Origin of the sequence: Gudongella sp. DL1XJH-153 (assembly GCF_049310905.1) — a bacterium.
Lineage (GTDB): Bacteria > Bacillota > Clostridia > Tissierellales > Tissierellaceae > Gudongella.
In genome coordinates this window covers 1-57,671 of sequence record NZ_JBMEMN010000012.1, presented here as the reverse complement: position 1 = coordinate 57,671, position 57,671 = coordinate 1, and the positions used below count along the sequence as shown (strand labels likewise).

Annotated in this window: 57 protein-coding genes (1 of these 57 running past the window's edge); 49 read left to right on the top strand and 8 right to left on the bottom strand. The window is 38.2% G+C overall.

What is annotated here, in order from left to right; genetic code table 11:
* A protein-coding gene (dnaA, locus tag ACOEN1_RS06510; RefSeq protein WP_422485783.1) for a chromosomal replication initiator protein DnaA crosses the window boundary here: on the bottom strand, positions 1 to 185 show its start. Its footprint begins 1,147 nt before the window's first position; 185 of the gene's 1,332 nt are visible here — the first part of the coding sequence; the start codon lies at positions 183 to 185; the stop codon falls past the left edge of the window.
* A 517-nt stretch (positions 186 to 702) separates the two neighbouring features.
* Between dnaA and rpmH the strand changes: the two genes are divergently transcribed.
* The 16 genes from rpmH to ACOEN1_RS06430 all read left to right on the top strand — a co-directional run bounded on the left by rpmH (position 703) and on the right by ACOEN1_RS06430 (position 15,195).
* The gene (rpmH, locus tag ACOEN1_RS06505) at positions 703 to 837 is read left to right on the top strand and encodes a 50S ribosomal protein L34 (RefSeq protein ID WP_422485782.1); all 135 of its coding nucleotides are present in this window, start codon (positions 703 to 705) and stop codon (positions 835 to 837) included.
* Between the two features lie 83 nt (positions 838 to 920).
* Positions 921 to 1,256 (top strand): ribonuclease P protein component, encoded by a 336-nt coding sequence (gene rnpA, locus ACOEN1_RS06500; protein WP_422485780.1) that lies wholly within the window; start codon positions 921 to 923, stop codon positions 1,254 to 1,256.
* A gap of 9 nt (positions 1,257 to 1,265) precedes the next feature.
* Entirely contained in the window at positions 1,266 to 1,481 is a 216-nt protein-coding gene (yidD, locus tag ACOEN1_RS06495) for a membrane protein insertion efficiency factor YidD (RefSeq protein ID WP_422485778.1), read from the top strand.
* A gap of 14 nt (positions 1,482 to 1,495) precedes the next feature.
* On the top strand, positions 1,496 to 2,206 hold the full coding sequence (locus ACOEN1_RS06490) for a YidC/Oxa1 family membrane protein insertase (protein WP_422485776.1): 711 nt from the start codon (positions 1,496 to 1,498) through the stop codon (positions 2,204 to 2,206).
* Between the two features lies 1 nt (position 2,207).
* The gene (jag, locus tag ACOEN1_RS06485) at positions 2,208 to 2,834 is read left to right on the top strand and encodes an RNA-binding cell elongation regulator Jag/EloR (protein WP_422485774.1); all 627 of its coding nucleotides are present in this window, start codon (positions 2,208 to 2,210) and stop codon (positions 2,832 to 2,834) included.
* 166 nt (positions 2,835 to 3,000) lie between these two features.
* A complete protein-coding gene (mnmE, locus tag ACOEN1_RS06480; protein ID WP_422485772.1) occupies positions 3,001 to 4,374 on the top strand; it encodes a tRNA uridine-5-carboxymethylaminomethyl(34) synthesis GTPase MnmE in 1,374 nt (457 codons plus the stop codon).
* 23 nt (positions 4,375 to 4,397) lie between these two features.
* Positions 4,398 to 6,308 carry a tRNA uridine-5-carboxymethylaminomethyl(34) synthesis enzyme MnmG gene (gene mnmG / locus ACOEN1_RS06475; protein ID WP_422485770.1) on the top strand — a complete coding sequence of 637 codons (1,911 nt, stop codon included), beginning with the start codon at positions 4,398 to 4,400 and terminating at the stop codon, positions 6,306 to 6,308.
* Entirely contained in the window at positions 6,298 to 7,014 is a 717-nt protein-coding gene (gene rsmG, locus ACOEN1_RS06470; protein ID WP_422485768.1) for a 16S rRNA (guanine(527)-N(7))-methyltransferase RsmG, read from the top strand. Before mnmG ends, rsmG begins: the two co-directional genes overlap by 11 nt.
* A gap of 228 nt (positions 7,015 to 7,242) precedes the next feature.
* Positions 7,243 to 8,007 (top strand): ParA family protein, encoded by a 765-nt coding sequence (locus ACOEN1_RS06465; protein WP_422485766.1) that lies wholly within the window; start codon positions 7,243 to 7,245, stop codon positions 8,005 to 8,007.
* Between the two features lie 31 nt (positions 8,008 to 8,038).
* Positions 8,039 to 8,902: a ParB/RepB/Spo0J family partition protein gene (locus ACOEN1_RS06460; protein WP_422485764.1), complete on the top strand. Its 864-nt coding sequence runs from the start codon at positions 8,039 to 8,041 to the stop codon at positions 8,900 to 8,902.
* 32 nt (positions 8,903 to 8,934) lie between these two features.
* The gene (locus tag ACOEN1_RS06455) at positions 8,935 to 9,828 is read left to right on the top strand and encodes a PhzF family phenazine biosynthesis protein (RefSeq protein WP_422485762.1); all 894 of its coding nucleotides are present in this window, start codon (positions 8,935 to 8,937) and stop codon (positions 9,826 to 9,828) included.
* Between the two features lie 19 nt (positions 9,829 to 9,847).
* The gene (locus ACOEN1_RS06450) at positions 9,848 to 10,489 is read left to right on the top strand and encodes a cyclodeaminase/cyclohydrolase family protein (RefSeq protein ID WP_422485760.1); all 642 of its coding nucleotides are present in this window, start codon (positions 9,848 to 9,850) and stop codon (positions 10,487 to 10,489) included.
* Between the two features lie 196 nt (positions 10,490 to 10,685).
* On the top strand, positions 10,686 to 11,828 hold the full coding sequence (locus ACOEN1_RS06445) for an aminotransferase class V-fold PLP-dependent enzyme (RefSeq protein ID WP_422485758.1): 1,143 nt from the start codon (positions 10,686 to 10,688) through the stop codon (positions 11,826 to 11,828).
* 10 nt (positions 11,829 to 11,838) lie between these two features.
* Complete coding sequence (locus ACOEN1_RS06440; protein ID WP_422485756.1) at positions 11,839 to 12,357, top strand: DUF4446 family protein; 519 nt, start codon at positions 11,839 to 11,841, stop codon at positions 12,355 to 12,357.
* Between the two features lie 12 nt (positions 12,358 to 12,369).
* Positions 12,370 to 13,248: a diacylglycerol/lipid kinase family protein gene (locus ACOEN1_RS06435; protein ID WP_422485754.1), complete on the top strand. Its 879-nt coding sequence runs from the start codon at positions 12,370 to 12,372 to the stop codon at positions 13,246 to 13,248.
* A 276-nt stretch (positions 13,249 to 13,524) separates the two neighbouring features.
* Complete coding sequence (locus ACOEN1_RS06430; RefSeq protein ID WP_422485752.1) at positions 13,525 to 15,195, top strand: LysM peptidoglycan-binding domain-containing M23 family metallopeptidase; 1,671 nt, start codon at positions 13,525 to 13,527, stop codon at positions 15,193 to 15,195.
* A 52-nt stretch (positions 15,196 to 15,247) separates the two neighbouring features.
* Here ACOEN1_RS06430 and ACOEN1_RS06425 read toward each other — a convergent pair whose 3' ends face one another.
* Positions 15,248 to 16,846 carry an L-lactate permease gene (locus tag ACOEN1_RS06425; RefSeq protein ID WP_422485750.1) on the bottom strand — a complete coding sequence of 533 codons (1,599 nt, stop codon included), beginning with the start codon at positions 16,844 to 16,846 and terminating at the stop codon, positions 15,248 to 15,250.
* A 273-nt stretch (positions 16,847 to 17,119) separates the two neighbouring features.
* Between ACOEN1_RS06425 and fdrA the strand changes: the two genes are divergently transcribed.
* The 5 genes from fdrA to ACOEN1_RS06400 all read left to right on the top strand — a co-directional run bounded on the left by fdrA (position 17,120) and on the right by ACOEN1_RS06400 (position 23,521).
* Entirely contained in the window at positions 17,120 to 18,787 is a 1,668-nt protein-coding gene (gene fdrA, locus ACOEN1_RS06420; RefSeq protein WP_422485748.1) for an acyl-CoA synthetase FdrA, read from the top strand.
* An 11-nt stretch (positions 18,788 to 18,798) separates the two neighbouring features.
* Positions 18,799 to 20,067, top strand: a complete 1,269-nt coding sequence (locus ACOEN1_RS06415) for a DUF1116 domain-containing protein (protein WP_422485746.1) — start codon at positions 18,799 to 18,801, stop codon at positions 20,065 to 20,067.
* Entirely contained in the window at positions 20,045 to 20,863 is an 819-nt protein-coding gene (locus ACOEN1_RS06410; RefSeq protein ID WP_422485744.1) for a DUF2877 domain-containing protein, read from the top strand. Before ACOEN1_RS06415 ends, ACOEN1_RS06410 begins: the two co-directional genes overlap by 23 nt.
* A gap of 15 nt (positions 20,864 to 20,878) precedes the next feature.
* Entirely contained in the window at positions 20,879 to 21,814 is a 936-nt protein-coding gene (arcC, locus tag ACOEN1_RS06405; protein ID WP_422485742.1) for a carbamate kinase, read from the top strand.
* 66 nt (positions 21,815 to 21,880) lie between these two features.
* Complete coding sequence (locus ACOEN1_RS06400; protein ID WP_422485740.1) at positions 21,881 to 23,521, top strand: PucR family transcriptional regulator; 1,641 nt, start codon at positions 21,881 to 21,883, stop codon at positions 23,519 to 23,521.
* A gap of 41 nt (positions 23,522 to 23,562) precedes the next feature.
* Here the strand turns inward: ACOEN1_RS06400 and allE are convergent, their stop codons facing one another.
* The gene (allE, locus tag ACOEN1_RS06395; RefSeq protein ID WP_422485738.1) at positions 23,563 to 24,327 is read right to left on the bottom strand and encodes a (S)-ureidoglycine aminohydrolase; all 765 of its coding nucleotides are present in this window, start codon (positions 24,325 to 24,327) and stop codon (positions 23,563 to 23,565) included.
* A gap of 358 nt (positions 24,328 to 24,685) precedes the next feature.
* Between allE and ACOEN1_RS06390 the strand changes: the two genes are divergently transcribed.
* The 4 genes from ACOEN1_RS06390 to ACOEN1_RS06375 all read left to right on the top strand — a co-directional run bounded on the left by ACOEN1_RS06390 (position 24,686) and on the right by ACOEN1_RS06375 (position 29,367).
* Complete coding sequence (locus tag ACOEN1_RS06390; RefSeq protein ID WP_422485736.1) at positions 24,686 to 25,033, top strand: cupin domain-containing protein; 348 nt, start codon at positions 24,686 to 24,688, stop codon at positions 25,031 to 25,033.
* 73 nt (positions 25,034 to 25,106) lie between these two features.
* Positions 25,107 to 26,348: an allantoate deiminase gene (gene allC, locus ACOEN1_RS06385; RefSeq protein WP_422485734.1), complete on the top strand. Its 1,242-nt coding sequence runs from the start codon at positions 25,107 to 25,109 to the stop codon at positions 26,346 to 26,348.
* 188 nt (positions 26,349 to 26,536) lie between these two features.
* Entirely contained in the window at positions 26,537 to 27,808 is a 1,272-nt protein-coding gene (locus ACOEN1_RS06380) for a dicarboxylate/amino acid:cation symporter (RefSeq protein WP_422485732.1), read from the top strand.
* A gap of 353 nt (positions 27,809 to 28,161) precedes the next feature.
* Positions 28,162 to 29,367: a pyridoxal-phosphate-dependent aminotransferase family protein gene (locus ACOEN1_RS06375; RefSeq protein ID WP_422485730.1), complete on the top strand. Its 1,206-nt coding sequence runs from the start codon at positions 28,162 to 28,164 to the stop codon at positions 29,365 to 29,367.
* Positions 29,368 to 29,411: 44 nt separating this feature from the next.
* On the opposite strand, the gene ACOEN1_RS06370 is transcribed toward ACOEN1_RS06375, so the two are convergent.
* Entirely contained in the window at positions 29,412 to 32,117 is a 2,706-nt protein-coding gene (locus tag ACOEN1_RS06370) for a calcium-translocating P-type ATPase, SERCA-type (protein ID WP_422485728.1), read from the bottom strand.
* A gap of 181 nt (positions 32,118 to 32,298) precedes the next feature.
* Between ACOEN1_RS06370 and ACOEN1_RS06365 the strand changes: the two genes are divergently transcribed.
* The 11 genes from ACOEN1_RS06365 to ACOEN1_RS06315 all read left to right on the top strand — a co-directional run bounded on the left by ACOEN1_RS06365 (position 32,299) and on the right by ACOEN1_RS06315 (position 42,239).
* On the top strand, positions 32,299 to 32,991 hold the full coding sequence (locus ACOEN1_RS06365; protein ID WP_422485726.1) for a response regulator: 693 nt from the start codon (positions 32,299 to 32,301) through the stop codon (positions 32,989 to 32,991).
* Between the two features lies 1 nt (position 32,992).
* The gene (locus ACOEN1_RS06360; RefSeq protein ID WP_422485724.1) at positions 32,993 to 34,780 is read left to right on the top strand and encodes an ATP-binding protein; all 1,788 of its coding nucleotides are present in this window, start codon (positions 32,993 to 32,995) and stop codon (positions 34,778 to 34,780) included.
* Positions 34,781 to 34,866: 86 nt separating this feature from the next.
* Positions 34,867 to 35,373, top strand: coding sequence for a hypothetical protein (locus ACOEN1_RS06355; RefSeq protein ID WP_422485722.1), 507 nt, complete (start codon positions 34,867 to 34,869; stop codon positions 35,371 to 35,373).
* 22 nt (positions 35,374 to 35,395) lie between these two features.
* The gene (locus ACOEN1_RS06350; RefSeq protein ID WP_422485720.1) at positions 35,396 to 36,820 is read left to right on the top strand and encodes a hypothetical protein; all 1,425 of its coding nucleotides are present in this window, start codon (positions 35,396 to 35,398) and stop codon (positions 36,818 to 36,820) included.
* Positions 36,821 to 36,831: 11 nt separating this feature from the next.
* The gene (gene yycI / locus ACOEN1_RS06345; RefSeq protein ID WP_422485718.1) at positions 36,832 to 37,677 is read left to right on the top strand and encodes a two-component system regulatory protein YycI; all 846 of its coding nucleotides are present in this window, start codon (positions 36,832 to 36,834) and stop codon (positions 37,675 to 37,677) included.
* Positions 37,678 to 37,763: 86 nt separating this feature from the next.
* On the top strand, positions 37,764 to 38,558 hold the full coding sequence (locus ACOEN1_RS06340; RefSeq protein ID WP_422485716.1) for an MBL fold metallo-hydrolase: 795 nt from the start codon (positions 37,764 to 37,766) through the stop codon (positions 38,556 to 38,558).
* 15 nt (positions 38,559 to 38,573) lie between these two features.
* Positions 38,574 to 39,719 (top strand): serine protease HtrA, encoded by a 1,146-nt coding sequence (gene htrA, locus ACOEN1_RS06335; protein WP_422485714.1) that lies wholly within the window; start codon positions 38,574 to 38,576, stop codon positions 39,717 to 39,719.
* Between the two features lie 9 nt (positions 39,720 to 39,728).
* Positions 39,729 to 40,499, top strand: a complete 771-nt coding sequence (gene surE, locus ACOEN1_RS06330) for a 5'/3'-nucleotidase SurE (protein ID WP_422485712.1) — start codon at positions 39,729 to 39,731, stop codon at positions 40,497 to 40,499.
* A 79-nt stretch (positions 40,500 to 40,578) separates the two neighbouring features.
* Entirely contained in the window at positions 40,579 to 41,091 is a 513-nt protein-coding gene (tpx, locus tag ACOEN1_RS06325; protein WP_422485710.1) for a thiol peroxidase, read from the top strand.
* A 136-nt stretch (positions 41,092 to 41,227) separates the two neighbouring features.
* Positions 41,228 to 41,707 carry a 23S rRNA (pseudouridine(1915)-N(3))-methyltransferase RlmH gene (gene rlmH / locus ACOEN1_RS06320; RefSeq protein ID WP_422485708.1) on the top strand — a complete coding sequence of 160 codons (480 nt, stop codon included), beginning with the start codon at positions 41,228 to 41,230 and terminating at the stop codon, positions 41,705 to 41,707.
* A 25-nt stretch (positions 41,708 to 41,732) separates the two neighbouring features.
* Positions 41,733 to 42,239: a GNAT family N-acetyltransferase gene (locus ACOEN1_RS06315; protein ID WP_422485706.1), complete on the top strand. Its 507-nt coding sequence runs from the start codon at positions 41,733 to 41,735 to the stop codon at positions 42,237 to 42,239.
* Between the two features lie 20 nt (positions 42,240 to 42,259).
* On the opposite strand, the gene ACOEN1_RS06310 is transcribed toward ACOEN1_RS06315, so the two are convergent.
* Complete coding sequence (locus tag ACOEN1_RS06310; RefSeq protein WP_422485704.1) at positions 42,260 to 43,000, bottom strand: class I SAM-dependent methyltransferase; 741 nt, start codon at positions 42,998 to 43,000, stop codon at positions 42,260 to 42,262.
* 89 nt (positions 43,001 to 43,089) lie between these two features.
* On the opposite strand from ACOEN1_RS06310, the gene ACOEN1_RS06305 reads away from it, so the two are divergent.
* From ACOEN1_RS06305 to ACOEN1_RS06285, 5 genes are all read left to right on the top strand, one after another.
* Positions 43,090 to 43,563 carry a GNAT family N-acetyltransferase gene (locus tag ACOEN1_RS06305; RefSeq protein ID WP_422485702.1) on the top strand — a complete coding sequence of 158 codons (474 nt, stop codon included), beginning with the start codon at positions 43,090 to 43,092 and terminating at the stop codon, positions 43,561 to 43,563.
* 158 nt (positions 43,564 to 43,721) lie between these two features.
* The gene (locus ACOEN1_RS06300) at positions 43,722 to 44,624 is read left to right on the top strand and encodes a GNAT family N-acetyltransferase (RefSeq protein WP_422485699.1); all 903 of its coding nucleotides are present in this window, start codon (positions 43,722 to 43,724) and stop codon (positions 44,622 to 44,624) included.
* Positions 44,611 to 45,555: a ketopantoate reductase family protein gene (locus ACOEN1_RS06295; protein WP_422485698.1), complete on the top strand. Its 945-nt coding sequence runs from the start codon at positions 44,611 to 44,613 to the stop codon at positions 45,553 to 45,555. Before ACOEN1_RS06300 ends, ACOEN1_RS06295 begins: the two co-directional genes overlap by 14 nt.
* A gap of 83 nt (positions 45,556 to 45,638) precedes the next feature.
* The gene (locus ACOEN1_RS06290) at positions 45,639 to 46,100 is read left to right on the top strand and encodes a DUF6608 family protein (RefSeq protein ID WP_422485696.1); all 462 of its coding nucleotides are present in this window, start codon (positions 45,639 to 45,641) and stop codon (positions 46,098 to 46,100) included.
* Positions 46,048 to 46,560, top strand: a complete 513-nt coding sequence (locus tag ACOEN1_RS06285; RefSeq protein WP_422485694.1) for a GrpB family protein — start codon at positions 46,048 to 46,050, stop codon at positions 46,558 to 46,560. The genes ACOEN1_RS06290 and ACOEN1_RS06285 overlap by 53 nt, the downstream gene beginning before the upstream one ends.
* Before the next feature lie 43 nt (positions 46,561 to 46,603).
* Here the strand turns inward: ACOEN1_RS06285 and ACOEN1_RS06280 are convergent, their stop codons facing one another.
* Both ACOEN1_RS06280 and ACOEN1_RS06275 read right to left on the bottom strand, forming a co-directional pair.
* Entirely contained in the window at positions 46,604 to 47,209 is a 606-nt protein-coding gene (locus tag ACOEN1_RS06280; RefSeq protein ID WP_422485692.1) for a TetR/AcrR family transcriptional regulator, read from the bottom strand.
* 50 nt (positions 47,210 to 47,259) lie between these two features.
* Positions 47,260 to 47,667, bottom strand: coding sequence for a hypothetical protein (locus tag ACOEN1_RS06275; RefSeq protein ID WP_422485691.1), 408 nt, complete (start codon positions 47,665 to 47,667; stop codon positions 47,260 to 47,262).
* Between the two features lie 167 nt (positions 47,668 to 47,834).
* Here ACOEN1_RS06275 and ACOEN1_RS06270 point away from each other — a divergent pair, with 167 nt between their 5' ends.
* The 7 genes from ACOEN1_RS06270 (at position 47,835) to ACOEN1_RS06240 (ending at position 54,547) form a co-directional block, all read left to right on the top strand.
* A complete protein-coding gene (locus tag ACOEN1_RS06270; RefSeq protein WP_422485690.1) occupies positions 47,835 to 49,346 on the top strand; it encodes a serine hydrolase domain-containing protein in 1,512 nt (503 codons plus the stop codon).
* A gap of 61 nt (positions 49,347 to 49,407) precedes the next feature.
* On the top strand, positions 49,408 to 50,163 hold the full coding sequence (locus ACOEN1_RS06265) for a Nif3-like dinuclear metal center hexameric protein (RefSeq protein WP_422485689.1): 756 nt from the start codon (positions 49,408 to 49,410) through the stop codon (positions 50,161 to 50,163).
* Positions 50,164 to 50,288: 125 nt separating this feature from the next.
* Positions 50,289 to 50,639 carry a DUF2200 domain-containing protein gene (locus ACOEN1_RS06260; protein WP_422485688.1) on the top strand — a complete coding sequence of 117 codons (351 nt, stop codon included), beginning with the start codon at positions 50,289 to 50,291 and terminating at the stop codon, positions 50,637 to 50,639.
* 203 nt (positions 50,640 to 50,842) lie between these two features.
* Positions 50,843 to 51,808 carry a hypothetical protein gene (locus ACOEN1_RS06255; protein ID WP_422485687.1) on the top strand — a complete coding sequence of 322 codons (966 nt, stop codon included), beginning with the start codon at positions 50,843 to 50,845 and terminating at the stop codon, positions 51,806 to 51,808.
* A 162-nt stretch (positions 51,809 to 51,970) separates the two neighbouring features.
* Positions 51,971 to 52,576: a TetR/AcrR family transcriptional regulator gene (locus ACOEN1_RS06250; RefSeq protein ID WP_422485686.1), complete on the top strand. Its 606-nt coding sequence runs from the start codon at positions 51,971 to 51,973 to the stop codon at positions 52,574 to 52,576.
* 84 nt (positions 52,577 to 52,660) lie between these two features.
* Entirely contained in the window at positions 52,661 to 53,536 is an 876-nt protein-coding gene (locus ACOEN1_RS06245) for an alpha/beta hydrolase (protein ID WP_422485685.1), read from the top strand.
* 48 nt (positions 53,537 to 53,584) lie between these two features.
* Positions 53,585 to 54,547, top strand: a complete 963-nt coding sequence (locus ACOEN1_RS06240; protein ID WP_422485684.1) for an alpha/beta fold hydrolase — start codon at positions 53,585 to 53,587, stop codon at positions 54,545 to 54,547.
* Between the two features lie 68 nt (positions 54,548 to 54,615).
* Here the strand turns inward: ACOEN1_RS06240 and ACOEN1_RS06235 are convergent, their stop codons facing one another.
* A complete protein-coding gene (locus ACOEN1_RS06235; RefSeq protein ID WP_422485683.1) occupies positions 54,616 to 55,722 on the bottom strand; it encodes a DUF4932 domain-containing protein in 1,107 nt (368 codons plus the stop codon).
* Between the two features lie 289 nt (positions 55,723 to 56,011).
* Here ACOEN1_RS06235 and ACOEN1_RS06230 point away from each other — a divergent pair, with 289 nt between their 5' ends.
* Positions 56,012 to 57,472 carry an aldehyde dehydrogenase family protein gene (locus ACOEN1_RS06230; protein ID WP_422485681.1) on the top strand — a complete coding sequence of 487 codons (1,461 nt, stop codon included), beginning with the start codon at positions 56,012 to 56,014 and terminating at the stop codon, positions 57,470 to 57,472.
* The last annotated feature ends 199 nt before the right edge of the window (positions 57,473 to 57,671 follow it).

Below are 57,671 nucleotides of genomic sequence, written 5' to 3'. Positions count from 1 at the left end.
AGATTGAAATACCTACCTTCCAGTATACCTTTTGTAAAATCATTGGGGGCTCCAAGTACAATTTCATCATCGGTTAAACTAATTGGTTCAATTGATTTAAGCCAGGTGTTGAAACTGACTTCAGTCAACTCAACCTTGATGAGATTCAGGACATCCTCCCAGATTTGGTCCAAATTCCTTTCCATAAAACTACCTCCCTAAAAATTATCAACAAATTTATCAACAGAAAACTATCAAAAATTTTAATTCAGTTGTATAATGGTTTCTGTGGATAAAAATATCAACTCTTTGTTGATTAAGTGAAAAAAAAATTAAGCAAGCTACTTGTCCACATTAATTAAAAGTCCAAATTGTGGATAAAAACTCAAATAAATTACGATTTCTTAACATAGAAACAGCGTTTTTTTATAAGTTATACACAAACTATCCACAAATTGTGCATAACCTAGGTTTATCCACTGCTATTTAAAACTTATCAACATCCTCTATCATCTTATCAAATAAAGGGTGGATATTCAATAAAATTATCCACAGATCACATATGGTTTTGAAATTCTGTTTTGTGGGTAGGAGTCAATTAAAAACCTTGACACATAGTGGCATTATACATATAATTTATAGTAGTGTTTTGTGTTATCAATTAGTTAACTCTATATTGTATATATAAGTAATATCTTTTATTACTTGAAGGAGGTGTGTTGGATGAAGAGAACGTTTCAACCAAAAAAGAGACAAAGAAGTAAAGAACACGGTTTTAGAAAAAGAATGAAAACGAGATCTGGCAGAGATATTCTAAGAGCTAGAAGAAAAAAAGGTAGAAAAAGACTTTCTGCATAAGGCCGCTTGTTAGTGGCCTTTTCTAACGAACGGGAAGTTTCTTCTATTCTTTAAGTGAAAGGCCGTTTTAAGGTGGAATTATAATGGATAAGAAAAACAGATTAAGAAAGAATATGGAGTTTAGGAAAGTTTATAAAGCACGAAAAAATTTCTGGAACAGAAATCTGATTCTCTATATCAGAAAAAATGGTACAGAAGAGACCAGGATTGGAGTAACAATCACCAAGAAAGTTGGAAATGCCGTAGTGAGAAATAAGCTAAAAAGACGCATCAAGGAACTTAACAGTGCTTATATTGCAAATCTCAAGAGCGGGTATGATATTGTTGTCATACCTAAAAAAAACGCTGTGGACTTGTCTTTTAAGGATCTGAATAGTGCCTTGAAACACATTTACAAGCTATCGGGTGTTTGGAAATAGGGTGATTAGATGACACGTATAGCGATATTGTTGATAAGATTCTACCAAAGAATTATCTCAAGATATATTCTTACTGGGAACAATTGCAGATTTTATCCCACCTGTTCAGAATATTCCCTTCAGGCTTATACAAAGTATGGATTTATAAAAGGTTCATATCTTTCTGCCAAGAGAATAGTCAGGTGTCATCCTTTTAATGAGGGAGGATATGATCCGCTTAAATAATGGGAGGTTAACAAATGATGGGATTTCTAGGTAACATACTGGGATCATTGTTGAGATTTGTATATGATATTGTCACATCAACTTTAGGAACAGAACCAGAGTCAATTTCATTCTATGCATTGGCTATTATCTTGACTACTATAGTATTCAAATTGATGCTTTTGCCAATAAATCTTCAGCAGACAAAGTCTACTCGTAAAATGAGTGAAGTACAGCCTTTGATGAAGGAGATTCAGACAAAATACAAGAACGATCCGCCAAAAATGCAGGAAAAAATGCAGGAACTTTACAAAGAGCACAAATATAATCCAGCATCTGGTTGTCTGATACTTATTATACAGTTACCGATTATATTTGCATTCTTTACAGTATTTAGACAGCCTGAAATATATGCTTTCAGCGATCCAGGCATGTATGAGAGTATGGCCAAGAACTTTTTGTGGATTGGCAACCTTGAAAATCCAGATCCATTACTATGGGGACTGCCACTTTTAGCTGCTGCCACAACATTCTTACAGAGCAAGACAATGAGCACCGGATCAAAGGATCCTCAGGCTCAATCTACTCAGAAAATAATGAATTACATGCTGCCTGTTATGATATTTTGGGCTTCAAGAAGCTTTCCAGCTGGACTGGCACTATATTGGGTAGTAAGTAACTTTTTCACAATAATACAGCAAGTTATTACAAACAGGTCTTTAATGAAAATTAAGGGGGCAAAATAGTATGAAATTTGTTGTAAAAACTGCCAAAACAGTTGAAGAAGCTTTACAAGAAGCTTTGGTTGAACTTAAAGCAACAGAAAAGGAAGTAGAGTATGAAATTATAGAGGAAGCTTCTAAAGGTTTATTTGGACTGATAGGTACTAAGGAAGCAAAAATAAAGGTTGTGCTAAAAAACGACCCAGAAGAGAAGGCTGACAAGTTTTTAGATGGTATTCTTAAGGGAATGGGAATTATAGCTCTTTATGACATCTCAATTGAAGAGGATATAATGAAGATTGAGATTAACAATATCTCTTCATCAGACATGGGTATTCTAATAGGTAAAAGAGGAAATACTCTTGATTCCATACAATATCTTTTAAGTCTCGCTATTAATAAGGAGCGAGAGAACTACTTGAAGGTTATCCTAGATGCAGAAGGATATAGGGCAAAGCGTGAGGAAACTTTAAAGAGACTTGCAAATAAAATGGCTGAAAAAGCTAAGTATAGCAAGAGACCTGTCAAGCTTGAGCCCATGAATCCTTATGAAAGAAGAATAATTCATTCGGCTTTACAGGAATTTGAGGGAGTCAGCACTTACAGCGAAGGCAATGAACCATACAGAAGAGTAGTAATAGTAACCAAGTAGAATAAAAAGCCCAATTGTTGGGCTTTTATTTTTTTAGCCTCTCCCCCACTTTCTGTAACTGTAAGATAATGTTTTTTTCAAAAATGTAATAAACTCCATTGAATTATTGTTATAATAAAGTAAAATAAGTTAGTTAAGTATGTTTTTAGATAGAAGAGGTGATTTTATGTCAGAAACAATTGCTGCAATCTCCACAGCTGTAGGTGAAGCCGGGATTGGAATTGTAAGAATGAGCGGAAGAGAGTCATTGCAGATTGCAAAGAAGATTTTCGCAAGATTCAAGGATCAGGAAGTTGATAAGAAGGATAATAAAAGACTTTTATATGGACATATATTTGATGGAGATACAATTGTAGATGAGGTTATGGTGGCATTCATGTATGAGCCATATACCTATACTAGAGAAAATATGGTAGAGATTTATTGCCATGGCGGTATAATTCCTGTTAAGAAGACATTGGAACTGCTGCTAAAAAATGGAGCCAGATTAGCGCAACCAGGAGAATTTACGAAGAGAGCATTTCTTAATGGACGACTTGACCTTTCACAGGCAGAAGCTGTAATAGATATTATCAAATCCAAGACTGAAAAAAGTTACGATGTATCGATAAATCAGCTCCATGGAAGCCTGAGTAGAGAAGTTGAGGAAATAAGAAGAGTTCTACTTGGTATGATTGCACACATTGAAGTTTCAATTGATTTTCCGGAGGATGACATAGAAGAGGTGACCTATGATGAGTTAATCAGAGATGGAAACCAGGTTAAGGAGAGAATTGCAAAGCTCCTTGCAACATCAGGAAGAGGCAAAATACTACGAGACGGCTTGAATACAGTTATTCTTGGAAAGCCAAATGTTGGCAAGTCCTCCCTGCTCAATGCAGTATTAAGAGAAAACAGAGCCATAGTAACTGATGTACCTGGAACAACCAGGGATATCATTGAAGAGTATGTAAACATAGACGGCATTCCCCTGAAGATAATGGACACAGCAGGGATTAGACAAACAGAAGACATGGTCGAAAAAATAGGAGTTGACAGGGCAAAAGAGACGCTGGAGAAAGCAGACCTAATAATTGCAATATTTGATATATCCAGAAGTCTTTCTGAAGACGACCATCACATAATTGAACTAATAAAAGATAAGAAGACAATAGTACTCTTAAATAAAACAGATCTTCCCAATGAATATGATGAAGAGCTGTTCAGGAAATATTTCGATGCGAGTCAGATAATCAGCACATCCATGATCAAAGGTGTAGGAATAGATGAGCTCGAGAATGCGATTAGAGCAATGTTTTATGGCGGAGACATACAATTGGACTCTGAGATGATAATTACCAATATAAGGCACAAGAACCAGCTTGAGAGAGCGATGGAAAATATTGGAAGTGTATTAAATGACCTTGGCCGGGAAATACCACTGGACTGCCTTGAGGTGGATCTGAGGAGCTGCTGGGAAAATCTGGGAGAAATCACAGGAGAAAGTATAAATGAGGATATCCTGGACAAGATTTTCAGTGAGTTTTGCATAGGCAAGTAGATAATGTTAGAAAGGTGAGCAAAATGATTGAGACAAAAACCTATTTAGGTGGAAAATATGATGTAGTTGTTATCGGTGCAGGCCATGCAGGTGTTGAAGCAGCACTTGCATCGAGTAGAATGGGACTTCAGACTCTAATACTTACCATCAGTCTTGATGGTATAGTTGCATTGTCCTGTAATCCCAACATTGGCGGAACTGGAAAAGGCCATTTGGTAAGGGAAATTGATGCTCTTGGCGGAGAAATGGCATTAAACATTGACAAGTCCTTTATACAGAGCAGAATGTTGAATCTCTCCAAAGGTCCTGCAGTGCACTCTTTGAGGGTGCAGGCAGACAAGAAAATGTATCACATGGAAATGAAGAAAATATTGGAAGATGAGCCAAATCTAACATTGAGACAAGGTGAAGCAATAGATATTGTAGTTGAAGATGATACAGTAAAGGGAGTTGTGACCAGAAACGGTGCAATATTTGAAACTGCTGCTGTTGTAATCGCTACAGGCACTTATCTAGGTGGAAGGGTCTATATTGGAGAAGTTAACTATCAATCAGGTCCTGATGGAATGTTCCCCTCCCTCCTGCTTTCGGATTCCTTGAAGGAAAAAGGATTCAATTTAAGAAGGATGAAGACGGGTACACCTGCCAGAGTCCATAAGGATAGCATAGACTACTCGGTTATGGAGATACAACCTGGTGATGAAGAAGTGATACCATTTTCATTTTTGAATATGGACAAAAGCTTCGATTTTGAACAGGTTCCCTGCTACCTAACCTATACCACCGAGGGAACACACGATATAATCAGACAGAACCTGGACAGATCCCCAATGTTTTCAGGCTATATTGAGGGTGTTGGACCAAGATATTGTCCATCCATCGAAGATAAGGTTGTGAGATTTGGAGACAGGGACAAGCATCAGGTCTTTATTGAACCGGAAGGACTCTCGACCAAGGAAATGTATGTTCAGGGAGTAAGCTCTTCACTGCCTGAAGAGGTACAGATTGACATGTATAAGAAGATTAAGGGGCTTGAAAATGTTCAATTCATGAGAACTGCATATGCCATTGAATATGATTCGATCAATCCCACAATGCTGAAACTATCCCTTGAACACAAAGAAATAAATAATCTGTTTTTTGCAGGACAGATCAATGGATCTTCAGGATATGAAGAGGCAGCAGCCCAAGGTCTTATAGCAGGCATAAATGCATCTCAGAATATAAAAGGCAAAGATCCATTTATAGTAGATAGATCAGAAGCATATATTGGAGTGCTGATAGATGATCTAGTGACAAAAGGCACAGATGAGCCATACAGAATGATGACATCAAGGGCTGAGTACAGACTTACGCTGAGGCAGGACAATGCGGACCTAAGACTTACCAAAATGGGTTATGAGCTAGGTTTGGTAACTGAGGAGCGATACAGGAAGACAATTGAGAAAGAAGAATTGATCCAGGGAGAACTAGAGAGACTCCAAAAAATAGTAATAAACCCGACTCAAAAGAACAATGAAATTCTTGAAAAACTAGGTTCAACTGAAATAAGAAATTCAACTACATTATATGACCTGATCAAGAGACCTGAAATCTCATACGAAAGCACAGCAGTATTCGATCCGAAAAGAGATATTTTGTTGAAAGAGATCAGATTGCAGGTTGAGACTCAAATCAAGTACGAAGGATATATCAAAAAGCAGATGCAGCAGATTGAACAATTTAAGAAGCTTGAAAACAAGAAGCTCGATGTAGAATTTGATTACTCCAAGGTAAGGGGATTAAGTACTGAAGCCACGCAGAAGCTATCAGCAATAAAGCCGGATTCTGTTGGTCAGGCATCGAGAATATCGGGAGTAACTCCAGCGGATATCAATGTTCTTTTAATACACCTTGAGCAGAGACGAAGGAGTGGTGAAAAAAATGACAGATAATAGGCTTAAGAGACTGTCACATTCCATGGACATTGAACTTAGCGATGAGATGATTGATGATTTTTCAGCATACAAGGAATTATTAAAAGAATGGAACGAAAAGATCAATATTACAACCATTACAGATGATGAAGAAATCGATAAGAAACATTTTGCTGACAGCCTCTCCCCTGCACTTACGGGATTATTTGATGGCAGTGAGAGGATAATTGATGTCGGGACTGGTGGTGGATTTCCAGGTTTGCCGCTTAAAATAAGGAATAGGGGCCTTCGAGTAACACTTTTGGATAGCCTAAACAAGCGGATAGTATTTTTAAATCATGTAATCGAGCAACTTAATCTGAATGGAATAGAAGCAGTACACGGTAGAGCTGAAGAGTTGGGTCTGAAAGACGAGTATCGCGAAAAATACGACATATGCGTATCCAGGGCTGTCGCTTCATTGGATACCCTCTGTGAATACTGCATGCCATTCGTGAAGGTTGGAGGATACTTTATTTCAATGAAAGGGCCAGACATAGACGAGGAAGTTGAAGCCAGCAAGAAAGCAATCAATATATTGGGTGGAACTGTTGAGAAAATTGATTATGTCCGTATTCCAGAAAGTGATATCGTTCATTCGCTGGTTGTAATTAAGAAGACCGGAAACACTCCAAAGAAGTATCCACGGGCAGGAGGAAAGCCTAAAAAGACTCCAATAAAGTAGAGAAGCAGACTCACTGGTTGGTTCAGATCATTTGACCAACCTTTGAAACACTTGATATGACTAGTTTACATGGGAATGTTCCACGTGAAACAATATAATTGTTTCACGTGGAACATTTTTGTTTTAAAATACTAAATATATGTTATGATATATTTAATGGGTCAATCATTGATGGCTTATGTGTGATGGAAGCAATTTCATGTTACAGGGACAGTGGGGAGTGTTTATATGGGAAAAACCATTGCGATTTTCAATCAAAAAGGTGGCGTTGGCAAGACCACAACAAGTATCAATCTGGCTGCAGGACTTGGCAAGTTGGGAAAAAATGTTCTGCTTGTTGATATAGACCCGCAAGGGAATTGCTCATCAGGTATTGGAATTGACAGAAATGAAGCAAATACCCTGGTCTATGATATTCTCACGGGAGAATCAAAAATACAGGAAGGCATATACGAGACCAATGCTGAGAATGTAAGCATTATACCTTCAAACAACCAGTTGGCTGGCCTGGAGATTGAATTGGCTCGCAGTGGTGACTGGGAGGATTCTCTAAAGACTACAATTGATGAGATAAGAGAACATTACGAGTACATTATTATCGACTGCCCTCCTTCCCTTGGGATCTTAAGTGTTATGGGTCTTATTGCTGCGGACAGTGTTATAATTCCAATTCAATGCGAATACTATGCGCTTGAAGGTGTAAGCCAGTTGTTTCAGACGATTGAGCTTGTAAAGAAAAATTACAATTCCAATCTTGAAGTTGAAGGTGTAGTACTTAGCATGTTCGATGGAAGAACAAATTTATCCATTCAGGTTGTTGAGGAAGTTAAGTCTTTCTTTAAAGGGAAAGTTTATACAAGCATAATACCTAGAAATGTAAGATTGGCTGAGGCACCATCATATGGGCTCTCAATCCATGACTATGACTCAAAGTCCAAGGGATCAGAGTCTTATATGGATCTTGCCGAAGAATTCCTGTTTTTGCAGGATTAGTTTATTGAGTACAGGAAAGGAAGTGTTACCAATGACCAGTAAAAAAAGGGGTCTTGGAAAGGGTTTGTCAGCATTGATTCAAGACAAGGAGAAGGTTGACACGCTTATAAGTGATTCCACCATCAATCCAGATGAGTCAGTTGTTTCACTGCCGCTTGCAAACATAAAACCAAAGCCTGACCAGCCAAGAAAAATCTTTCAGGAAGATGCATTGGAGGACCTTGCGCAATCAATAAGAGAAAATGGTGTAATACAGCCAATTATTGTAAGAAAGTCAGAAGATGAACACGAGATAATCGCTGGCGAAAGAAGATGGAGAGCTGCAAAAGAGGCAGGTCTTGAAGAAATTCCTTGCATTGTAAGGGATATTGACAATATTACGGCAGACAGAATTTCACTGATAGAAAACATCCAAAGAGAAAACCTAAACCCTATCGAGGAAGCCCAAGCTTATAAAAGAATTATGAAGGAATATAATCTTAAGCAGGAAGAGCTCGCAAAGGCTGTGGGAAAAAGCAGGTCGTATATCAGCAATAATATGAGACTTTTAAATCTGGATGAGAAGGTTGTACAATATATATACGAAGGGAAAATTTCCGGAGGCCATGGAAAGGCACTACTGGGAATAAAAACCAAGGATGAGCAACTCAAGGCTGCAGAACGAATCATTCAATTTGGTTTAAATGTCAGAGACACTGAAAGCAACGTTAAAAAGAAGAAAAAGACAAGGTCAAAGAAAAAAAAGGAAAACTATATAGTTGATCTGGAAGAGCAGCTTATGAGTGTACTTGGCACCAAGGTAACCCTTAATGCTGGAAGAAAGTCCGGGAAAATAGAGATAGAGTATTATAATGATGATGACTTGGAACGTCTAATTGACTTGATTACAGGGTAATGTTCCACGTGAAACATTAAGGAGGTTATACGATGGAAGTGAATATTTTTCAGGTCGATGCATTTACAAGAGAGCCATTTGGTGGAAATCCAGCGGGTGTTATTACAAATTCAAAGGGAATATCCGAAGAGAATATGCAAAAAATTGCAAATGAGATGAATCTGTCGGAAACAGCCTTCGTAAGACAACTTGATGACTGTTATTTTAAAATCAGATATTTCACTCCACTCTGTGAAGTAGATTTATGCGGACATGCGACAATTGCAGCTATCCATACGCTTGCTAATAAAGGTTATATCAGGCCAATTGAGAATGGATCAAAGATGGCAACGATTGAGACAGGGGTTGGTCCACTACAGGTTGAGATTGATTTCGAGAATTTCTCTCCAGTCAATATCACTATGAGTCAGGACAAACCAAGATCAGTTGGAGTTGTAGAGGATACAAAAGAACTGCTGGAGTGTTTTGGACTAGACGGCGAAGATGTTGGTGTTGTAGATGAGAAACTTGCCCCGGAGATGATATCAACAGGACTGCCAGATATAATGCTTCCTATTAGGGACAAGGAAACACTTCTTAAAATGGAGGTTGATTTTTGCAGATTGAGAGACCTTAGCATAAAACTGGGAGTAACAGGAGTTCATGCATTTTATATCGAAGCTGGAGAAGAGATTGCACATGCAAGGAATTTCGGACCAGCCGTAGGAATCGATGAGGAAGCTGCAACTGGTACTGCAAATGGTGCATTGATATACTATCTTAAAAAAAATGGCATACTAAAGGGAAACAGTCTGGTAGTCCATCAGGGAGAATCAATGAACAGAAGGAGTATAATCAACTGCTATATTGAAGGGACCGAGGATAATTACTCTGTCAAGGTTGGAGGATCTGCGACAATAGTTATGGAAGGGATTATTAAATTCTAAATATATACGGAGGTGCAACATGTTAATTGAAAGAACGGCGAAAGATTTTGTATACGATGTAGCAAGTGAGAGCCCGACACCAGGAGGTGGAAGTGTAGCCGCATTAGTTGGAAGTCTCGGAGGAGCCCTTACCAATATGGTTGGAAATCTTACGATTGACAAAAAGATCTATGCTGAGGTCCCTGAGGACAAGAAAATTTGTATGGAAAGTAACTTCAAGGAAATTTCAAGGCTTGTTGATGAGCTTTTAAATCTTGTAGATGAGGATTCTACTGCGTTTGATGACGTTATGCAAGCTTTTAAGCTTCCAAAGGAAACTGAAGAGGATAAAAGGGATAGATCTGAAGCCATACAGACTGGCTACAAGAAAGCACTGGAAGTACCGCTTAGATGTGGAGAGACTTGTTATAATGTACTGATGCTGCAGGATGTATTTGCTGAACACGGTAACATCCATGCAATTACAGATGTTGGTGTTGGTACGCTGTTGGCATATGCAGGACTGGAAGGAGCACTTTTCAATGTTACAATCAACTTAAAGAGCATCAAGGATCAGGAGTATAAAAACGAGATAGAAACTAGGGTTGATAAGCTTCTTACAGAGGGTAAAGGATTAAGGGACAGTCTATTGGATGTAGTTTACATGAGATTGAAAGCATAGAAAATCAATCGCAAAAAAGATCAATTTGAAGGGTGAAGAAGTAAATTTCTTCGCCCTTTTTTAATACTTTGTATGTAGATAAGAATTGACAAAAATCCAGTTAATTTACAGTTAGCCATTAATAGATTGTAAGGAGAGTTTTAAAGTGATAAAATAAGCAGGTAAGAGAGAAAATGAAATACCTAGAGGTGAACATATGTACTATTTAGATAATGCAGCAACTACTTTTCCAAAACCACAGGAAGTCTATGATGAGATATATAAAGCTATGACAGAGTATGGTGCAAACCCTGGAAGATCAGGTCATGACCTTGCACTTAAGGCTTCAAGAGGGATATATGGGACAAGGGACCTAATCGCGAATTTGTTTTCAGTAGAGAACCCCATGAACATAATATTTACTCATAATTGTACAGAAAGTCTCAATATTGCAATCAAGGGCTACCTAAAGCCAGGCGATCACGTTTTAACCACATCAATGGAGCATAACTCAGTTCTTAGACCAATTAAGCACCTAGAGTCAATTGGTGTTGAAAACACAATCGTAAGGGCAGATAGCGATGGCCAAATAGATCCTGAGAAGTTAAAAAAGGCAATCAAACACAACACAAAACTTATTGTCACAACTCATGTGTCGAATCTGACTGGTACAATTATGCCTGTAAAAGAAATCGGTAGGGTTGCAAAAGAGCATGGAATTACCTATCTGCTTGATGCTGCTCAGTCGGCAGGTGTGTATGATATTGATGTGGATGAGCTTGGAGTCCATATGCTGGCTTTTCCAGGGCACAAGGGCTTGTTGGGTCCCCAAGGCACAGGAGGGTTGTATATAAGAGAAGGTCTTCAGGTAGAACAGTTTATACAGGGAGGTACGGGAAGTGCATCCTATTCGTTACAGCAGCCAGATGAGATGCCTGACAAGTTTGAAAGCGGCACTCCAAATTCCCCAGGTATAATTGGATTGGGTAGAGGTATCCAGTATATATTGAAAAGAGGGATTGAGAATATTAGAAGCCATGAAGAAAAACTTACGACTTACTTTTTGGAAGAAATATCCAAAATTGATGGAATAAGGGTTTACGGACCATGCAATGCATCACTGCAGGGAGCTGTTGTAGCTTTGAACATAAGGGACCTTGATTCTTCAGAGGTATCATATGTCCTTAATGAAGAGTTTGGGATATACGTTAGACCAGGACTTCACTGTGCGCCTTTGGCTCATGAGACCATTGGGACTATGGAGCAAGGGGTTGTTAGATTCAGTTTTGGTCCTTTTAACAAACAAGAGGAACTGGAATATGCAATCAAGGCATTGCATAGAATCTCAAAAGAGATATAGGAGTGATCGGATGGTACAGCTTCTGGATTTTATAGACTTAAATTCAACATATTTTATAATTGCTTTATCGGTTGCGTTTTTAGTGGTTCTCATTTTGTACATAGCTCAGATAAGAGAGTACAGAAAGCACAAGGAAAGATATGATTCCTTGACCAGAGGACTCTCCGGTGCCAATATTGAGGATCTTTTCATTAGGATTAATTCTGAGCTAAGTAGCATTAACAGAGATATAAATCTTATTGAAGACAACATTGAAACAATTGAGACCAAGGTAACGTTTACTATTCAAAAGATGGGGTTTGTCAGATATAATGCATTTGCAGATACGGGCAGTGAATTGAGTTTTTCAATAGCCCTTATGGATGCTTACAACAACGGTTTTGTCTTAACAAGTATCTACGGGAGGGAACAGGCAGTCATGTTTGGTAAGCCCATTCAGAATGCAAACTGCAATGTACCATTGTCACCTGAGGAGATGACAGCAATTAACAGAGCTCTTATGGGTGAGAGCTCTGAAAAAATACTGTAACAGGAGAAATTTATGGATAAATATCTATTTATAGTGAATCCCACGGCCGGAAGTGGAAAGACAAAGACATATATTCAATTTATTGAAGACTATATGTCAAGTTCAAACCGGGAATATAAACTTGTAGTAACAACGCGGCCAAAGGAAGCGACGCTAATTGTTACAGAAAACCCTGATTACAACATATGTGTTTCAGTTGGAGGGGATGGTACTACGAATGAAGTTGCCAAGGGAATCCTTGAAAGAGGTTCTGGCATACTTGGTATCATTCCATCTGGAACCGGCAATGATATGGCCCAGGCTCTTAAACTTGACATGGATAGGAACAGAGCCATTCAAAGGGTTTTAAACGGTAAAGTTGCAAGTATAGATCTAGGAAAGGTCAGAGGTGACTACTTCTTCAATATTGCAAGCGTTGGATTCGATGCCTGGGTTGTAAGTGAAACCGACAAGATTAAGAGAGTTGTAAAGGGAAAAACAGCATATGTATTGGGAGTTCTAGCAGGTCTGTTAACATACCGGAGCAGAGAAGTATCAATAGAAATTGATGGTATGACAATCAAAAGAAAGGCTACACTGGTTGCTGTTGGCAATGGACAATCATACGGAGGAGGTATGAAAATACTCCCAATGGCCAGCATATATGACGATATGCTGGATGTTTGTGTGGTGAAGGATATAAGCAATCTAAAGATTTTATTTCTCTTTCCTTCCATTTTCAAAGGTGAACATATAAAGTATAAAAAACACGTTGAGTTTTTTAGGGGACGAAATGTTAAGGTCACCCTAGACTACAGGCAACTTCTGAATATTGATGGTGAATTATTTGTTATTGAAGATGAAGTTGTAGAATTTACCCTGTCCAATAAGAAATTAAGCGTAATTACTTAGAGAAATATTGTTAAGTTTTCTTAACAAATTACCCTGAAAGGAACTTACATATTTTGACACGTACAGACCACTGACTATTACAGCTCTAAGGGAAATTGTTATGGGAAAACAATTTTAGTATCTTGTTACAGTGAGATGGTCAATCATAGTTGATTTTATATACCCTGGTTGGTATAATGTTCTTGTTAATGTTACAAAACGGTTACAAAACTTTCAATTAACTTAGACCACATATTAAAGCCTGCTTAATGGGCTCAGCTTGGAGGCGATTCATTGATGAAGCTTGATTCCTCAATACTTGACTTTATAAATAAAAACATCAAAATTGACATAAAAGGGAATAGTAAGAAATGGAAATTAAATAATGACAGATTTAGAAGATTTTTAGCAGCTATTACAGTTGTGGCTGTCATAGGGATAAGCTTTGTTAGCTACTCTGTCAACGATACAAGGACCAAGGCAGTTGATGTATACTTGGGAGATGAGTATATAGGAGTGGTAAGAACTGAGGATGAAGCACTCCAGATCTACAAGGATCTTGAAGAAAGTCTTAAGAGTACATATGACATGGGTGTAGTACTTGATAAGGAGCTTAAATTCGAGGAAACCAATGCCAAAGATGAAGCTTTAACAAGTGCAAAAGATATTAAGTCAAATATAGAAAATCATATAAATGTAAGTGTTGCTGGATTTGAACTGATTGTAGACGGAGAAAGCTTTGGAGTTTTCAAGTCAGGTCAGGATGTGGAGTATATTCTGGACTCTGTTAAATCATCATTTCTGCCGCAAGTTGTTGGTGAAGAAGAGGATTTAGACTCTGAGGTAGTTGGAATAACGGCTCCTAAAACACACACAGTCCAAGAGGGAGATAATTACTGGACAATTGCAAGACAGTATAACTTGACATCAAGCGCATTGGAAGAAGCTAATCCGGGAGTTAATCCTTCCAGATTGCAAGCAGGAGATGTTATAAACCTTACAACAGATACTGGAGCACGAGAAGAGGTAGCTCAGGTAGATGTACCAGTTATTGATAATAACGCTGATATAAAGGAAGTTGATTTTACAGAGGAAATTGAAGTAGTAAAAATAGAAACCAGCTACAGCAAGCTGGATGATCCTGATGAAACTATTGCCAGGATTAGAAAAGGAAAAGAAGAAATGAGGACCCACATTGTTGAGGTGGGGGAAAGCTATTGGATTATTGCAAAAATGTATGACACTACTGTTGAAGAATTATTAAGTGCAAATCCAGACCAGGATTCACAGAGGCTTAAACCAGGAGATGAGGTAAATCTTTTTGTACCGACACCTCTTCTTACAGTAAAGACAGTAGAGCAGGTACAGTATACTGAAGAAACAAACTTTGAAACACAAGTCATATATGACGATTCAATGTACAAGAACAAGAAGAATATTACAACAAAAGGTGTAAAAGGAACATCTGAAATTGTCGCCAACATAACCAAATTAAATGGTATTGTTGAAGACAAGGAAATAATAACTACGAAAACAATAGTGGAACCTGTAACCGAAGTTGTTGTTCAAGGAACTAAGGAACTTCCAAAGACAGCAGCCACAGGATCATTTATGGTCCCAACCAGTGGTAGACTTTCATCACCATATGGTATGAGAGGTGGCAGTATGCATAGGGGTATTGACCTTGCAAATAGAACTGGTACAAACATTTATGCTTCTGACGGTGGAAGAGTAACCTTTGCAGGTTATAAGGGAAGCTATGGATATATGATTGAAATCAACCATGAAAATGGATACGTAACAAGATATGCACATGCAAGCAAGTTGCTTGTTAGATCAGGAGAAAGAGTATACAGAGGACAGCATATTGCTGAAATGGGAAATACCGGAAGATCTACAGGCCCTCATCTACACTTTGAGGTTCTTGCAAACGGAGCTCATCAAAATCCAAGCAGGTTTATATATTAGCAAACTAACAGGAAGCGTGGAATACTCCACACTTCCTTTTTTATGCCTTATATTATGACAACATTGTTAAGAGCAAGGTGATTATTCCAAACAAGGAGGTTATTACCAAAACAAAGGGAAGGATTATTCTGAGAATCTCACCTTCCTTACCAAGTATTCCAGCAGTAGTGGCTCCAAGCACGATATTGCTGGGGGCTATTGATGTGCCAATACTACCACCGGCAGTCTGTGCACCAAGAAGAAGATAGCTTTCAACATTGAGTATATTTGACAATGAGTATTGGAAACTTCCAAAGAGAATGTTTGATGACATATTGCTGCTTGTAATAAACGCTCCTACAAGACCTATAAAGGGACTCACACCAGAATAATATTCACCAAATAAAGATGAAACACCATAGGCAAGGATATCCGTCTGTCCAGTACCTGTCATAATTCTTGAAATCCCTATAAGTGACAATACTGCAATGCTCGAAGGAAGAGCTTTTCTTATCGTTCTGGATAATATCAACTGCATGCTTTTTTTTCTAATAAACCCTTTTTGAATATAAAAGAAGTATCCCATAATAGCAGACAATGAAAGGAAAAAAGACGCATGTGTAAAGGGCTTTATCGATGCATATACTTGAATTTCTGGATTATAAGCGCCAAGCCCGGACATTGTTGAAGGGAAGTAAGGTCCATAGCTTATGGATCCCATCAATTGGTTTAGAGGAGCAACCAAAAGAACAATAATTGTTAGGAGAGTCATTACAATGTATGGGAAAAATGCCTGAGGTATATTCATTCCATTGGCTGAGTTTGATTTTAAGTTTTTGGACTCTCTGTACATAACACGACTGTTCTCGATAGACCAATATTCTCTATAAATTGGAAGTCTTGAAGTAATTAAAAGTACTCCTGCAGACAATACACTTGGAATGAAAACTCCCAGGTCAGGGTTGATTTGAGTAATTACAATCTGTCCAAAGCCTTGGGTGATAGATACAAGAAATATTGCAGCAAAGCCCTTTTTTATTGCCTTGTTACCCCCATAAAAGCAGGCAATGATAAAACCAGCTGAAAGGTTAAGTATGGCAAGCAAAATTGAGGTGTAAAATGCAGCAGTAGCGGTTGAGGCAATATCAGTCTGCAGTATAAGGGCATGCCATGCCAGTGCCAGAGTACCAAATGTACCTGCCCAGCAATGACCGATTAAAGGAATTACAACCGCCCATATGGGTTTAACCCCAATACCGATCAATAAGGGGGCTGTTACCAGGATGGGGACCCCAAACCCAGTCACCCCTTGTAGAAAGCTTGAAAAAACAACACCAATAAGCAATATCCTTATCAATTCATTTGGAGCTGCAGAGTTGAATGCTCTGTTAAGCACTTCAAAAGCTCTAGCTTCCTTGCTGGTTTCATAAAGAAGTATTGCAGTGATTACAACTGAAATTATACTGATAGCACTCCAAAGGGCTTTTCCTGATTCTACCAATATAAGTTCAGGGGTAGCCTTGAAAACTATAAATGAAGTTATCAGGGTTATCAAAAGTGAAAGGGGAGCTGCCTTAATGGCAGACCACTTGAGGACCATCATAAGAAAGACAAGTACAAAAATAGGCATAGCTGAAACAAACCAAAAGAAGACATTAAATTGTATATTCATATGTATACACCTCACATTCGATTATTATACCCATCTTATTATGGATATCTACAGTATACAATGCATATTTTTGCTAATACACTTCTTATAAATTATCCCATAAGGACATACAAACTATCCAAAGAAAGAAAAAAAACGGCATAACCTTATCATATTATGCTAAGGTCTCATTCAATATTTAGTGATAAAATTTACAATAAGTTATGAATCGAGAAATATCCGTCGATTGGCAACTTGCCATGATGTGATGAAAGTAAAAAAAGGAGTGAGATAATGATTCTGGGACTGGTCAAAAAAAATACATATCAGGACTCTGTCAATTTAATGCTATTGAGCACAAGACTTACTGAAAAGGAAGGTGTGCGGAAGGTTTCGATAATGATGGGAACACCCGCAAATAAAGATATATTCAGAAATACCGGAATGTACTGCAGTGAATTTGAAACAGCTAATCCAAATGATATTTGTATTTCTGTCGATACAGATTCTTCTGAAAAGCTGTCGACAATTAGCGAAGAGTTGGATGCATTCATATCAGACCTTTCATCTAGTTCAAGTGAAAGCAAGCTTAGAAAAGCAAAAAGTTTAAAGGGAGCGCTCAACAAAATTGAGAACCCGAATTTAGCGATTATTTCAATTCCAGGAGAATACGTTTACGAAGAGGGAAAGAGACTCCTTGAAAATGGCATGAACTTATTTGTATTTAGTGACAATGTTAACTATGAGGAAGAAAAGAAACTCAAGGAAATTGCAAGAGAAAAAGGCTTGATTGTAATGGGACCAGACTGTGGAACCGGTATTATACTGGGGGTGCCGTTGGCTTTCGCCAATGTAGTCAGCAGAGGAAGCATAGGTGTTGTTGGAGCTTCAGGGACCGGTATCCAGGAAATTACAAGCATCATAGGTAGATTGGGAGAAGGAGTGTCACACGCCATAGGATTGGGAGGAAGGGATCTCTCAGAGGAAATAGGTGGAATATCTGCTGAAATAGCATTGAACTTCCTGAAGGAGGACATTGACACAGAAGTAATTGTGTTTGTATCGAAACCTCCTGCACGTGATGTAAGAGACAAAATTGTGGAGAAGTTAAAACAAATCAATAAAACAACCGTTGCAGTATTTTTGGGAGAAAAAAGCTTAAGCCAGGATGAAAACATTCACTATGTATCAACACTGGAGGATGCTGCAAATCTGGCGTTTTACCTGTCCAGAAGCAAAAGAGTAAACAAAGAAACCTTTATGGTCATAAAGGATCGACTTGATACTTTAAGACTAAATCCCAAGCAGAATAGAATCCATGGATATTACGGAGGAGGTACTCTGGCTGGTGAGGCTAAGGAAATTTTGGCAAAATATATTTCAAGTGAAGGGAATAAAATAATAGACTATGGTGATGACCAGTATACTAAAGGGAGACCTCATCCAATGATAGACCCGAGCACAAGAATCGAAGCAATCAAGAAGCTTAAGGATGATGAGTCGGTTGCAATAGTATTATTTGACAATGTTATTGGCCATGGTTCAAGCACAGATATGGCAGGAGCTTTGGGACCGCATATCAAGGACGTTCTTGAGTACAAACGTTCAAGGAATCAGGATATTGTTTTTATAGCTTCAGTTTGTGGGACAGAAGAGGATATCCAGATTTATTCAAAGCAGGTAAAAGAGCTTGAAAAATCAGGAGTAGTCGTTTTGGATACTAATGCTCAAGTCGCAAAGCTAGGACTGGAAGCCATGGAATACATCAATGAAAGAAGGACTGTTGAGAAAAGCCAATCAGGTTTGTTTGACAGTGAACTAAGAGTGGTAAACATTGGCCTGGAGAGTTTTGCCAATACTTTATACGAGCAGAATTTGAGTGTAGTTCAATACAATTGGACACCTGTAGCAGGAGGAAACAAAGAGCTTCAAAAAATGCTTAGAAAACTAGAAAATCTGTAGGAGGTATAAGGATGATTTATGAGAATCTAGACGCAGCCAACAAATCAGTAGTAGATAAAATCATTTCCGCACAACCATTTCTAATTGACGTCGTTCCAGCAAAAACCGTAATTCGGGAGTTGGAAAGCATGGCATTGCTTCATGCCGGACCACCTTTAGAATGGGAAGATATGACAGAGCCCATGCAAGGCTCTTGTTTTGGAGCAGTTATATTTGAAGGCTGGGCTTATACAAAAGAGGAAGCTGAAAAAATATTATCAGAAGGGAAAGTAAAGTTCATTCCATGCCATGATGTGGATGCAGTCGGACCCATGGGAGGAATTACATCTGCTAATATGCCCGTTCTAGTGGTAGAAAACAGAGAGAATGGTAACAGAGCCTATTGTACTTTAAACGAAGGAATTGGCAAAGTTCTTAGGTTTGGAGCATATGGCGACGAAGTTATAAGAAGACTGCACTGGATCAAGAATGTACTGGGGCCTTCATTATCAAAAGCTCTCAATAAAATAGAAGGCGGAATGAACCTTAATGTTATTGTATCTAAGGCAATCACCATGGGAGATGAATTTCACCAAAGAAATATTGCTGCATCAGCGTTGTTTATGAAAGATATCATGCCATCCTTGCTGGAATCCGACATAGATGAAAAAGATCTCTTTGAAGTTACCAAATTTCTTGCTGATACAGATCAATTCTTTCTAAATATAGCAATGGCTTACTGCAAGTCAGTTATGGACGCTGCCAAATCCATTGGTGAAGGAACAATTGTTACTGCGATGACAAGAAATGGTAATAGATTTGCAATAAAAGTATCAGGACTTGGTGAAACTTGGTTTACAGCACCTGTGAACATGCCAAAAGGATTGTTCTTTACTGGTTATAGCCAGGAAGATGCAAATCTGGATATGGGGGATAGCACGATAGTGGAAACATTTGGAATAGGTGGCATGGCTATGATTGCAGCGCCTGGCGTAACAAGATTTGTTGGCGCCGATGGTTTCAATGCTGCGATGGAAATAAGCGAAGAAATGGAAGAAATCTCTGTGGGACACAATCCTAACCTGGCAATTCCAACATGGGATTTCAAGGGTGCATTGGTGGGCATAGATGTTAGAAAGGTTGTTGAAACAGGAATAACGCCACTGATAAATACGGGAATAGCTCATAAGAAAGCAGGAGTTGGTCAGATTGGAGCAGGTACAGTTAGGGCGCCATATGATTGCTTTGCCAAGGCACTCGAAGGACTGGTGGAAAAGTATGCTTCAGACAAAGACAATTAATCCTGTTGCAATAGATAGCCAGGCTATACCCTTATTGGAAAACCTAGATGAGATTAGATTGCACAGTGAATTTAAAAATGCAAAGAATTTCACAACAGAAAAAGGTCTACTTGTAGTAACAAATATTAAGGAAGTGCTCCCTCCAATGGGGATCATTCTTAAAGATACTGATTTTAAAGATTTTTCATTTGAAAACAACAAGATTAATGTTACAAAAGCAGAACAATATTGCTCTCAAATGATAACTTATGACAAATTTCCAGATGGAAGGATTCTAGAAATCTATTTAAGGAAATTTGTCGAGGATGATTTTGAAAATGGGCTGGGAATAACAAACGACGAAATCGTAAAAATATTCCTAGAAAAGAAACTTAGTAGCCTAACTGAAGAAGGATCAACAATATGTAAGATGATTAGAAGTCAAGGATTGGAAGACCTAAAGGGAATTATCGGAAGAGGAAAGGGGCTTACCCCTGCCTGGGATGACTTTTTAATAGGGTTTATCTCGGTACTTTGCGCAAATCATGCAGACGAAAAGCTAAGAGATAACATCAGGCATATTTTCAGGATAGAAAAAGATAAACTAACCACTGATATATCTGAAGATTATATGATAAAATCGATACAAGGGAAATTCAGCCAGAGTATAATCAGAATCATAAAATCTATGCAGATGAATGTTTTTGATGAAAAGTCATACCTTAGTGTGATAAAATATGGAGGGACATCTGGAGTAGATACATTCATAGGTATAATGTCTGCATATGCCAGCTTGCTGGATACAAAAACAATATGAATTGGAGTGGTTGAGATGAGCAAAGTTATGATCGCTTTGGGTGGCAACGCCCTTGGGAACAATCCACAAGAGCAGTTGGACTTAGTTGGAAAGACAGCAAGGCCCATAGTTGACTTGATTGAGGAAGGGCATACAGTTGTTGTCGCACACGGGAACGGACCACAGGTAGGAATGATAAACCTTTCCTTTCAGACAGCCAATTTGACAGATAGCAAAGTACCGGAAATGCCTTTCCCAGAATGTGGTGCAATGAGTGAGGGGTATATTGGTTATCATTTACAAAATGCAATAAAAAATGAACTAACCAGAAGAATGATTGAGAAGTCTGTTGGTACAATCGTAACACAGGTAATTGTTGATGAACATGATGATGCATTTAATAATCCTTCCAAGCCAATCGGTGGATTCTATAGTGAAGATGAAGCCAAGACGCTGCAGAAACAAAAAGGCTATACCATGATTGAAGACTCTGGAAGAGGATACAGGAGGGTGGTACCATCACCTAAACCAGTTGATATTGTGGAAATAGAAATCATAAAAGATATGGTGGATAAGGGACATGTTGTAATAGCAGTTGGTGGAGGAGGAATACCAACTCTCAGAGAAGATGGCAATCTAAGAGGAGTTGCTGCAGTAATAGATAAAGACTTGGCCAGTGAAAAGCTCGCAGAAATGTTGGATTGTGACATTCTGTTTATTCTTACTGCCGTTGAAACAATAGCCCTTGATTTTGGCAAGCCTACACAACGAGAGCTAAAGACCATGACAGTTGAAGAGGCAAACAAATATATCGAGGAAGGCCACTTTGCTCCTGGTAGCATGCTGCCAAAAGTGATGGCTGCAGTTGATTTTGTTAAGTCAAATTCAAGAAGAGAGGCAATAATTACCTCCCTGGAAAAAGCTAAAGCTGCCATTCATGGAGAAACGGGTACTAGAATTACATCAAATTAACCCTCCAACAAGGAGGGCTTTGTCTAATTTTTCAATTTGAATAAAAGAAGATAGAGAGGTTTTTAAATGGGAATCATATTGAAAGATATACTCAAGTTGTCATGCTTTGATAACTCTCAATTGGTATCAGGACAGGAAATAATAGATATTACAGAAGTGGAAGGAATAACGATTGTAGAGAGACCTGATATTGCTGATTGGCTAAAAGGCGGAGAGCTATTACTTACCAGTTTCTACTCCATTGAAAAAGATATTGCGGCACAAAAAAAGCTAGTTGAGGATGTAGCAAAAAATGGAGCGGCCGGGATAATAATAAAAGAGTTAGACTCTCAAAGTAACATAAGGGATGTAGTTACTGAGATGGGTAGTAGACTAAATTTTCCAATTATTATCATTGATAAAAATGTAAAGTACATAGATATACTTTATCCGGTAATGGGAATTCTGTTGAATGAGCAGGTTTACAAGCTGAACTACTACAAGGAGTGTCACGAAAAATTTAACAAACTGTCACTTGATATGGAGGGCATGGAATCAATCGCAAAGACACTGGAGCAGTTGGTTGAGAATCCAGTTATAATATTTGACAGTGAAATGAGAGTCCTTGCATACAGTAATGAGTCATATTCGCAGTTAAATATTGTAGAGAAAAAGATAAGAAAAATGATTTATGAAGGTTACCCCATATATGGCCTGGATGTTATTTTTGAAGAGGATGAGCACCATTTGACAGTGGAGCCAATTGAAGTTGTAAACAGAACTCAAGCTTATCTTGGAGTACTGGAAATTACTAGAGATATGAGCAAAATGGATTTCATTGCATTGGAAAGTGCTGCCAATACATTAAGGCTGGAGATGCTTAAAGAAACTGCCGTAAATGAAGCAAAATTAAGATATAAGGGCGATTTGATGGATGACTTGATAAGTGGAAATTACGATTCAGTCCAGAGTATCTACGACAGGGGACACATTTTAGGCTGGGATCTAAGAAGAAAATACTCACTTGGCTTGTTCAACATAAATTGGAAAGGCAGTAAACTCAATGAGAACGATGCAGAATGGTCATTGGAGTCAAGAAACATTGTGAAGACAATTATGGACAGAATTGCATACCATCATACCACAGGTCATATATCACTAATAAAGGGTGAAGAGATAATTGTCTTCTGGCCTGTCGATGAAAACGAGAATTCACATACATCTTCCAGAAAGCTTAGGATTTTTGGCGATGAGGTTAGAGATACCGTCAAGAAAAGATTTGGGAATGTATCTCTGACCCTGGGTATCGGGTGTATTGCGGCTTCGGTATCTGAGGTGGGGAAAAGCTATAATGAATCAAAAGACGCTGCTAATTTCGGCAAGAGGATATTCGGTGATGATTCAACCAGTATTTTTGATGAACTGGGAATTTACAAGATGCTTTGCAGCTTTAGTGACAGGGAATCACTTAAAGACTTTATACCTGAAAGCTTAAATAGACTTAGGAGTTATGACAAAGACAAGAACAATGAATTGATAGATACATTCGAAATGTATCTTAAATGCAACTTGAACGCAGTTAAGACGGCTGAAGAATTATTCGTTCACTACAAAACGGTATTATACAGATTAAACAGAATTAAAGAGTTAACAGGACTTGATATTGAAGACAGAGATAAGATGCTTGAATTGGAAGTAGGTTTAAAAATTCTAAAAATAGTCAAATAATTTACCCTGGTTTCCAATTGGAAACCAGGGTAAATTAATCTTTAAATTTCAGGATCTCTGTTGCAATCCTTAGAGTAAACATATGACAAAGGCTCATATCCTACTGAATAGGTAGCTTGATGTACAAAAGGTCCCATCCAGATAAAGTCACCCTTCTTAACTGGAATCCAATCATTGTCCAGATTATACATACCTTCTCCAGATAACAGATAAGCACCGTGTTCCTGTACATGCGTCTCAATATAAGGATGTGATCCTCCTGGCTGGAATGTCAGTATGTGAAAATTCATATCAAATTCAACACTTGTTGGAAGAAAATCTACAAGAGTAACATCTTTCATTTCCTCATACAAATTGACCTGCAAATTCTTGACATTATCACACACCAACCACGGTTCACCTACTCCGTCTGCTGGAATATATCTTTGTTTGTACAGAACAATCTTGGTGTTGTTTACTGATTTGTTGGTCATGGTCATGCTTTTGCTTGGTGGGCAGAACAAATAACCCTGTTCCTTCAAAATGTAGGTTTCGTCATCAACCTTTACCTCAAGCTCTCCAGAAACAACATATACAAAGGATTCAACTCCGTTTCCTCCGAAACCCTTTCTGTTTCCTCCTCCTGGATTGAAATCCACAAGATATTCTACAAAGCTGGCTCCAAGTTTTGGTGATGCTATTATACTTATTCTTGCATCTTCAAAGTGTGGTATAACATTATTGACCAGCCCATCTGGCGGTATTAGCGCGAAACTACCGTGATTTATAATTGCTCTGCTGCTAAGTAAATCATTTCTGTAACCCATATCGCAACTCCCTTCTGAATTTGTTTGATAAATATATCACTACATCTATATTATCAATCTTATCATCTATAAATCCATTAGCAATATAGGATAAAATAAATTATATAATTTTCATAATTATGGCATATATTCTAAAAAAAGCAGGAGGTACAATTTAATTGTTAATAGATTATCAATAATAGATAAACATAGTACTATTGATTTATCCTTTATTATTATTAATATAATGATAGTATCATAAACATAAGAAATCGTTTACATGTATAAGAAAGATTATCATGTAAGCAGAGCAACAAATTTAAATTCACAGATTTTGAGAACTACTGAATCAGTAAAAATTCAATTTGGAGGTGATTTTATGTTAAGAATAAAGGATGATATGATAGTTGAGAATATAGAAGGACTTAAGGGTGGAAAAGGGTTTGTGAAAGTAATTAATTTTTTCAATCCTGAAGATTTTTTAGGAAAAGGCAGGTTATATGGTATGTCAGTTATTAAGCCTGGACACTCAATAGGTTATCATAAACATACCGGAGATCAGGAAGCATATTTTGTCTTAAAAGGAGAAGCCAGGTATGTTGATAATGGAGAAGAGTTTACATTAAAACCAGGTGATTTGGCAATTTGTAAAGATGGAGACTATCATTCAATCGAATCAATTGGCGGAGATGATTTAGAATATATCATGTTAATATTATACTCATAAGATGAACAGCTTAAAGTCAAACAGAATTTACCTAGTTGAAGTATTTTAGGATCTCTTAGAAAGGAGAATTAATATGGATGAAAGTAAAAGAAATGTGATGAAAAACAAAGTCATTAACTTAATAGATGAGTTAAGTGAGTATGGAAAAACAGAAAATGATGGAGTTACAAGAACATTATTTAGTGATATTTGGATGGAGACACAAAGTTTTTTAGAATCAGATTTGACAAAAAAAGGATTCACTACCATGTTTGACGAGGTAGGGAATCTATATGGTACGGTAAGGGGTACGCAAGATACTGATGAAACAATAATGATTGGATCGCATATTGATACTGTTGTCAATGGTGGAAAACTAGATGGTCAACTAGGTATAGTTGCAGGCATAGTAGCAATTGAAGAACTAATAGAAGAATTTGGACTACCAAAAAAGAATCTAGAAGTTGTATCAATGGCGGAGGAAGAAGGAAGTAGATTTCCTTTCACATTCTGGGGATCAAAAAATATTGTTGGAAGAGTTGCGGAAGAAGAAGTCAAAGGTTTAGTTGACCAAGATGGAGTTTCTTTTATTGAGGCGATGACAGATAAAGGATTTGGATTTAGGAATAACAATTCGCTTGCTAGGAGTGACATAAAAGCATATATTGAACTTCACATTGAGCAAGGTGGTGTGCTGGAAAAAGAGGAAAAATCAATCGGCCTAGTAAATGGAATAGTCGGACAAAAAAGATTTCTAATAGAGATAGATGGAGAAGCAAATCATGCTGGAACCACACCAATGGGTTATAGAAAAGATTCCTTACATGGGGCTTCAAAAATGATTGATTCAATTATTGAATTGGGCAAAGAGTTCGGAGACCCATTGGTAGTAACTATCGGAAGACTGGATGTGACTCCAAATACAAGCAATGTCGTGCCAGGAAAAGTTATATTCTCAGTAGATACAAGACATACAAACAATGAGATTGTAAATGAGTTTATCAGTAAATTTTCAGAATTAATAGAATCAATCTCAAGAGATATGGATCTAAATACAAAAGTGAATCAATATATGGATGGATATCCTGTCCCAATGGACGAGCAACTGATAACACATATGGAGAAAATATGCATATCTAAAGGAATGGATTATAAAATTATGCATAGCGGAGCGGGTCATGATGCACAAATATTTGCTCCCAAGGTCCCAACCGCATTAATATTTGTGCCAAGTAGAAAAGGAATCAGTCATAGTTATTTGGAATTTACAAATCCAGATGATTACATGAGTGGTGTCGAACTATTGAAAGAATTACTGTATGAAATAGCATATTAATTGATTGATACTATGTCAGTATTTAGTCTTAAATTTTGATTATTTGATATCAATATAAACTAAACCAAAAAATAGTGATACCAGTTATCCTAATACTGAAGGAGGTGTTCCCAAGAATCAAGTATGGATGCACCAAATTTTACTGATTGCAAAGAAGTAAAAATTTAGAATGAGAGAGGAGAGAGTTTATGTCAATTATGAAGAATAAAACAATGTCACTCACAACACAAATAGTATTGGCCAGTGCGCTTGCATTAGTTCTGGGAACGATAATAGGAGAACCAATGAAGAACATACAATTTATTGGTACTATCTGGCTAAGATTGATCCAAATGTCAATTATTGTTCTTATTATGACTTCTGTGGCGGGAGCAATTGGTAGTATTGGAGGTACGGGGGCAGGTAAACTTAGTTTTCATACGTTTAAATACATAATATCATTTACATTTATTTCTGCATTCATAGGATTGGGACTAGCTTTGTTAATCCAGCCGGGAGTAGGAATAAACATTGCCGCAGGACTTGAAACAACAGAGAGCACTTTGGGATCAGTTTCAGTTATTGATACAATAGTAAACTTTGTACCAACTAATATATTTGCAGCAATGAGTCAAGGAGCAACAGTACAAGCCATAGTATTTTCACTATTATTTGGTTTGGCTGCTGGCAAATATGCACAAATCAGCGGCAGGGACAACATATTGTTGTTTCTGAAAGATGTAAATGGAGTAGTTCTTCAGATTATTGGTATGGTTATGAAATTTGCACCTCTTGGAATATTCGCTCTACTAGGAGCAGTTGCAGCAACCACTGGATTTGATGTAATCATGCCGATGATTAAGTTTCTAATGGCACTACTTATAGCAGATCTTATAATGTTTGCACTATATATTCCTTTTACAGCTATGAGAGTTGGTGTAAATCCACTTAAGATGCCAAAGAAATTTGCAAAGATGTCCATAATGGCATTAACGATAACATCAAGTGCCATATGTCTTCCTACAAAGATGGAAGATTCAGTTACCAAGTTTGGTGTTAGTAGAAAGGTCGCTGACTTTACCGGGCCGATTACAATGACTATGAATAGTTCAGGAGCAGTTGCCTGCTACGTTCTGGCAATAATGTTTATGGCCCAGTCGACAGGAACTGTACTATCTACAATAGAAATTATGACAGGTCTTCTACTTGCAGCAATGATGACAATGGGTACAATAGTAGTACCAGGTGGTTCAGTTGTCGTTTATACTTTCTTTGCTACATCTTTGGGATTGCCTATGGAAAGTATAGCCATCCTTATTGGTATAGACTGGTTTGCAGGAATGCTTAGAACTGTTATGAATGTTGACATAGATGTTTTAATAGGGATGTTGGTATCTAAAGATCTTGATGAGTTTAATTATGATGTATATAATGACAAAGAGAAAGTTGAGTATAAAAGTGTTGCTGAAATGAGCGTATAATAAACAAAATACTTCTCACCTAAAGAGCAAGTAATCCTTGCTGAATAAGTAGTAAATAAAAGAGATGTACAACTGGAAGCACACCTTGAATGTTAGCTAAAAAACTAATATATTGAGGTGTGTTTCTTATTTCAAAATCTTGGAGTAACTGGATTGATAAGTAGAAGATGGGAAGAAACTCAAAACAATTATTAAAAAGTAAACATGCTAGTTGGCAACAATTAATATAAACATAAAAATTATCATAAAATACCATAAAAACATATATTCTTTATCACTATTTGATAGTTAAATCCAAGAGAAAATATAGGAAAATAGTAATATAGGATAGTCAATCGATAAGGAGGTATTTTATGTACAGAGAACTTGTTGTACCACAAAGAACCATAATGACACCGGGACCGGTAGAAGCAGAGCCTAGGGTGCTTAGAGCCATGAGTTCACCAATCTTGGGACAGTATGATCCAGAGTTCCTGAATATGATGGATGAAGTTCAGGAATTACTTAGATACACATTTCAAACTGAGAATCAACAGACATTCGTTGTAGATGGAACTGCTAGAGCCGGTCTTGAAGCTGTTCTTTCTGGAATAGTTGAAAAGGGTGACAAGGTATATATACCAATATTCGGTAGGTTTGGACATTTGTTGTCCGAAATCGCAAAAAGAGCTGGTGGGAATGTACATACTACAGAAATTGAATGGGGAACCACATATTCATTTGAAAAATTAAAAAAAGAGATTGATGAATTCAATCCAAAAGTTGTAGCAATTGTTCATGGGGAGACATCCACAGGAAGGATGCAACCATTAGAGGAACTGGGACATTACTGCAGGGGAAAAGACATTCTACTTGTAGTGGATGCAGTGGCTACTCTTACCGGCACAGATTTCAAGACAGATGAATGGAAAATCGATGCAGTAGTTTCAGGCACTCAGAAATGTTTGTCTGTTCCCACTGGGTTGGCACCACTAACCTACAATGACAGGGTTGAGAAAATTCTTGCTGAAAGACGCAAAGTTGAGCAAGGTCTAGACAAGGATGCGTTCAATGAAAGGATGATTTCTACTAATTATTTGGATTTAAGCCAAATACAAGAGTATTGGTCACCAAAGAGACTTAACCATCATACAGAGGCAACATCAATGATATATGCAATAAGAGAAGGCCTTAGAATAGTTAAGGAGGAAGGGCTTGAGGCAAGAAAAGAAAGACATGCATATCATGAGAAAGCTCTTATGGCAGGTCTTGAAGCAATGGGGCTTAAGATATTTGGAGAAGCCTTCGACAAGGTTCCCACTGTAACTTGTGTTGAGGTCCCAGAAGGAGTAGTTGAGTCTGAGGTGAAGCTGGACATGATTAATCACTTTGGTGTTGAAATAGCTTCTGCATTTGGTCCATTGACCGGAAAAATCTGGAGAATCGGAACCATGGGCTACAGCTGCAGAAAAGAAAATGTCTTAAGAGTACTATCAGCATTGGAATCCATATTGATCAGAAAGGGCGTAAAAGTAAACAAAGGTGAAGCAATTCAAGCTACCTTGGATTCATACGAGTAATAAAGTCCCGGATCGCAATAGATCCGGGATTCCTATACTTAAGTCTACTGCTTAGCTTCCTTGAGTATAAATGGAAAGACAAGCTTCGAAAGCTCCCCTACAACAAGTGGAATAAATGCAAAGCTTAACACAATCTTCCAATCACTCCAATTAAGAGGGAATGTATAGAATATATCATTCATAAATGGAATGTACAGAACAGCCATCAAAAGCAGGAAAGCTCCAAGTGTAGCGAGCAGCATCTGCTTATTTGAGAACCATCCGATTTTGAATAGTGTAAGATGCTGTGACCTGCTTGAATATGCTCTTAGAAGTTCAGATAAAATCAATGTTGTAAAGGTTATGCTTCTAACTTCAACAATGTTTTCTACACCATAAATATCCAGAGATATCAAATATGCTGCAAGTGATGCTCCTGCAACTGCAAGACTCTGAAAAGAAACTCCAAGTAGCATTCTCTTATCAAGTATAGCTTCCTTTGGATTCCTTGGCGGCTTATCCATAATATCCGGCTCACCTTTTTCTACTCCCAGAGCTAGAGCTGGAAAACTGTCAGTTACAAGGTTTAACCATAGCAGTTGAATAGCGAGCAATGGAACTGGAAGGTTCAGCAATATACTTATAAATACCAGAAGAACTTCACCAATATTACATGATAGAAGGAAATACACAAACTTCTTGATATTTGAGAATATTATTCTTCCTTCTTCAACTGCAGCAACAATACTTGCGAAGTTATCGTCTGTAAGTATCATATCTGCAGTGTTCTTGGCGACATCAGTACCTGTTATTCCCATTGCGATACCTATATCAGCCTTCTTGATTGCCATGGCATCGTTGACCCCATCTCCAGTCATGGCAGCAATATCACCATTTGCTCTTAGTGCAGTGACAATCCTAACCTTGTGTTCCGGTGAAACCCTGGCAAATACTTTTGTCTGCTTTACCACTTCCCTTAACTCATCATCAGAGATGGAATCTATTCGACTTCCCATAATTGCCTGTTCCTCATTTTCTGCAAGACCCAGATCCTTGGCTATTGCAAATGCCGTTTCTCTGTAGTCTCCGGTTATCATGATAGTATTGATACCTGCATTCTTACACTTGGCAATAGCTTCTCTAGCCTCTGGTCTTGGAGGATCAATCATTCCGGCAAGTCCAACAAAAATCATGTCATTCTCATCCTCTTCTGTTGAAGGCTCTTCTGGAACCTTTTTATACTCCCTGAATGCAAGAGCAAGTACCCTTAAAGCATCCTTTGAAAAAGAAGTGTTTTGATCTAGAAGTTTCTTTCTCATATCATCTGTAAGTTTAATAACATCCCCATCAAGGAGAATCTTGCTACATCTATTTATGATGATATCAGGAGCTCCCTTTGTGAATGATACATTTTCATCCTTTCCTGCCATTTCATGAAAGGTTGTCATCATTTTTCTTTCAGAGTCAAAAGGTATTTCCTTGACCCTGGGATATTTTCCATTGATTCTCTTAGTGATGATCCCACCCTTTTCGGCAAGGGTAAGCAGTGCACCCTCTGTGGGGTCACCTATTATTCTAAACTGATTTTCTTTTTCTTCAAGCTTGGCATCATTGACTAGGGCTGATATGGTCAACAAAAGATTTAGACCTTTTAAATCATCAACCTTGATTTCTTTTTCATCGATCAGGAACTTTCCTTCCGGTTCATATCCTCTTCCTTCAACATCAACTATTCTATCGTTTGTAAACAGTTTTACAACTGTCATTTCATTCTGAGTCAGAGTACCTGTTTTATCAGTACAAATAACAGAAGTAGCTCCAAGTGTTTCAACTGCAAGAAGCTTTTTTACAATTGCGTTTCTTTCAACCATTTTATTCATTCCAATTGCAAGAACTATCGTGACAATGGCTGGAAGACCCTCTGGAATTGCTGCCACTGCAAGGCTTACTGCGATCATAAACATCTCAAGTAGATCTCTTCCCTGGATTATGCCTATTGCAAATACTGCAATACATACCAAGATAACAGTTACTCCTAGAATCTTTCCAAGCTGATTCAATTTTTTCTGAAGAGGAGTGCTTTCCTCATCAATCGACTGAATCATTGTAGCAATTTTACCAATTTCAGTAGAAGCACCGGTCTCAACAACTATTCCTTGACCACGGCCATAGGTGACAATAGTACTCATGTAGGCCATATTACGTCTGTCACCAAGGGAAGTATCCTCATCAAGGTTTATTGAAGCTTTCTTCTCAGAAGGAACGGATTCTCCTGTAAGCGAAGCTTCTTCAACCTTCAGATTTGAACTTTCCGAAAGCCTTAGGTCTGCAGGAACAATATCTCCCGTCTCAAGAACGACAATATCTCCTGGAACCAACTGTGAAGCTTGTATCTCCACAGTATTTCCATCTCTGAGAACCTTGGCAGAGGGTGAAGCCATTTTTTTAAGGGAGTCCAAGGCTTTTTCTGCCTTGCCTTCCTGGTAGAGTCCAAGCATTGCATTTATAACCACAATGGACATAATAACTATTGCGTCTTTGGTCTCCCCTACAAAAATGGATATAAGTGCGGCTGACATAAGTATAAGTATCAGAAAGTCAGAGAACTGAGCAATAATCTTTGACGCCATGCTCTTTCCCTTTTCTTCTTTCAATTCATTTGGACCATGTTTTTCCAATCTTTCTTGAGCAACCTGTGTGGAGAGTCCATCTGACATACTGACAGCAAGCTCATCAGCGATCTCCTGAGGATTTTTTCGATACCATTCCATATAACCCCTTCTTTCTTTTTCTAATGACAATATTTATATACCCAAAAAATTACAAAGACTTTCGTTCATTGCGAAATGAGCAAAGTCAAGAGGATTGCTCATAAACTCTCAAATCAATTGACTTATTTGACCTGGTAGGAGATAATTTACTTAAATAAAACAAAAAAACGGAGTGATTCATATGAACAACAAGGTACTTGTGGTCGACGATGAAAAAGCCATAGGAGATATAATTAAATTTAATCTGGAAAAGGAAGGCTTCCAGGTTACAGTTGCATATGACGGAGAAGAAGGGCTTGAAAAGATAAAGCTGACAAAGCCAGATCTTCTTATATTGGATATTATGATGCCTAAAAAAGACGGATTCCAGGTTCTAAAAGAGATAAGACCAACCTTCAGATTTCCTGTTATTGTCCTTACCGCAAAAGAAGAAGAAGTAGACAAGGTTCTTGGATTGGAGCTAGGTGCTGATGACTATATGGTAAAACCATTCAGCATGAGAGAGCTTGTTGCCAGAGTAAAGGCAAACCTGAGAAGACTTGACTACGATATGTCTGCAGGAAATGGTGCAGCTGAAATAATATCCCAGGAACTGGAAATAGATTTGACCAGATATGAGGTCAGAAAACATGGAAAAGTAATAGAAGTGACATTAAGGGAATTTGAGCTTCTTAAATTTCTAGCGCTTAGTGCTGAACAGGTATTTACAAGAGAGCAACTTCTTGAAAAGGTTTGGGGATATGAATACTACGGTGATATAAGAACCGTGGATGTTACAGTACGAAGACTGCGCGAAAAAATAGAAGATGACTCCGGTGATTTTAAATATATCCTCACCAAGAGGGGCGTCGGTTACTACTTCAGGAGGGTCTAATATGTTCTCCAGTATCAAGTGGAAGTTTATCGTGGTATATTTTCTTCTGGTTTTTATTGCCATGGTTATAATAGGAATTTTCATAGTAAACAGAATGGAAGATCAGCAGCTGCAGACTGCAAGATCATCAATGGAACAGCAGGTAGAAACCATAATGTCGACATCCAGTTATATTGCAACAGGTAACTGGACTGAAAACAGGGAAGGAATTCAGAGCACCTTAAATGATTGGAGACTTGGGACCGGTGAGACATTATACGTGATATACGATGAGAATGTCCCAAAAATTCTGGCTACTACAAACAAGCAATTTGAGTCCATTGTTGGAAATAATGCCCTATCGTACAGATATACGGATTCGACGCTTATTGGAAGAGCTTTTCAGGGGGAAAGGGCTCAGTCAGTCTTAATGGATGAAGTTGCGGGAAATGAATACATGCACTTTGCTGCTCCGGTTTTTTCCAGTGTGGGAAAAATAAACGGAGTACTTTACATGACTTCTGACTTGTCCAATGTGGCAAGTACCATTGAGGACTCAAGGGCTATCCTTACAAATGCAACACTTATGGCATTGGGGATAACCATTGTACTTGGATTTTTTATAGCAAGCAGCATCACAGGTCCAATACGTGATGTCACCAAAAAAGCAGAGGAGATGGCACTTGGAGATTTTGACCAGTTTGTTGAGGTCAAGTCAGATGATGAAATAGGACAACTTGCAGGGATGTTTAATCATCTGACCCTTAAGTTGAAGGACACCATCGAGGAAATGGATCTCGAAAGGAGCAAGCTGGATACAATATTCAGCTATATGGCCGAGGGTGTAATTGCTGTGGATAAAAATGGAAGCATAATACACGCAAATCCAATTGGGCAGAAGCTTATGGAGATAGACGATGAGTTTTTGGACAGATCGGGTACATTCGAACTTGAAAATCTGGGGATGGAAAACATAGATTATACAAATCCCGAAACCCTTAGCGGAGAAACCACTTTTGAAAAAGATGAGGGAGTATATAAAGTCAAGTATGCACCATATAAGAACGAGAGGGACAGCATAGCAGGGGTAATAATGGTGCTTCAGGACATTACGCAGGAACACAAACTGGACAATATGAGAAAAGAGTTTGTTGCAAATGTTTCCCATGAGTTAAAGACACCCATAACTACAATAAAAAGCTATGCAGAGACTCTGATGACTAACGAGGTTGACGCAGAAACGGAGCAGAGGTTTCTTTCGGTAATTGATAGGGAGTGCGACAGGATGGGAAGACTCGTAAGGGATCTTCTTCAATTGTCAAATATCGATTACCAGAAGACAAAGTGGAACAGGACAAATATTTCAATCGGGGATATGCTTCTGGATTCAATTTCAAAACTACAGCTTTTGGCAAATGAAAAGAACCAGAGAATCACTTCATATATTCAACCTGAGTTGCCGGAAATAAGGGCTGACAGGGATGGAATCGAGCAGGTTATATTAAATATTTTAACCAATGCAATAAAGTATACCGAAAAAGATGGAACAATAAATGTAAGTGCAAAATCAAGAGAGCACTTTGTAGATGTCAGCATATCTGATGATGGAATTGGTATACCAGATGAGGATGTGGGTAGAATATTTGAACGATTCTACAGGGTTGAAAAAGGAAGAAGTAGGGATATGGGAGGTACAGGCCTTGGATTATCCATTGCCAAGGAGATTATTGAAGCACACAATGGTACAATTGAGATCATAAGTAAAAAGAACAATGGTACCGTTGTAAACATAACATTACCTGCTGTGTAATTTAACTTTAACCCTGCTGTAATATGCTTGTAATATTAAAGGGGTATAATGCAAATGAAAGAATATGCAGATAAGGGGGTTAGGGTATGTTTAAAAGAACATTGGCCAGTTTGATGATAATGATAGCAGTCCTAGGTTTTGCAAGCTTTGCGGATGCATCCAATGTCACAACAGGAAATGCAATCACAGCAAGGACTGATTATGAAATAATAAAGCCGGAAAGACAAGTTTATTCTTCAAGTGAAAGAGTTGTGCTTATTAACGGCAAGGCACCTTCTGGAACTGAAATAACTGTAGAACTTTACGGAACAACAGATTTGACAAGAAGAAGCTTCAATCTGGACAGATTACCTTCCTCTGAAGATTATATATTGATTGCAAGTGAAAGCATAACTTCTGGAAATCTTGGATTCTTCCAGAAACAGATGGATCTTGTAAGGGGTATTAACAAGCTAGTTATAGACTTTGGAGTGGATGGAGTAGAGGACAAGCAATTTATAGTTTATAAATATGATGTTAGAAGTACAACAGATGTAAGGCTTCCTTACACAAGGGACAGAAGCATCAATAACATGATACCGTTAATTAGATAGCGTAACAAAAGGAGAGGTTTGGATGAAGGAAAAATTAAAGACCATTCTCCTTTTTCTTTTGGTGGGATCAAGTCTGGCGATGACACAGCAATTGTGGATGCAGTTCCCGGAAAGGGTGACGAATTTTTTCAAAACTGAGATATCCTATTCATCATCTTATCTACTTTCCGACATGATTGCTCCCAACAAGTATCTTGTAGGCTTTGGTCAGAGTAACTATACAATGATCTATGATGCAAACAAGTATGGAATTTGGGATACATCCAAGGAATCATTTGCTCAACTCTTAAGCTCAGACACCATCAGGATAGAGGAACCTGAAGCAGGATACAGACCCGGTGAGACTGGAGAAACTACAGTAGTATTCTATTTTTCAGAAAGCCTTAGCACATATATACTTGCAAAGGCCTGGAATGTAAACGAACCAAATAACATAGTGGATACCATACCGTATGTGGATAGAATTTCCATTGTACAAGGTAGTGGTGGTCCTTTTTTTGTTTTTTCAGCCGAAGACAGAGATGTTTTGATATACGATTCAGAGATTTCAGTGGACAATGTAATTTCAGAGATAAGAGATCTCGAAGAGAGTGATGACTTTGACTACTATTATTCTCTAACAGAAATATTCCCTACAGAGGTTGGAGAAATCTATGTACCCTATGAAATAAGACACAGTCTACCGGTTGTTTATGTAAGCAATGATGTGGTGACAATGACATCTGAAGAAAAAGGTATTTTGGCAGAAAGATTTCTTGAAAAGGAAATTGACTATATCAGACAGATTGTTGAAAGCAATGGATCAACCATATACATTAATGACAACCAGGTTCTTAAGTTCAATCTTAATGGAACAGTGGAATATTTCCGCCCGTTGGTAGATACCATACAGGAGAGAAATCTCTATTTAAGTCTTTCAACAGCAGCAGAATTCATATCCCAGAAGGCTTACTCGGCAAAGGGGATGTACCTGGCTGGAATAGAGGAAATAGAGGCAGATGGAAGTCTTGGATACAAGCTTAGCTACAGATACAGAATCAGAGGAATACCAGTGCTCCTTGGAAACAGGGAGGTTCATGAGTATGTTGAGATTGAAGTTTTCAACAATCAAGTCAGAAGATACCAGCAGCTATTCAGAGGAGAGATGAATCTTAATATTGCACATCTTCAGGATAGCAGAAAAATAATGTCTTCTTTTGATGTCATTGACCAGAATTACGCATATCTTGAGAACAGGTACCTTCAATATTCAGGGGAGAGCAGAGAAGCCATCGGAGAGCAGCTTGTCCAAAGGGTGCTTTCATCGGTTGAGGACATTACAATATCATATTACGATGCAGGCTTAAAGGATCAGGAAGAGAGACTGATAGGGATATGGCTGATCAGGGCACACGGAAGAGTTTATGCTTTCAATGCATACACAGGAATGTTGGTATATGAGAGATAGGAGGGTAACGAATGGATTGGTCTAAAGCTAAAACAATACTAATAGTTGCCCTAATTGTAACAAACATATTTCTTGCATATTTTCTTTTTGGGGAACAAACTCCTGGCAATGCTACATTTGATTCAGAATTTCTGGAAGAGACGGAGAAACTGTTGGGAAGAAACGGTATCAAGCTTGAAGCTTCTGTCCCAATGAAGACAGAACAGCTTTACAATCTGATTGTAGAGTATGAGAAAATGGAACCCACTTTGCTCAGTGAACGGTACTTCATTTCGGAGACAGATATTGATAGAACAGAAGGAGCGTTTGTTGAAATAGAATCAGAAGATGAATCAATAACCATTATAAACAATAAGCTTTTAATATATGAGAACTCAGCACAATCTACTGAAAACGACATAAATAACCTCGACCATGCTATTGAACTTGCATTGGGATTCTTAATGGAGAGAGGATATGAAACAGATGATATGAAACTATCTTACTGGAGAGAGACTGAAAATGGATTCTATCTAGATTTCACAAAGGTATTTGAAGATTCATATATAGAGCTTAGTTATACGGTATTTAGAATCGAAAATGGTCAGGTCGCAAGAATGGAAAGAACCTGGTTAAATACAAAGGATATTGAGCAGACTGACTACAGAATTGTACCAGCTCCAAAGGCGATTCTTGAGTTGTTGAGCATGGAGGATGCAAGCAACAAGACAATTACAGAAATTTCTTTATGCTACTATTTTGATCCGGAAAAACAGGATTATCTGGACGATTATCAGCAGGCAATGGAAGGTAAAGCAGTTCCTGCCTGGAGAGTACAATTCCAGGATGGGTATGATGTAATACTTGACCTTGAATAATAAGGCAAAAAAAGAAGAAGGGTCCTCCTTCTTTTTTTTTGCATATTGCTATATAATTAAAGAATCAACACCAAGGAGGTCTCAAAATGACTGTTAGAGTTTGCTCGCTTTCAAGTGGAAGCAGCGGAAACTGCCAATATATTGAAACAGAGAGCACGAAAATAATTATAGATGCCGGTTTTTCAGGAAAGAGGATTGAACAGCTCCTTAATGAAATACAGGTGGATCCGAAGAGTCTTGACGCCATACTAGTTACACACGAGCATATTGACCATTCAAAAGGTGTTGGTGTTCTTTCCAGAAGATACGACATTCCCGTTTATGCCAACGAGAATACCTGGAAGGGGATGGAGTCGACAATTAAAAGTGTAAAGATGCACAACACCAAGGTATTTTCAACCAACAAGAACATAGAATTAAAGGATATACTGATTCATCCCTTCAATGTATCTCACGATGCAAGTGAGCCTGTAGGATATATCTTATTCAACAATAAGACAAAGTTGAGCTTTATTACAGATACAGGCTGGATTAATGAGGGTATAAAGAAAAAAATAAGCAATTCACATTTCTACTTTATGGAATCAAACCACGATATAAAAATGCTGATGGAGGGAAGTTACCCCATGATGCTTAAAAAAAGAATTATGAGTCCTAAAGGACACTTGTCAAATGACGATGCTGCAGACATACTTTCAGAAGTTCTAAGAGGTGAAAATGAGATCGTTTTGCTCGCCCACTTAAGTCAGGACAACAACAGACCCGACCTTGCCTATTCAACTGTAAAAAATGGGCTCCTTAGTCAGGGATTTGACGTTGAGAATGACTTAAGACTCAATATGACCAACAGAAATGGTATAAGTGGAATTTACAGCCTTTAGCAAGGAGGAAAAGTGATGAATGACTACAACTACGGAAACTACTATAAACCACCCAAGCGGAGAGGGATATTCTCATATGTTCTGGTAGCCCTAATTGCAGGAATAATTGGTGGGTTAATCAGTGCATATGTGGCGCCCACATATCTATACGGTAAAATTATTCCAACTCCGGAAATATACTCAGAAGGTCAGCCATCAATGATGAACTCCGTTACAATAAATCCTGTGGAGGGAATTAATGTTGTTGCAGCGGTTGCAACAAAGGCAGTTAGTTCAGTTGTTGGAATCACAACTGTTCAGATAGAAAGGGACTTTTTCTGGTCAAGACCGGTAGAGGGAGTAGGCTCCGGAGTCGTTGTCAACAGTGATGGATATATTCTTACCAACTCCCATGTAATCGGTGATGGGAATGCACAAGAGATTCAGGTTCTATTTGAAAACGGAGAAAAGATTCAGGGAAGCGTTCTATGGTATGATGCAACATTGGACCTTGCAGTTGTCAAGGTCAATGCCTCAAATCTCCATGTAGCAGAGCTGGGCGACTCAGATCAGGTAATAGTCGGGGAGCTTGCAGTGGCAATTGGAAATCCACTTGGATTGGATTTTCAAAGAACCGTAACATCAGGAGTCATTAGTGGATTACACAGGTCAGTTCAGGTGAATCAGTACAATGTTATGGAAGACTTGATTCAGACGGATGCCTCAATCAATCCTGGAAATAGCGGAGGACCTTTGCTGAATTCAATTGGAGAGGTCATTGGAATCAATACTGCAAAGATACAGACTGGAGAAGGACTTGGATTCTCAATCCCAATAAATCTTGTAAAACCGGTACTTGAGGAAATAATCGAAGAAGGAAGCTTCAAGAACGTATATATTGGATTCACAGGTAGTGAGGTTCAGATATACGAGGTCCAGATGGACACAGAGCTGCCAGCGGATTACGGAGTAGTGGCAATTGAGATTCTGCCTGGCTCACCTGCTGCAGATGCTGGACTTAGATCTCTTGATGTAATAACCTATGTGGATGATGAACAGGTAACCAGCATGGCAAATTTAAGAAAGATACTTTACAATTATAGAATCGGAGAAAGTGCAGAACTTACAATAAACAGAGACGGAAATATCAGAAAAATAACAGTAAGATTCAAGGAATTTTAGGAGGCAGAGATGAAGATATTGTTAGCCAATGACGATGGAATAATGGCCGAGGGCATATACACCTTGGCGAAAGCATTAGAAAAAGAACACGATGTAATAATTGTGGCACCTGAAACTCAAAGAAGTGCGCAGAGTCATGCCATAACATTACATAAGCCAATAGTAATAAAGGAAGTGGAGTTGGAAGGAATAAAATCACCGGCCTACAGTATATCAGGTACTCCTGCGGACTGTGTCCGGGTTGGAATGGAAGAGCTAGCCGATGATAAGATAGATATTGTATTCTCAGGAATAAATATGGGTCTTAATTCAGGTATGGATATTCTGTACTCTGGAACTGTTTCAGCTGCAATAGAAGCAAATCTTTACGGGGTTCCAAGCGTGGCAGTTTCTTCTGAATGGACAAAGCAGGGTGTAAACTATGAAATTGCAGCAAAGTATGCCCTTCAGGTAATTGAAAAAATGAACACTGAAAAGATGACCATGCCAATAGTCCTTAATCTAAATACTCCATATGATCTTCATGATGAAAACAAGCCAATAAAAGTATGTAAAATAGGTGGACCGATTTACGATTACTACTTGGCTGAGAAGAACGGTAACGGAGAGAGAACCTTAAAGGTGATGGGAAGAAAGGATGCAGACTTTAAAGAGAATACAGACAGGTATTATCTTAGTGAAGGCTATGCAACCCTGACGCCCCTAAGCTATGATTTCACTAATTTCCATCTTATTGAGAAAGTTAGGCAGTGTATCGAAGAAGAGGCAAAATGTGAATAATGAATATATTTACGGGTATCTATCAAAAGAGCTTGATTTTGGAAGCTAAAATGATTATTTAAAAAAGGAGATAGATACAATGAGTAGAAGAACAGATACACTAACAGTTGGTGGAAAACCAATGACGCTTATCGGTACAGAGGTAAGTGTTGGGGACAAAGCTCCGGAGTTTACAGCTCTAAAGGCTGACATGAGCCCTTACAGCCTTAGTGATGCAGGAGACAAGGTAAAGGTTATATCCGTAGTAACATCCCTTGACACAGGCGTATGTGAGACACAGACAATAAGATTCAACGAAGAGGCTGCAAAGCTTGAAGATGTAGTAATAATTACTATCTCAGTAGATTTGCCCTTCGCTCAAAAGAGATTCTGTAGTGCAAATGACATTGATAATGTAATAACCCTATCTGACTATAGGGAGCTTGATTTTGGAACAAAGTACGGCTTTGAAATTGAGGAGCTGAGATTGCTTTCCAGAGGAATTGTTGTACTGGATAAAGACAATACAGTCAAACATGTTGAGTATGTTTCAGAGAACTCAAATCAACCAGACTATGACAAGGCTCTTGAAGTAGTCAAAGGTCTGATTTAGTTTAGCCTGATCAGAATATTGTAGTGGCCTTCCTTTTGGAGGGCTTGTTTTTTTGTCAAAAAATGCTGAAATTATGCTATTATGAAAGTATATGAAAGCTGGTACAACGAAATAAGGTCATGTATTGGAGGGTGAAATGAATATTGATATCCTAACAGTGGGAAAGATTAAGGAAAAGTACTTAAATGAAGGCATAAAAGAATATAGCAAGAGACTATCCAGGTATTGCGGTTTAGATATTATTGAGGTGGATGATGAAAAGGCTCCCGAAAACCTCTCAGACAAGGAGATGGAGATGATCAAGGATAGGGAAGGCGACAAAATCCTTTCAAAAATTCCTGCAGCAGCCTTTGTGGTAGCTCTTGCAATTGAAGGTAAGCAGCTTTCATCAGAAGACCTTTCTCAAAAGCTGAGCGATATTATGGTTGAGGGAAATTCTCATGTAGTATTTGTAATCGGAGGCTCCCTTGGGTTGTCAAAAGAGGTATTAAAAAGGGCCAATCTAAAGCTATCCTTCTCAAAGATGACCTTCCCCCACCAACTTATGAGAATGATCCTTCTTGAGCAGATTTACAGGGCATTCAGGATAATGAGGAATGAACCGTATCATAAGTGAGGGTGGTTTAAAGGAGGGTTTGTTAATGTTTAAGGAATCAAATCTAAACAATAAGAAGAAATTTATATTTCAATCAGAAAGATGTTATGTAAGATCTTTTGTGGAGTATGATCTAGATGATTTTTTATCATATCGTAATAATCTGGAATGGATGAAGTTTCAAGGATTCAAAGGATTATCTAGAAAAGAATATGAAGAAGCATTATTAAAAAAGCCCTCATTTGAAAAGGGAGCACAGTTTGCAATATTAAGAAAGGTAGATCAACACCTCATTGGAGACGTTTTTATAAAGATGGAAGATGACACCTTCTGGATTGGGTATACTGTAAGTCCTTTGTATAAAAGACAAGGGTATGCATATGAAATAGCTAAATCAATGATTATATGGATGAAACAACAGGGAGAATATAAGATTAAAGCAGGTGTTGAACCTAAAAACATATCTTCTATCCGGTTACTTGAAAAATTAGGCTTTTTACTCTTAACCGAGGAGGATGGTGAATTGATTTATTTATTTCATCAAGCTCAGTAAGTTGTAAGTAGAGACTTTTGTTACTTGGTCATCACATAAAAAACATAGCTGTACTCATCACCATATTTGTGATATAGGTCGATTTCGTGTTGGAGCATAGCTACAACCTCTTTAGCCATGTCATTATCATCGTATTTATCAAGCATTTTGTTTAGGTTAGCTTGGAGAGGGATGTAATAGTTTTCTGTCCAATCAGTACTTGGTGTGACAAAATGTCCTTGATAGGTGTAACCGGCAGCCTCGATCTGACTGATCTTGTTTTTGATTGTATCTATCTGCGGGTACTCTTCATCCCAAAAATCTGAAATCTCATCAGATGGATTGTCCACAAGCCAGCTGACTTCACTACATATTAGATAACCATCATCCTTTAGGAGTTTTCTCCAATCTCTTAGCCCATCTTCGAATCCAGCTATATAGATAGCGCCTTCGGACCAGATAAGGTCAAATGATTGTTCCTCAAAGTCCATATCAAACATTGAGATGCACTTACCAGTTACCCTTTCAGACAATCCATTTCTTTTTATGGTATTGTTCAGATTGTTGATAAAACTCTCGTGATTGTCTATTGCAATTATTTTTGCTTTGGGGAAATTCCTAGCCAATATTAAAGTATGAATACCATTACCACAACCAATATCTAAAATTTTCAAATTGTCTTTTGGTCCCTTATACATGGAAATGGCCTTAAGTGTGGATTCTTCACTCCCTGGTGCCAGTCTGTTCATACCATCAAATGCCTCAAAGAAATAATTTTCCATTTTACAAACCTCCCTTTAATTAATTATACTGTTAATTAGGAGATGTAACAATGGTATCAAAAAAATGCTAAGCTAAGGAGGGATAATCAGTGAAATTTAAGGAGATTACATGGGATAACCTGTGGGATGTTATGGCACTGAGTGTTAATGATGATCAGAAAAGGTTTATTCCGGATGTATCTGTCTTCTTGGCTCAAGCATACGTAAATCTAAAGTCAGGTTATAAGGACAGTTGTTTTGCCATATACAATGAGGGCACATTGGTGGGTTTTACCAAAATAGTCTATGTTCCATCCCATGAAGAAACATATAATTTTTCGGAAACATCCTACATGATAGATGCATTGATTATAGATGCAAAATATCAAAATAATGGCTTAGGTAAAAAAGCTCTTAAGATGGTTTTAGACTATACAGATTCGCTACCTTTTGGGGAGAGCAATTCAGTTAAGTTATTATGTGAAGATGAGAATACTAGAGCGGTGCAACTATATCACAGTTTTGGATTTAATAAGACAGATGTATTTTTTGGAGGGAAGAGATTACTTGAGTTAAACAGATAAGCTAAACAGCATCTGAAATAGCTGCAAGGAGGTTAGGGGAATGATAAATACTCATTGTATTTTAAAAGTGAAATTGCAAGTCAACAAGGGTGGTTGATTTTTGCACAATTGTTTTTTTATGATCAGAAAACTATGTAATTATAGTAAGGAGGCAATACATGACAATCGGATTCAGGAATTACACAAAGGAAGCAGGTATCACAGAGGACTATCACAAGGTTAGAGAGTTCTTGTTGCAGCTTGGATCAACAAATTATACATATGCAAGGTGGGACTGGATGATAACCCATGATTACTTGGATAAGAATGCCTTGAATAGAATCGGACTATGGGAGGATGGAGAGAACATAGTCGGAGTGTCAATCTTCGATCTTCAGCTTGGCACAGCATATTGCCTCACTAATCCCGAGTACAGTGAGCTTAAGAGGGATATGCTCTTGTATTCGGAAGAAAACTTGGCCAAAGGAGACAAATTTGGTGTGGTTATTCCAGACCTTGATGTGCATTTCCAGGGTATAGCAGCGGATCTTGGCTTTGTAGCAACCGAGAATAAAGAGTCAGATGCAATTTTTTACATGGACAAGACCTCCACGGAGTTCACTTTGCCTGAAGGATACAGGATTACCACCATGCAGGAGACCTACGACCTTTATCAGTACTATCGTGTGCTGTGGAAGGGATTCAATCATGAACTGAATGGGGAGGGTGAATTCGAATTCACAAAGGAAAATGAGATGTCTGGAAACCTTCAGATGAAACGCGACAATGTGGACCAAGACTTAAAAATAGCAATTGTTGCACCTGATGGAAGCTTTGTTTCCTATTGCGGAATGTGGTATGACAAAAAAAGTGACTTTGCAGTGATTGAGCCTGTGGCTACGGATCCGGACTATAGAAGAAAAGGGCTTGGTCAAGCAGCAGTTCTTGAAGGAATACGACTTGTTGGAGAGCTGGGAGCCAAGAAGGTGTTGGTAGGTTCGTCACAGCAGTTTTACTATAGTATAGGGATGCGACCATTTTCAACTGCCAGCGAGTGGAGGAATATAAATGTCAAAGGATAAGAAGAAGATATGCGTGTATGGACTTGGAGGAGTAGGTGGATACCTTGGTGGAATGCTGGCTCACGGCGCAAATCAGTCAGATAATGAGGAATATAAGGTATATTTTATAGCCAGAGGAAGACATCTTGAAGCTATAAAGAATGAAGGACTTACTCTTGTCACACCATCAAAAGGTAGTATTTCATGTCATCCAGTAAAATCAGTCGAAAAAGTAAATGAGCTACCAGTTATGGATTATGTTATTGTAGGGGTAAAGGGATATGATCTTGAAGAAGCAGTTGCTAACATAAATGGGATAGCAGATGATAATACGGTAGTAATTGCACCTTTAAACGGTGTCGATATATATGAAAGAATTAGATCAAAGCTTGAAAGAGGAACAGTCCTACCTTCTTGTATTTTTGTTACTTCCTCAATAGAAGCTCCGGGAGTTGTTGTTCACAAGGGAGGAACCACAAAGCTGGTACTGGGAAAGGATCCAAATAACAAGGAATATGACCCCAAAGACCTTCATCAAATACTAAAAATCGCTGGGATCCCATATAAATGGGTAGATGATGCACTTCCCACAATTTGGGAGAAATATATTATGTTTGCGCCCTTTGCCTTGGTAACGGCATATTCAGGCAAGACATTTGGAGAAGTGATGGAGAATGCTGAGCTGAAAAAGCTGATTGAGGAAATAATGGAAGAGGTCGTTGAGCTTGCCAGAGCTAAAGGAATCGATGTAAAGGACTCCTTGATTGAAACATACCTTGGAAATGCAAGCTTCTATCCCTATGAAACAAAGACATCCTATCAAAGGGATATTGAAAGTGGAAAGGGAAAAGATGAAGGAGACCTTATTGGAGGAACAATTATAAGACTGGGAAAGGAAAATGGCATTAGTACATCAACAACAGAGAAAGTATACAGACAGGCTCAGCTTTAAAAGAGAGAAAATCCTGATTTAGATGCAACTATATAAAGGCGAACAATATAAGGGATTTGCCTTAGTGGAAGGAGATTATGGTTTTGATAAATAAAATAGCTAATGAGTTAAAAAGAGGATTAATACTGTTTAGTGTTATTTTCTCATTTACAACGGTTTTAAGTAGCTCCATCCAGTTGTATCAGGGACAGGTTACCGATACTAATTTCCATATCATAAACAGGGCAGCAGTAGTTCTAATTGCTGTTATGACGATAATTCTATGGGACAGAGTCAAGCTGAAGAATAGAGTTTTGACCTATCTTGTGCCCTATTCAATCTCCATGGGAGTGGTATTTCTTTACGTGTGGTTTACCGGTTTCTTTCAACCTCTGCACCCAGATGCATACAGGGATATTTTCCTTAACTTTACAGTGATATCAATATTGGTAATGACAGTTATTTTTGTAAGAGATAAATTAAAGACGAAAAATTCAACTGGGAGTGAAGATGGTGAGAACAAAAAACGTAATGGTGGTACCGTACGATCCAAAATGGAAGAATGAATTTGAAAGGCTGAAGTCGTATCTTAAAAATGCGATTGGAGGCATGAGCATTGAAATTGAACATGTTGGGAGTACTTCAGTTGAAGGTTTATGGGCTAAACCCATAATTGATATTGATATTGTCATTGAAAAACAGGACGACTTTGAAAGAGTTAAGGACAGGCTTGAAAAACTTGGCTATTACCACGAAGGGGATCTTGGAATAAAGGGTAGAGAAGCCTTCGGGTATGATGAGAAGGATGAATTTATTAAACATCATCTCTACGTATGCCATAAGGACTCACAGCAATTGAAAAATCATATTAAGTTCAGGAACTATCTAAGACAGAATAAAGAAGATCGGGACAGGTACAGTGAGGTGAAAGCCAAGGCATCCAAGGGCAACCCTAAGGATATTGAGGGGTATATGGAGGAAAAGAGTCATATAATTGAAGCTATATACAAGAAAATCGGGCTGTGATGGTCAAGGTACCTTCTAATCACAGCCATTAAGGATCCTAATATCAATCATATTTCGCAAGACCCAACTCCATTGTGCTACATATGTCAATCACTGCCCCGCCGTAGTTAAAGCCTTCTTCATCACTGTATTTTTCAATATTCAGAAGAGCTGAGGTTAGGGTAAAGGCGGCTGCCCTTATATCGATATCTTCTCTAAAATCACCTTTTGCCACAAATACTTCAATTATAGTCTCAAAAAGCTTCATGGTGGTTGGCATAAGGTCAGCCAGGATCTCTTCCTTAACACTTTGGGGGCATTCCTTCAGGAAACGATCCTTTAGTGCAACCATAGTCTCATCCCTGTTTTCAAACTTGTAGGATTCAGAAATCATTCTTGAGATAAGCTCTCCAAAGCTTTCCGTGGATTCAGTAGTTATACCAAAAAGAAGATTACTCTTATCTGTACCGATATCACTGAAAATATGCTTGAACAGATCGTCCTTGTTGTAGAAATACTGATAGAAGCTTCCTTTTGGAATATTTGCCGTCTCCACAATAGAGTCGATGGTGACCTTGCTGTAGTGTTTATGGGCAAAGACTTCTTTTGCTCCTTGAACAATCCTATTCTTCTTTTCACTTGAAAGGTTAAAAAAAGTTTGCTTTGGCATTTGAATTGTCCTTTCTTTGGTATAATGGGAGTATATAAATCTTCTGCAGTCTAGGAGTACAGGAACAAGCCAAGAGCTATAAAAATGACCGATGCTGCAAATACAGAAATATTTAACCTTAACAGCTTGGATTTATCATGTAAAGTCTCTGAAGCAAATTCCCTGAACTTTTCATAATTGAAAATCAGCGCGGATATCTTTATTAATGACAGCGTTGTGATAACTGCGATAATCCAGCTATAGTCCACATCCAGTCTAAACACCTGAATCCAGGTTATCACAACCACAATTATACCAAATCCAGCTACAATATTTACCCACATGGGTTTCTTTTCGGAATAAGCATGTTCCATCTCCCACTTGTTCCACTTATCTCCCAAAGTAATCATAAGAATCCTTGTGATTATTCCGACAGCTGCCCAAACAAAGCAAAGATAACTAAAATAATTGAAATTCATTTACAACTCGCCTCCTCGGCATGACTAATAGTCATATAGTTTATAGATATATGATACATCAATCTAGAATAAAGTCAAGCGGTAATTGAGAAAAATTTAACATTATCCCCTTGGAGTACGAAGAATATACTCAAAGAATAAATACACATGGAAGGGATGACAGTTATATGGATGAGAAAAAACCGGTTTCTAACGGACTTACCAACAGAATGCTTACTGGAATACTGATGACTGTTTTTATATTTGTAACAATCCTAATCGGTTCCCATCTAGTGGCGCCTGCCATGGATGTTCAAAAGGATGCACCCTCATATGAATTCATCAATTACCTGGAAAGAAGAATAGATTCTCTAATGGGGAAATACAAAATACCAGGTGTGAGTATTTCGTTGGTAAAGGAAGGGAGAATAATTTGGTCAGGTGCATACGGGTACTCTGACATTGAAGACAACAGTAAGATTGACATTGATACATACTTCAGGGTGGAATCGATCTCAAAATCCGTCACTGCTTGGGGAGTAATGAAGTTGGTGGAGGATGGTGAAATTGATCTGGATAAACCCATAACCAGATATATCAGTAACTGGAAAATCCCTCAATCCAGATTCTCCTATGATAATATTACAGTGAGACAGCTCCTTACTCACACATCAGGAATGCCTTTGGGAGACTTTCTAGACCGATATCCACCTGAAGAAGAAATGCCCTCCCTGGAAGAGAGCTTGTCACAAAAGGCGATTCCAATTCAAATGGCAGGCAAGGAATTCTTCTATTCAAACATAGGATATAATTTGCTTGAGCTTTTGGTGGAAGAGGTTACAGGAGAAGACTTTGCGTCATATATGAAAAACATGATTATGATACCCATTGGAATGAAACAATCAACTTTCAACTTTGGAGATATTGCTGGAGAGTCAGTCCCAACTGGCTATGATATAAAGGGAGAACCAGTTCAACCATATGTCTATCCGGAGAAAGCATCAGGAGGACTCATTTCAACCGTTGAAGATGTGGCATTGTTTATGATGGCAGGAATGGATGATGAATATAGGCTAAATCATGACGTTCTGGAGAATAAAAGTGTGGACGAACTCTATTCCAAAAGAATTGAAGAAATTGGAGTCTACGGTCTGGTTTTTGATGGTTATGGGATGGGGTACTATCTTGAAGATCTGTCAAATGGAATCCAATCAATTGCCAATGGTGGACAGGGTGGTGGTGTCATGACGTACTTTCACTCCATACCTGAAACAGGGGATGGGATAGTTATTTTGACAAACAGTCAAAGGAGCTGGCCATTCTTCGGACATGTCGTGAATGTCTGGGGAATGTGGAATGGACATGGTGAGGTTGGATTTGGTAAAATTATAATAGCTCAAAACATTCTCTGGGCTGCAGTTTTGTTGTTGTTTATAATCTTCCTTGTTCAACTGCATAAGGTGCTTTTAAATCTGATTAATGGGAGAAGTAGGTTTTCGTGTTCAAGCCTCTTAAACTCACCTAAGAACCTTTTGAGAATGGTTGTCTCATTATCTGCATTGATGGGACTATTATGGTCAATAAATCAGGATTATCTATTCTTAACTTCGATTTTTCCCATAGTTTCCAGCTGGATTGGAGCAGTGATATTATTGCTTGCATTGGAACAGGCATTAATGGGATTTCTGATTGATTTCTGATCAATCAGGGAGTTATACTTTTAATGAGACAAAAAATTTTGCTGATACGAGGAGGCAGGTTATGCTAATTAAGGATTTTGAGAAGCTAACTATTGATGCATTTACAGAAGAAAAGCTGCAATTTGTTAAGGACAAGGATGAGTATGGATTCACTACCATGGGATCAGATGAAATAAAGAGAGTCGGGTACTGCACAAACCTAACAATCGAGACTGCAGGAGAAGCGGCTAGGCAAAAGGTTGATCTATTGATAACACATCACGATGCCTGGGAATGGATGACTGGAATGAAGGAAGAGGCACTTGATATTTTGAGAAAAAATGACATTACACACTTCTTTATCCATTTGCCCTTGGATGATGCCGTTTTTGGCAACAATACTACAATACTCGGGAAACTCGGATTTAGAGTGGTTGAAAAGTTCGCAAATGATGATGGGATGTACTGTGGGAGAGTTGGGGAACTGGATATACCAATAGAGTTTAAGGAACTTGCAATAAAGCTTGAGATTCTGCTGGAAGAGCCAGTGAAGGTCTGGAAAAACAATGACAGATTGGTGAAAAGAATTGGAGTGGTAACAGGTGCTGGGTTTTCCACTACAAACATAGAGGAAGCTGTCAACTTGGACTGTGATGTTTATTTAACCGGCGAAAAGATACTATATACGGTTCAATATGCTATGTTTCGCGGGATAAATCTAATAATAGGCAGTCATACATTCACGGAAATTTTTGGATTGGAAAGTCTGGCTGAATTGATAAGTGAGAGATATCCTAAGCTTGAGATTATTAGGATTTCCGAAGAACACGTGGAATAAAGTGTTTAAAGGACAGTATATACGAGACGAGAAGACAACCCATAGAGAACGGTTTACAGATATTTATGGGTTTTTAGTTTTTTTGTTTACTTTATAATCAAATAAAGGAACAGAAAGGAGAAATTATGGCAGAGCAAAAGATTTATAAAATGAGTTTTGCAAAAGTATATCCAATGTATGTGGCAAAGGCAGAAAGAAAGGGACGCACAAAGGAAGAGGTAGATCAAATCATCCTTTGGTTGACTGGATACAGCCAGGAAGAGTTTGAAAAGCAATTGAGAAATAAAGCTGATTTTGAAACATTTTTTTTGGAGGCAACAAGCCTGAACCCTTCAAGGCATTTAATAAGTGGAGTTGTCTGTGGTGTAAGGGTGGAAGATATTGAAGATCCACTTATGCAGGAAATAAGGTATCTGGACAAGTTGGTAGATGAGCTTGCAAAAGGTAAGAAGATGGAGAAGATCTTAAGAAAGTAGATTCATTCATACCCATGAGGATACCCAGGGGTTCAGACTCCTTTGGTTAGATTTTGTGAGAAAGTAAAGTCTAATTCAATAAAATCTTGTAAGATCAACTGTAAAGACAAATTAGACATAAGCTGCTTGGATTATCTGGTATACTATATATTGTAAGAAATAGTGTAGATGAACCATAATCACTCAGAAGAGGTGATAAATCCATGATAAAAACAAAACTGATTTTAATCGACGGAATAACAGGCTCTGGAAAATCTACAACTGCCCAGTTTCTTGCAGGACAGTTGAGGTTAAACGGAATCAAGGCAAAATGGTATCATGAGACAGAGGACAGCCACCCTTTGGCATATGAAGAGGATGTGGAGGTTTTTTCATCTAATCAAGAGAGGGATAAGTTCTTAAAGACCATCCCAAAACTGTGGAGAAAGTTTTCAAAGGATGCTGAAATATCAGACCATGTACATATTATCGAGAGCCATCTGCTTCAGGATACTGTCAGGATTTTGTTCCAGAATAATCTTGATGAGACTAGAATATCAACATTTGTTAAGGAGATTGAGGATATAATTGAGCCTCTCAATCCAGCCCTACTTTATTTTAAACAAATGGATGTGGAGCATTCAATAAGAAAAGTCTGGAAGCGCAGGGGTGAAGACTGGAAAAATTGGTTTGTTGACTCTGATATTCAGACACCTTTTGTTAAATCCAGCGGTATTATAGGAGAAACAGGAGTTATAAAACTCTGGGCTGAATATCAGAACTTCACTGATAAAATTTTTGAGGGTTATGGATTTAAGAAATTATGCATTGATAACTCAGAAGGAAATTGGACTACATATCATCAACAAATGATGAAATTCTTGAGCCTGAACTTAATTTCCGAGACAGTAGATGTAAATATTGATGAGAAAAGAATTCTTTGCGGAACATACAAAGAAAAGGAAGGGGATTTGAGTTGTTCAGTTAAGCTACTTGATGAAAATTTGGTATGTGATCTGATCTGGCCAGATATTAGGGTCCTACCAGATGCTACAAGGAAGAATCTTTTCTACCTCGAATCATTTCCAATTAATATTGAGTTCATAGAAAACAAGGATGGATCAGTGGAGAGTATTCACCTAAGTGGTTCAAGAGAAGCATTTGACGGGAAGAGATTGATAAGAGTATAAAAACCTACCATGGGCATCCTATGGTAGGTTTCTTTGAATAAATCGAGTTTGTAGTATTGACAGTAGCGATAAATAGAATTATACTAGACTCATAAGTCTAGACTGACGAGTCTAGTTGAATCAATAAGGGATAGGAACTGCCAGACGATAAGGAGTTTAATTATGAAAAGAGACGATATTATCAATGCTGCTATAATTGAATTTGGAGAAAACGATTATAATAATGCCAAAATAGATTCAATCATTAGCAGCTCAAAAACCAGTAAAGGGACATTTTATCACTATTTTAACAGCAAGGAGGAGTTGTATCTTGAATTAGCAAGAAAAGCTACGGAAAAGAAGATAGATTTTTTAAATTCAAAAACTCTATTCCAGGACAAAGCATCAGTTAGCTACACGATATTTGAAATTCTTCATAAACAGATAAAAACAGCAATGGACTTTGCATTGGAATTTCCCGAATATGCTACTTTAAGTATAAGGATTGCTACTGAAACAAACCAGGAGATAAAAGGGAAAATACGGTCTGTAGTTGGAAATATCTCTGGAGATTATTTTGAGAAGTTGATAGCGAAGAATATAGAAGATGGAGTGATCCGTGAAGATATTCCTTATGATGTGGTATCCGGATTACTCAGTTTCATGCTTACTTACTATATAGATTTTATAATAAATCTAGGTGTTGAGATTAATGTGGTGAATCAAGAGAAGATTTATGAATATCTAGAGTATTACATTGCTTTTCTTGAAAATGGGCTCAGAAAGTGAGTCAAGTGTAACAAATAATACCTGATGGGTCTAAAGAAGTTCTAAATAATGATTAATAACTGCAATATAATAGGAGGAAGAGAAATGTTAAATTTAGAGAAAAGCATATATTTTGATGAGTCTTTGGATCATTACGAAATTGGATCAGGGAATAGTCTCTATACTAGAATAGTTAGTGTTGATAAGAAAGGCAAGACAGCGATATATATCCATGGTGGAGGATCTGGTGGGAATCACACCTTGTTATTGAGGCCGACGAAGTGGATGATTGAACATGAATTGTTTTCTAAGGTAATATTGCCTGACAGGCGGGGAGAGGGTCTAAGCAGTCCTTTAAAAGAAAAATTGACTATAAAGGATCATGCAAAGGACATGAAGGCTCTCTTGGACAAACTCGAGGTGAATGGTCCCATTACAGCAATAGGATTATCTTATGGAGGACCAATAGCCATAGAATTGGCAGCCATGGATTCCAGGATTGATGAAGTGATCTTGATGGCATCCTCACTAGGCTTGAGGGATGTAGATGGCTTTAGGGGATTTCTTTACAAGCATGATTTACTTACACCAATAGTAAAAAGGTATTATAGGAGAAATCTTGGTAAATATGACTGGAAGTATTCAGAGTTCGAGAATGTTTATGATTTGAAAACAGAAAAGGAGTTAATGAAATTCTTCACAGAAGAGATAAAGCACACTGATAAGAAAATGTTGGAAAGCCTGCTGCTTCAAAATGCCTCTACACTGGATAAGAATAACAACGGAGTAAGTTCTGAAATTGAGTTGAATATTCCAATATGCCAGGTAATAGGTGGCAATGATGAGATATGGGAGACAAATTTGGAAAGTTATAAAGATAGATTTCCAAATATCAAATCAACAATCATTGAAAATGAAAGACATAAAGGTGCTATTTTGAACGCTCACAAGTTTTACGAAGGTCTGTTGAGTATGCTCTAGAATGTGAGATTCAGGAAACTCCATCAAGAAGAAATGTGGGAGGTGAATATGAAACCCTTAATGGTATTTGGAATTATTTTGGCTAGTATTTTAGCAATAGTAGTTATACTGTTGTTTGCTTCCAGAATCAACCACAAGAATAAGTTGCAAAAAGAAGCCAGAGAATTTTTGCCACCAGGCAGTATAATTGAAGTGGATGATAATAAAATACATGTCTATGCTACTGGTGAAGGTGAAACTACACTTGTCTTTATGGCGGGGCACGGTACCAGTAGTCCCACATTGGACTTCAAGCCACTATGGAGCAGGCTTATGGACCAGTACAGGATTGTAGTAGTCGAAAAATCAGGATATGGCTGGAGTGATGTATCAAATAGTCCAAGGGATATTGATACCATTCTGGAAGAGACAAGAAAATCACTCGACTTTGCGGGAGAAAAAGGACCATATGTTCTTGCACCTCATTCCATGTCAGGTCTGGAAGCAATATATTGGGCTCAGAAATACCCGGATGAAGTTAAGGCGATAGTAGGGCTGGATCCCAGCATACCTGAAACTGTAGAATTGCTTCCTGAACCAAAAAATATGCAGCTGAGGCTCTTGTATTATATTGCCAGAATTGGTCTAACAAGGTTTATGCCGGAATCCGAAACCAGTAGAAATCTGCCTCTGATGGATTCAAATGATCTGTCAGAAGAGGATAAGCATAGATACAAGGCCTTGTTTTATAAAAGCACCTTAACAGAGGATATGCTTAGGGAAGTGGAATACCTTAAAGAAAATGGGAAAACCGTTGAGCAAGGATCAACTCCAAAAAGTATTCCAATGTACTTCTTTATTTCCCAACAGCAGGATAAAAGAGTTAATGGATGGAAGGATGCATTGCTTGGGTATCTTTCAAATATAGACACAAAAAAACATATGATTCTTGATACAGAACACTATGTTCATCATGATAAGTCTGATTTAATAGCCAGAGAGATAAAAGCTTTTCTTTCTGAAATCGAGTAAAGCTTTACTTATTGAGGAGGATAGATATGAAAGAAGTGCCCAGGGGGAACGTCCCCATGGGCGCTTTGTTACTTGAGATTGAGAAATACCTTCATTATCTCAGGGTGATAATCTTCAAAAGTTGGGAATTCGTCCCTATTTTCAGTGTAGTGGCAAACTGCCTCAACAATCTCGTATATATACTTAAAGCCCCGTTCACGATCCTTTGCAAGGGCATTTTTGTAAGCTGTTTCACCAAGAATATTCTTTAACATGATAGCAGTGTTGGCTCTTACAATATGCTCATTGACTGTTGTTTCCCAGGTTGTGTAGGCCTGGTTGGACATTACATTCTTGAGTGGTCCATACAAGTCTTCTGTTTCCTCCAAAATCTCTCCTTGCTGCGCGGTAAGTGGATTAACATAGGTGTGGGAAATCTCATGGACCAAGACGTTGATGAATATCTCTTCATCGTCATATACTCCAAGGGTTGGAAGCACCTCAAGGGATCCGGTCTTCAGATCAATGGAAACACCGTAGGCGTTCTTGGCATGGGGAGTGACCGTGATGATGGAATTTTGTATTGGCTTTCCATAGAAGTCCTCAACCACTTCCTCCACATTGTATGAATTTACAATATAATGCCCCTTATCCATCATTTTTATGTACTGCTCTTTATTATCCCTGAAGTATGAATCAAAGTCACTGTCCATTCTAAATGCCTTCTGATAAATCATTAGCTTTTCGAGATTCTCCTGTCCGCTGGACCTTTTCATTGTAAACTCATTGATCTCGATGTCATTCCTCAATTTGAAATTCTCGTTGAAATGGTAGATGGATGAGGGAATGGCATCATAGGTGTAGCCCCTTATCATCATCGAGGAGAGCATCTTCACAAATTCATGGTCCTGAAAATCCTTGAACCTTTCCTTGCCAGCCTCAATATAGGGTGTGTTGTCTTGGTAATTGGTGAAATCATTGCCGCTATTTGCCATTTCAACAGCCAGATAAGTGGCCTCAATCATTGGACTCACCCTAAATCTTATTCCAGAATCAAGATTGTAGTAGATGGATTTCACCGGGTCATATCCGTCAAAGCGCGGATCATCCAGGGTCAAATCAGGGATTGAGTTTGGAGAGGCACATCCCGATATAATAGATATTAAAGCTATTAATAGCACAACAATCCTTCTCATTACAATACCTCCAATAAACGAATTAGTCTCAATTATAATAAATAACTTGAACATGATAATACAATAACATAATAATACACTTATGTTGATAATTCAACAAATATTAAGAGATTGGATGTAAAGCTTTGAAGACAGGATTAAATTGTGCCCAGTTAGGTCACTTTTAAATGGTCCCGGTACATCCCCGTGGGTATTCCTATGTTATATTTCAGTTGAAAAGTAAGTTGTTCTGGGTATCTTCAATACATGGACAATAACGATCGATTAGTATGAAAAGGGGAGGTAGCTTATGACTGAACTTCAAAAATACAATAACTATATCGATGGGAAATGGGTAAAACCCACTTCAGGTAAATATTTCAAAAATATAAACCCAGCTGATTATGATGATGTAATCGGAGAATTTCCACTGTCATCCGGTGTGGATGGTAAAGCTGCAGTTGATTCCGCATCTGAGGCCTTTAACACATGGAGTAAAATGCTCCCGAAAGACAGAGAAGTCTATCTTAATAGATTTGTTGATATGCTTGAGGATAATGTGCAGAGGATAGGTGAGGCGATCTGCAGGGAAGAGGGAAAAACCCTGAAAGATGCAATATCAGAACCTGAGAAGAGTATCAGGGAATGCAGCTTTATGATTGGAGAAGGTAGGAGACTTGAGGGAATTACAATGCCCAGTGACAGAAATGGAGTAGAAAGTGTCGCAAAAAGGGTCCCAATTGGAGTGGTTACAGCAATAAGTCCATGGAACTTTCCATTTATCACCCCTCTGAGAAAGATTATCTCAGCTTTGGTTACTGGTAATACCGTAGTTTTCAAACCGTCATCTGATACACCCCACACCGGAGTCATAATCATGGAGCTGTTCCACGGAGCTGGTTTTCCACCTGGAGTGGTGAACATGGTTATTGGAAAGGGAGATGACTTGGGGGATTCAATTGTATCAGACCCTTTGGTGAAAGGCATAACCTTTACTGGATCAACTGATGTAGGGAAGAAGATTAACAGAAAGGCTTCCAATAATTTTACTAAACTGCAGTTTGAAATGGGCGGGAAAAACCCTGCAATTGTTGCAGATTATAAGGATATCCCCCACGCAGCACGAGAGATAACCGATGCAGCGTTTTCTCTTACAGGCCAGCGATGCACTTCAATTTCCAGATTAGTTGTACTAAGGGAACATGAAGAGGAATTGGTTTCTTCGATTGTTGAGAATATGAAAGATATTGTGGTTGGAAATGGAAAGGACCCATCGGTTTATTACGGACCAATGATAAATGAAGCTGCTGGTAAAAAATGCATGGAGTATATTGAAAGTGCAAGAGAGGAAAATGCCAAAATATTGGTTGGTGGAAACAGACTCACTGGAGGTGAGTATGACAAAGGGTTCTATATTGAACCGACCTTGATTGTCAATGCTGACAACGAAATGAAGGTCTCCAGGGAAGAGATATTTGGACCCGTTCTTGTTGTCATCGCGGTTGAAAGCTTTGATGAAGCTATTGAGATTTCCAACAGAACCAAATATGGTCTTTCTTCAGTACTGTTTACTGATAATCTTGACTATATTGGAAGATTTTCAGGAGAAGTAGAGGCCGGTATGCTTCATATAAATCACGGGACAGTTACTGACCCATTTATGCCTTTTGGTGGCATTAAGGACTCAGGATTAGGTGAGTATTCCAAAGGCTCTACAAACAAGACTTTCTTCACAAACTGGAAGGTAACCTATACCAAGTATACTCGCTAGGGAGAATTATCGGTTAATAGTGTAGCTGAAGATGTCTACAGCGATAAGCCAAAGAAGCTTTTGTCCAAGAATCAGTCTATAAGAGCTTACTGGAGGGGATGTCCCCTTGGTAAGCTCTTATCAGTGCGCCCGGCATGGGTGCAATCTAACGGGTGAAAGTCCCCAGTGCGGGTTGATAGTGCCAAGCACATAGCCAAGA

Coding starts and splice junctions, on each gene's coding strand:
- ACOEN1_RS06350 (WP_422485720.1), top strand. CDS start 35,396: ATGAAGGAAAAATTAAAGACCATTCTCCTTTTTCTTTTGGTGGGATCA.
- fdrA (WP_422485748.1), top strand. CDS start 17,120: ATGATTCTGGGACTGGTCAAAAAAAATACATATCAGGACTCTGTCAAT.
- ACOEN1_RS06230 (WP_422485681.1), top strand. CDS start 56,012: ATGACTGAACTTCAAAAATACAATAACTATATCGATGGGAAATGGGTA.
- ACOEN1_RS06435 (WP_422485754.1), top strand. CDS start 12,370: ATGGATAAATATCTATTTATAGTGAATCCCACGGCCGGAAGTGGAAAG.
- ACOEN1_RS06250 (WP_422485686.1), top strand. CDS start 51,971: ATGAAAAGAGACGATATTATCAATGCTGCTATAATTGAATTTGGAGAA.
- ACOEN1_RS06295 (WP_422485698.1), top strand. CDS start 44,611: ATGTCAAAGGATAAGAAGAAGATATGCGTGTATGGACTTGGAGGAGTA.
- ACOEN1_RS06360 (WP_422485724.1), top strand. CDS start 32,993: ATGTTCTCCAGTATCAAGTGGAAGTTTATCGTGGTATATTTTCTTCTG.
- ACOEN1_RS06260 (WP_422485688.1), top strand. CDS start 50,289: ATGGCAGAGCAAAAGATTTATAAAATGAGTTTTGCAAAAGTATATCCA.
- ACOEN1_RS06235 (WP_422485683.1), bottom strand. CDS start 55,722: ATGAGAAGGATTGTTGTGCTATTAATAGCTTTAATATCTATTATATCG.
- ACOEN1_RS06370 (WP_422485728.1), bottom strand. CDS start 32,117: ATGGAATGGTATCGAAAAAATCCTCAGGAGATCGCTGATGAGCTTGCT.
- ACOEN1_RS06390 (WP_422485736.1), top strand. CDS start 24,686: ATGTTAAGAATAAAGGATGATATGATAGTTGAGAATATAGAAGGACTT.
- ACOEN1_RS06300 (WP_422485699.1), top strand. CDS start 43,722: ATGACAATCGGATTCAGGAATTACACAAAGGAAGCAGGTATCACAGAG.
- ACOEN1_RS06310 (WP_422485704.1), bottom strand. CDS start 43,000: ATGGAAAATTATTTCTTTGAGGCATTTGATGGTATGAACAGACTGGCA.
- ACOEN1_RS06425 (WP_422485750.1), bottom strand. CDS start 16,846: ATGAATATACAATTTAATGTCTTCTTTTGGTTTGTTTCAGCTATGCCT.
- htrA (WP_422485714.1), top strand. CDS start 38,574: ATGAATGACTACAACTACGGAAACTACTATAAACCACCCAAGCGGAGA.
- ACOEN1_RS06445 (WP_422485758.1), top strand. CDS start 10,686: ATGTACTATTTAGATAATGCAGCAACTACTTTTCCAAAACCACAGGAA.
- ACOEN1_RS06490 (WP_422485776.1), top strand. CDS start 1,496: ATGATGGGATTTCTAGGTAACATACTGGGATCATTGTTGAGATTTGTA.
- ACOEN1_RS06245 (WP_422485685.1), top strand. CDS start 52,661: ATGTTAAATTTAGAGAAAAGCATATATTTTGATGAGTCTTTGGATCAT.
- yycI (WP_422485718.1), top strand. CDS start 36,832: ATGGATTGGTCTAAAGCTAAAACAATACTAATAGTTGCCCTAATTGTA.
- ACOEN1_RS06265 (WP_422485689.1), top strand. CDS start 49,408: ATGCTAATTAAGGATTTTGAGAAGCTAACTATTGATGCATTTACAGAA.
- ACOEN1_RS06355 (WP_422485722.1), top strand. CDS start 34,867: ATGTTTAAAAGAACATTGGCCAGTTTGATGATAATGATAGCAGTCCTA.
- allC (WP_422485734.1), top strand. CDS start 25,107: ATGGATGAAAGTAAAAGAAATGTGATGAAAAACAAAGTCATTAACTTA.
- ACOEN1_RS06365 (WP_422485726.1), top strand. CDS start 32,299: ATGAACAACAAGGTACTTGTGGTCGACGATGAAAAAGCCATAGGAGAT.
- ACOEN1_RS06460 (WP_422485764.1), top strand. CDS start 8,039: ATGACCAGTAAAAAAAGGGGTCTTGGAAAGGGTTTGTCAGCATTGATT.
- ACOEN1_RS06270 (WP_422485690.1), top strand. CDS start 47,835: ATGGATGAGAAAAAACCGGTTTCTAACGGACTTACCAACAGAATGCTT.
- ACOEN1_RS06380 (WP_422485732.1), top strand. CDS start 26,537: ATGTCAATTATGAAGAATAAAACAATGTCACTCACAACACAAATAGTA.
- rpmH (WP_422485782.1), top strand. CDS start 703: ATGAAGAGAACGTTTCAACCAAAAAAGAGACAAAGAAGTAAAGAACAC.
- surE (WP_422485712.1), top strand. CDS start 39,729: ATGAAGATATTGTTAGCCAATGACGATGGAATAATGGCCGAGGGCATA.
- rlmH (WP_422485708.1), top strand. CDS start 41,228: ATGAATATTGATATCCTAACAGTGGGAAAGATTAAGGAAAAGTACTTA.
- ACOEN1_RS06400 (WP_422485740.1), top strand. CDS start 21,881: ATGGGAATCATATTGAAAGATATACTCAAGTTGTCATGCTTTGATAAC.
- ACOEN1_RS06465 (WP_422485766.1), top strand. CDS start 7,243: ATGGGAAAAACCATTGCGATTTTCAATCAAAAAGGTGGCGTTGGCAAG.
- jag (WP_422485774.1), top strand. CDS start 2,208: ATGAAATTTGTTGTAAAAACTGCCAAAACAGTTGAAGAAGCTTTACAA.
- ACOEN1_RS06440 (WP_422485756.1), top strand. CDS start 11,839: ATGGTACAGCTTCTGGATTTTATAGACTTAAATTCAACATATTTTATA.
- ACOEN1_RS06415 (WP_422485746.1), top strand. CDS start 18,799: ATGATTTATGAGAATCTAGACGCAGCCAACAAATCAGTAGTAGATAAA.
- ACOEN1_RS06410 (WP_422485744.1), top strand. CDS start 20,045: ATGCTTCAGACAAAGACAATTAATCCTGTTGCAATAGATAGCCAGGCT.
- ACOEN1_RS06280 (WP_422485692.1), bottom strand. CDS start 47,209: ATGCCAAAGCAAACTTTTTTTAACCTTTCAAGTGAAAAGAAGAATAGG.
- rnpA (WP_422485780.1), top strand. CDS start 921: ATGGATAAGAAAAACAGATTAAGAAAGAATATGGAGTTTAGGAAAGTT.
- arcC (WP_422485742.1), top strand. CDS start 20,879: ATGAGCAAAGTTATGATCGCTTTGGGTGGCAACGCCCTTGGGAACAAT.
- mnmE (WP_422485772.1), top strand. CDS start 3,001: ATGTCAGAAACAATTGCTGCAATCTCCACAGCTGTAGGTGAAGCCGGG.
- ACOEN1_RS06255 (WP_422485687.1), top strand. CDS start 50,843: ATGATAAAAACAAAACTGATTTTAATCGACGGAATAACAGGCTCTGGA.
- ACOEN1_RS06430 (WP_422485752.1), top strand. CDS start 13,525: ATGAAGCTTGATTCCTCAATACTTGACTTTATAAATAAAAACATCAAA.
- ACOEN1_RS06315 (WP_422485706.1), top strand. CDS start 41,733: ATGTTTAAGGAATCAAATCTAAACAATAAGAAGAAATTTATATTTCAA.
- ACOEN1_RS06375 (WP_422485730.1), top strand. CDS start 28,162: ATGTACAGAGAACTTGTTGTACCACAAAGAACCATAATGACACCGGGA.
- mnmG (WP_422485770.1), top strand. CDS start 4,398: ATGATTGAGACAAAAACCTATTTAGGTGGAAAATATGATGTAGTTGTT.
- allE (WP_422485738.1), bottom strand. CDS start 24,327: ATGGGTTACAGAAATGATTTACTTAGCAGCAGAGCAATTATAAATCAC.
- rsmG (WP_422485768.1), top strand. CDS start 6,298: ATGACAGATAATAGGCTTAAGAGACTGTCACATTCCATGGACATTGAA.
- yidD (WP_422485778.1), top strand. CDS start 1,266: ATGACACGTATAGCGATATTGTTGATAAGATTCTACCAAAGAATTATC.
- ACOEN1_RS06240 (WP_422485684.1), top strand. CDS start 53,585: ATGAAACCCTTAATGGTATTTGGAATTATTTTGGCTAGTATTTTAGCA.
- ACOEN1_RS06450 (WP_422485760.1), top strand. CDS start 9,848: ATGTTAATTGAAAGAACGGCGAAAGATTTTGTATACGATGTAGCAAGT.
- tpx (WP_422485710.1), top strand. CDS start 40,579: ATGAGTAGAAGAACAGATACACTAACAGTTGGTGGAAAACCAATGACG.
- ACOEN1_RS06455 (WP_422485762.1), top strand. CDS start 8,935: ATGGAAGTGAATATTTTTCAGGTCGATGCATTTACAAGAGAGCCATTT.
- ACOEN1_RS06275 (WP_422485691.1), bottom strand. CDS start 47,667: ATGAATTTCAATTATTTTAGTTATCTTTGCTTTGTTTGGGCAGCTGTC.
- ACOEN1_RS06340 (WP_422485716.1), top strand. CDS start 37,764: ATGACTGTTAGAGTTTGCTCGCTTTCAAGTGGAAGCAGCGGAAACTGC.